Source organism: Pseudomonas huaxiensis (assembly GCF_003231275.1).
GTDB classification, from domain to species: Bacteria; Pseudomonadota; Gammaproteobacteria; order Pseudomonadales; family Pseudomonadaceae; genus Aquipseudomonas; species Aquipseudomonas huaxiensis.
Genome location: NZ_QKVL01000031.1, coordinates 1 through 57,671, shown reverse-complemented (window position 1 = coordinate 57,671; position 57,671 = coordinate 1). Strand labels below are relative to the sequence as shown.

Genomic DNA, 57,671 nt, shown 5'->3' with positions numbered 1-57,671 from the left:
AGACCTCGAGCAGGCCGATGAAGTGTTCGTCTGCAACAGCGTCTACGGCATCTGGCCGGTGCGTTCATTTGCATCGCTGAACTGGTCGCCGGGGCCTCTCACCCGTAAACTGCAGGCCATTGCCCGTACGCTACTGGATGCCTGATTCGTGAGACGTAAATTGTTGCTGTTGCTGGAGATCGGTTTGATCCTGGCCGGCCTGGTGCTTGGGTATTCCGCCTGGAAAGTCAGTTCAGCGGTGAAGCAGCCGCTGCACCTGTCCGGCGAGGAATTGCTGGATGTCCCTACGGGCACTAACCCCAATCGCATGTTCTACCGCATGGAAAGCGGCGGCCTGATCGAGGACGCGTTCTGGTTGCGCCTCTACTGGCGCTTCAACATGGCGGGCGTGCCGCTGCACACCGGTGAATACCGGATGACGCCCGGCATGACCGTTCGCGACCTCTTCGAAGACTGGCGACGTGGCGACGTCGTGCAATACAACCTTACCCTGGTCGAGGGCTGGACCTTCCGCCAGGTGCGCTCCGCGCTGGCAAAGCATGACAAGATCAAGCACACCCTCGACGGTCTGAGTGACAGCGAAGTGATGGATCGCCTGGGGCATCCCGCTGTTTTCCCTGAAGGCCGTTTCTTTCCGGACACCTACAAATTCGTTCGCGGCATGACGGACGAAGAGCTGCTGCAGCAGGCATACGCTCGCCTGGAAGAAGTCCTGGCGAAGGAGTGGGCCGAGCGTCCCGCTGATCTGCCTTATCGCGACCCCTACCAGGCGCTGATCATGGCCTCGCTGGTTGAGAAGGAAACCGGCATTGCGCAGGAGCGCGGGCAGATTGCCGGTGTGTTTGTCCGGCGGATGCGCATCGGCATGCTGCTGCAGACCGATCCGACAGTCATCTACGGCATGGGCGAACGCTATAACGGCAAGATCACCCGTGCCGACCTGCGTGAATCCACGCCCTACAACACCTATGTGATTCCCGGGTTACCGCCGACGCCGATCGCCATGGTCGGCCGCGAAGCGATTCATGCGGCGCTCAATCCCGCGTCGGGAAGTAGCCTGTACTTTGTTGCCCGTGGCGATGGCAGTCATGTGTTCTCCGATGACCTGGATGCGCACAATTCGGCGGTCCGCGAGTATCAGCTCAAGCGTCGCGCAGACTATCGCTCCAGCCCGGCGCCTCAGTCGGCAAATGGCAGCGGGCAGTCGGCGCCCACTGAACAACAGGACACGCCTGCCGAGCCTGCGGAGACCCCGGCTGCACCGATCGAGGCGCCTGCCACTGGCGAATCTCCTTCGCAATGAACACTAACGAGGACGGCTTGTGAGCGGTTTGTTTATTACCCTGGAAGGTCCGGAAGGCGCGGGCAAGAGCACCAACCGTGACTATCTGGCCGGGCACCTGCGCGACCAGGGTCTGGATGTGGTGCTGACCCGTGAGCCTGGTGGTACGCCACTGGCCGAGCGGATTCGCGAGCTGTTGCTGGCCCCCAGCGACGAGAAAATGAACGCCGATACCGAGCTGTTGCTGGTGTTTGCCGCCCGGGCCCAGCATCTGGCCGAGGTGATTCGTCCTGCGTTGGCGCGTGGCGCCGTTGTTCTGTGCGATCGCTTTACCGATGCCACCTATGCCTACCAAGGCGGTGGGCGCGGTCTGAGCGTCGAGCGCATCGCGATGTTGGAACAGTTTGTCCAGGGTGGCTTGCAGCCGGACCTGACCCTGTTGTTCGACCTGCCGGTAGAAGTGGGTCTGTCCCGCGCTGCCGCGCGGGGACGTCTGGACCGTTTCGAGCAGGAAGGGCAGGACTTCTTCCAGGCTGTGCGTCAGGCCTATCTCAATCGCGCCAAGGCGGATCCTCAGCGTTATCGTCTGATCGACGCGGCGCAGCCGCTGGTTCAGGTTCAGCAGTCGCTGGATGGCCTGGTCGGGCAGGTCGTGGAGCGTTGCCGTGGCTGAGGCCTTTCCATGGCAGGCGACGCTCTGGCAGCAGCTTGCCGGACGCAGCCGTCATGCCCACGCCTATCTGCTGCATGGTCCGCAGGGTATTGGCAAGCGTGCACTGGCCGAGCGCCTGATGGCGCTGTTGTTGTGCCAGCGGCCGGAGGCGTTGCAGGCGTGTGGCCAGTGCAAGTCTTGCATGTTGCTGGCCGCGGGTAGCCATCCGGACAACTACGTGTTGGAACCGGAAGAGGCGGACAAGCCTATCAAGGTGGATCAGGTTCGTGACCTGGTCGGCTTCGTCACCCAGACCGCCCAATTGGGCGGACGCAAGCTGGTCCTGATCGAGCCTGTCGAAGCGATGAACGTGAATGCCGCCAATGCCTTGCTCAAGAGCCTTGAGGAGCCTTCGGGCAATACCGTGCTGTTGCTGGTCACTCATCAGCCAAGCCGCCTGCTGCCTACGATCAAGAGCCGCTGCCAGCAAGTGGCCTGCCCTCAGCCGAGCGAAGCGCAGAGCCTCGCGTGGCTTGCCTCGGCGCTACCGGATTGTGATGAGTCCGAGCGCGCCGAGCTGCTGAGCCTGGCCGCAGGCTCCCCGTTAATGGCTGTCAGCCTGCAGGCGCAGGGTGTGCGTGATCATCGGGCCCAGGTGGTTGAAGGGGTGAAGAAACTGCTCAAGCAACAGCAATCCCCGACTCAACTTGCCGAATCCTGGAATGCCATTTCCCTGCTGCATCTTTTTGACTGGTTCTGCGACTGGTCGAACCTGATCCTGCGCTATCAGTTGACCCAGGATGAAGACGGCCTTGGCTTGGCCGATATGCGCAAGGTGGTCCAGTACATGGCGCAGAAGAGCTCGCAGGCCAAGGTGCTGGAAATTCAGGACTGGATTCTTGCCCAGCGGCAGAAAGTCCTGTCCAAAGCCAACCTCAATCGCGTGCTGTTGCTCGAAGCGCTGCTGGCCTCCTGGGCCATGCTGCCGGGTCAGCGCTGATCAGTCGCGTTTCCAATTCCTTTCAGTGTTGTCATTTCGCCATGCTCGTAGATTCCCATTGTCACCTTGATCGCCTTGACCTTTCCGCCCATGACGGTTCCCTGGATGCCGCGCTGGCCGCCGCGCGGGCCCGCGGGGTGGGGCATTTTCTCTGTATCGGGGTGAGTGCCGACAACGCGGCCCAGGTCAAAGCGCTGACGGAGCGCTATGAGGATGTCGATTGTTCGGTGGGTATCCATCCGCTCGACCTGGCGCCGGGGGAGGCGCCGGCACTGGACTGGCTGCTGCAGGAACTGAACCACCCCAATGTCGTCGCGATTGGCGAGACCGGGCTGGATTATCACTACGAGCCGGAGGCGGCCGATGTGCAGCAAGCGTCGTTCCGACTGCACCTGGATGCTGCGCGCATCACCGGCAAACCGGTAGTTATCCACACCCGCGCGGCGCGGGCGGACACCCTCACACTGCTGCGCGAGGCGGCACTGCCGCAGGCCGGAGTGCTGCACTGTTTCACCGAAGATTGGGAGATGGCGCGTGCAGCGCTGGACCTGGGCTATTACATCTCGTTGTCGGGGATTGTCACGTTCCGTAATGCCGACGCTTTGCGGGATGTTGCTCGCCAGGTTCCTGCCGATCGCCTGCTGGTGGAAACCGACTCGCCCTACCTGGCGCCGATTCCGCATCGCGGCAAGCCAAACCTGCCGGAGTACGTCCGGGATGTTGCCGAGTTTATCGCCCTGGTTCGCGGTGAGCGTTATGAGCAATTGGCCGCTCAGACCACCGAGAATTTCCGTCGGCTGTTTCCGCTGGCCCAAGTGCGGCAGGGCTGAGTCCGGCGCGCGGGCAAAAAAAACCCGGGTTCTGGGGGGGGAATCCGGGTTAAGACCATTAGGAGTAAACAAAGGCGAACACTCCATGATCACCTTTACCGGCGCGACACTTGGGGGGATGTGCCACGCCGACAGTTCAAGTATTAGTCAGGATTGATAGGCTTCCAGCAGCAACTGCTCGTTTTTTAAACAGATTTGGAATACGCCCGTCGCTGCTGAGCACTCATCGCTCTGCAATTTCTCGCACTATTGCCAATGTTTCGTCGATTACGCGGCGTTCGGTGTAGAAATGTGGGGAAAAACGCACCCCCATGCCCCGCGGGATACATACCACCTGATTTTCCTTCAATCGCCGATGAACTTCCGCGTTATCCACGCCATCGATGCTGAAAGACACGATGCCGGCGCGACGTGCCGGATCCTGCGGACTGTGCAAGCGCACGCCGGGGATCGCGCCGAGTCCGTCGTGCAGCCAGCGCGCGCGTTCTGCGATAGCGGCGGCGACCTGTTCCATGCCGACTTCTTCAAGCAATGAAAGGCTGGCTTCGAGCGCTGCGGCGCCGAGCATGTTCGGGCTGCCGCATTCGAAGCGCCGGGCGCTTTGAGCAGGTTCCCAAGTGGTACGGTTGTAGTCGCCCATGTGTTCCAGCATGTGCCAGCCATATTCGCTGAGCTTCAGTTGCGGGCGAACCTCGGCACGGCAGTAGAACAGCCCAAGGCCTTCCGGGCCGAGCATCCATTTGTGGCCATCGGCCATGGCGAAGTCGCACTGGCAGGCTTGCGCATCGAAGGGCAGGGCACCGATCTGCTGGATAGCGTCGACACAAAACAGCACGCCGCGCTCGCGGCAGCCCTGGCCCAGGCGCACCAGGTCCATGCGCAGGCCGCTGGCGAACTGCACCGAGCTGATCGACATCAGTCGGGTTCGTGGGCCGCAGGCCGCCAGCAATGCGGCTTCCGGGTCGTCACCCTTGAGGTCGGCCTGGACCACTTCGACGCCCTGGCTCGCCAAGGCCTCCCAGACGATGCGGTTGGACGGAAATTCCTCGTTGCTGATGACGATCTGGTCGCCAGGCTGCCAGTCCAGTCCAAAGGCCACGAAGGACAAGGCCTCGGACGTGTTCTTGACCAGTGCGATGTCGTCCGTGGATGGTGCGTTGATCAGGCGCTGCAGGCGCTCGCGCAGACGCTGCTCCATGAGCATCCATTCCGGGTAGTCGCGGGCGCCCAGCCAAACGTTTTCCCGGGCGAAGCGGCTGACCGCCTCGCTGGCGCGTTTCGGCCAGGGTGCAACGGCCGCGTGATTCAGGTAGCGCAGGCCCGGGGCCTGTTCGAACTCTTCAGGAAACGTAGACATGGTTGGATGATCCGTGCATTTTGGCGCAAGTTAGGCATAATACTTGGCTTCGATTTTGATCCAGTCCTTCTTATGCAGAAAGAACCTCGTAAGGTCCGTGAGTTTCGTCGCCGTGAGCAAGAAATTCTCGATACCGCACTCAAGCTGTTTCTCGAACAGGGTGAAGACAGCGTCACCGTCGAGATGATCGCTGATGCAGTGGGTATCGGCAAAGGCACGATCTACAAGCACTTCAAATCCAAGGCGGAGATCTACCTGCGCCTGATGCTCGACTATGAGCGCGATTTGAACCAATTGCTGCACTCCGCCGACGTCGACCGTGACAAGGAAGCCTTGTCGCGTGCCTATTTCGAATTCCGCATGCGTGATCCGCAACGTTACCGGTTGTTTGATCGCCTTGAAGAAAAGGTGGTCAAGGGGCATCAGGTTCCGGACATGGTCGAGGAACTGCACAAGATCCGTGCCTCGAACTTCGATCGTCTGACCCTGCTGATCAAGGGGCGCATCAGCGAAGGCAAGCTGGAAGATGTACCGCCGTACTTCCACTACTGCGCCGCCTGGGCGCTGGTGCACGGTGCCGTGGCGCTGTACCACTCGCCGTTCTGGAGCAACGTTCTGGAAGATCAGGAAGGTTTCTTCCAGTTCCTCATGGATATAGGCGTGCGCATGGGCAACAAGCGCAAGCGCGATCCGGAGCCTTCCGCTAGCTGATAGCCGTTTGCGACACAACGCTACTGGGCGCGACAGGGCGGGAATATACTTTGGATATGAGGCTTGCAAAAACCTGATTTATGAGTCAGGTTTCGCGAGCCCGATTCATCCATGCCGGAGTTTTCCATGATCGTCGACCGTCAAGGCAGGCGTTTTCGCAATTTGCGTGTCAGCCTTACCGCCGCCTGCAATTACGCCTGCACCTATTGCGTGCCTGACGGGAAACGACTGGTCGCGGCTCAGGACGAGCTGTCCGCCGAGGCCTTGGCCCGCGGCGTGGCTTACCTGATCGAGGCCGCTGGCATCGAGCGTCTGCGGGTAACCGGTGGCGAACCACTGGTCAGCCCCAAGCTGGAAGCCTTCCTCAAGACGGTCGCCGGATTCGGCCTGGACGACATCAGCCTCACCACAAACGGCCAGCTCCTGGCGCGCAAGCTTCCCTTGCTTTGCGAAACCGGCATCCGCCGGCTCAATGTCTCCCTCGATACCCTCGACGCTAGCACCTTCCGGAGCATCTCCCGTGGTGGCGACCTGGCCAGTGTGCTGGATGGCATGGCCCAGGCGGCGGCGACAGGCATGAAGATCAAGGTCAACATGGTGCCGCTGCGCGGGCAGAACCTCGATCAGGTCTTGCCGTTGCTGGAGTTCTGTCTGGAGCATGGCTACGAGCTGCGCTTCATCGAGTTGATGCGGATGGGTCACCTGGCCAAGGACAACAATGTGTTCCTGCAGCAGTTCGTCGGCCTTGAGCAGTTGCTGCAAGTCATCGGCGAGCGCTACGAGTACGCCCAGGCCGAAGCGCCGATCGATGCCACTGCGCTGCGTTATCGGGTCCCAGGGCGGGGTGTCTTTGGTGTGATCGCCAATGAAAGCGTACCTTTCTGCCGGACCTGCTCGCGGCTGCGCCTGTCCTCCACCGGCTGGCTTCATGGATGCCTGTCGTCGAGCAATCGACATTTCATTGGCGACCTGCTCGACCAGCCGCGCCATCAGGCCCTGCCGGCGTTGCAAGGGCTGTTGGTCAAGGCGCTGGGCGACAAGCAGAGCGTTGCCTTCTCCGGTGGCGCCACAGTGATGAAAATCATCGGCGGCTAGCTCGGCAAGCTGGCGCAAAATCTGCATCAGCGGGCTGTTCGCCGGTTTTCCGTCGCCGGCTCCTGGAGGAAAGATGCGTAGCCTGGTTCTGCTGATAGCGCTGATGGCGCTGGGTGGCTGCATGAATGTCAGCGACATGGGTGAGGGCGCCCGTTACCACATGAGCGATGCCGGTCTGCTCGATCACAGTGATACCCAGCGTTCGATGTCGCTGCGTTTGCAACCGGACTCATTCATTTTCATCGCCCAGGGCGCGTTCGTCCCGCCGGGTGGCGCCTATCCGCGGCCAAACGTGGTGGCGGAGGAGGCCTTCAAGGGCTTCATCGAATACTTCCCGCTGGTGCGTCGTGCCCAGGGCCCGATCGGCCTCGAACAGGCGCTGACCGAGGCGCGTGCGGTGGGAGCGCATTATCTGCTCTACACCCGCTTCGCCAAGGCGGACAACCGTATCGGCAACGGCGACGAATGGTACGACGAGCAGGCAGTCGACCGCCTCGGTATCGATACGGGTGTGGTGCAGATGATGCTTATCGAGACCAGCACCCGCTACCTGATCGATACCGCGCGGATTCGCAGCCGCGGCGGATTGCTGACGTTCCACGACAACAAGCCAGAAGATTTGCTCGGCCCGCCGCTCGAGAACTACGCTCGCTCGCTTCTGGGTCTGGGTCGCTGAGGATCACGCACAATGGCTGACACGGGCAAGGCCAACGACCTGTTGGCGCAAATTCCCAAGGCGGAAAAGGGCTTGCCGCCCGTCCATCTGTGGAATCCGGACTTCTGCGGCGATATCGACATGCGCATCGCCCGCGACGGTACCTGGTTCTACCTGGGGACGCCCATTGGCCGCAAACCCATGGTGCGGCTGTTTTCCACCATCATTCGCCGGGATGGTGACGATTATTTCCTGGTGACGCCGGTGGAGAAGGTGGGCATCAAGGTGGATGACGCGCCGTTCGTCGCGGTAAGTCTCGAGGTGCAAGGCAGCGGGGAGCAGCAGGTGCTGTGTTTCACCAGCAATGTCGAGGACCGGGTCGAGGCCGGCCCCGAGCATCCGTTGCGCTTCGTCATCGATCCTGTAACTCAGGAGCCTTCGCCCTACGTGCACATGCGCGCCAATCTCGAGGCGTTGATCCATCGCAATGTGTTTTATGAGTTGGTGGATCTGGCGGTCACCCGGAACATCGACGGCGAGGCGTGGCTGGGTGTCTGGAGTGCAGGGGTGTTCTATCCCATCGGGAAGGAATGAGCCTGAGGCGGGCGTCTGCGGTGGCGGGCGCCAGGCCTGCCAATAAGTATTTCCAGTCGGAAATAAAAAAACCTCCAGTGCTTGCGCATCTGGAGGTTTTCAGTATTTGGCTCCACGACCTGGACTCGAACCAGGGACCCAATGATTAACAGTCATTTGCTCTACCAACTGAGCTATCGCGGAATCTGTGGCGTATCTTACTGATTGCTAAAGGGAAGTCAAGCCTCCCTTTGGCAATCAGTGATTTTTACAGAACTTCGACAATCGCCTTGGTGACGACGTGAATATTGCTCTGGTTCAGCGTGGCAACGCAGATGCGGCCAGTGTCCAGTGCGTAGATGCCGTACTCGTCCTTCAGACGGGTAACCTGCTCAACGCTCAGGCCAGAGTAGGAGAACATGCCGCGTTGGCGACCGACGAAGCTGAAGTCACGCTTGGCGCCGTATTCAGCCAGCAGTTCGACCATCTGCTTGCGCATGCCGTGGATGCGGCCGCGCATTTCACCCAGCTCGGTTTCCCACATCTGACGCAGCTCGGCGCTGTTCAGTACCGCGGCGACGATGCTGGCACCGTGCGTTGGCGGGTTGGAGTAGGTGGTGCGGATCACGCGTTTGACCTGGGACAGCACGCGAGTGCTTTCTTCCTTGGCGCTGGTGACGATCGACAGGGCACCGACACGCTCGCCATACAGCGAGAACGACTTGGAGAACGAGCTGGAAACGAAGAAGTCCAGGCCCGACTCTGCAAACAGGCGTACCGCGAAGGCGTCTTCGGCAATGCCGTCGCCGAAGCCTTGGTAAGCCATGTCCAGGAACGGAACGTGCCCTTTGGCCTTGATGACTTCCAGGACGTTTTTCCAGTCCGCCAGGCTCAGGTCCACACCGGTCGGGTTATGGCAGCAGGCGTGCAGGACGATGATCGAACCGGCTGGCAGTTCGTTCAGGTCTTCCAGCATGCCGGAGCGGTTGACGTCGTTGCTCGGCGCGTCGTAGTAGCGATAGTTCTGCACCGGGAAACCAGCGGTTTCGAACAGGGCGCGGTGGTTTTCCCAGCTCGGGTCGCTGATGGCGACGACGGCGTTCGGCGACAGCTGCTTGAGGAAGTCGGCACCAATTTTCAGCGCACCAGTACCACCGACGGCTTGAACGGTCACCACACGGCCTTCGGCCAGCAATGGAGACTCGGCACCGAACAGCAGTTTCTGAACAGCCTGGTCGTAGGCAGCGATACCGTCGATTGGCAGGTAGCCGCGGGAAGCGTGCTGTGCAGCACGTTGGGTTTCGGCTTCGATGACCGCACGCAGCAGTGGGATGCGTCCTTCTTCGTTGCAGTAGACGCCTACGCCCAAGTTGACCTTGTTGGTACGTGGATCGGCGTTGAATGCTTCGTTGAGGCCCAGAATGGGATCGCGTGGTGCCAGCTCGACAGCGGAAAACAGGCTCATTATTACCTTGGCTCTGAATTGGAGGGTGAGTAGGGTTTGCACGCTCCAGCCGAATGCACTAGAGCGGTGCACAAACGGGGAGTCAGTATAGTGATACCGACCGGTCACGGCGACAGTCTGCCGCAGCTTTTCCTGCTGTTTGTGGGAATATTTTTCGACCGTTAGTCGAATCCTTCAGTCAACAGTAGGAAATGCACTGCGCGCTGGGTTGAAACTGGCGTAGGGCGCCTTCAATTGGGTATAAGTACTGTCTAAAAATACAGGTACCTGTATTCGCACTTAACCAGGGGTTCGTCATGTCCGAGTTTCAGCTCGTCACCCGTTTCCAGCCGGCCGGCGACCAGCCGGAAGCCATCCGCCTGATGGTCGAGGGCATCGAAGCCGGGCTGGCGCACCAGACCCTGCTGGGTGTGACCGGTTCGGGCAAGACCTTCAGCATCGCCAACGTGATCGCTCAGGTGCAGCGCCCGACCCTGGTGCTGGCGCCGAACAAGACCCTGGCAGCGCAGCTCTACGGCGAGTTCAAGGCGTTCTTCCCGAACAACTCGGTCGAGTATTTCGTCTCCTACTACGACTACTACCAGCCGGAAGCCTACGTACCGTCGTCCGACACCTTCATCGAGAAGGACGCCTCGATCAACGATCACATCGAGCAGATGCGACTATCGGCGACCAAGGCGTTGCTGGAGCGGCGCGATGCGATCATCGTCACCACCGTTTCCTGTATCTACGGTCTGGGCAGCCCGGAAACCTACCTGAAGATGGTCCTGCACGTGGACCGTGGCGACAAACTCGACCAGCGTGCCCTGTTGCGCCGTCTGGCCGACCTGCAATACACCCGCAACGAGATGGATTTTGCCCGTGCGACCTTCCGGGTTCGCGGCGATGTGATCGATGTGTATCCCGCCGAATCCGACCTGGAGGCGATCCGCATCGAGCTGTTCGACGATGAAGTGGAAAGCCTCTCCGCCTTCGATCCGTTGACCGGCGAGGTGATTCGCAAGCTGGCGCGATTCACCTTCTACCCGAAAAGCCACTACGTCACTCCGCGGGAAACCCTGCTCGGTGCGGTGGAGGGGATCAAGGAAGAACTCAAGGACCGCCTGGAATACCTGCACAAGTCCAACAAGCTGGTGGAAGCCCAGCGCCTGGAACAGCGGACCCGTTTCGACCTGGAGATGATCCTCGAGTTGGGCTACTGCAACGGCATCGAAAACTACTCGCGCTACCTTTCCGGGCGTCCGGCCGGGGCGCCGCCGCCAACCCTCTACGACTATCTGCCGCCCGATGCGCTGCTGGTGATCGACGAATCCCATGTCAGCGTTCCGCAGGTCGGGGCGATGTACAAAGGCGACCGCTCGCGCAAGGAAACCTTGGTGGAGTACGGCTTCCGCCTGCCGTCGGCGCTGGACAACCGGCCCATGCGTTTCGACGAGTGGGAGAGCGTCAGTCCACAGACCATCTTTGTTTCCGCTACGCCCGGTGTTTACGAGGCCGAGCATGCCGGCCGGGTGGTGGAGCAGGTGGTGCGGCCGACCGGCCTGGTCGACCCGCAGGTGGAAATTCGCCCGGCGCTGACCCAGGTCGACGATCTGCTGTCGGAGATCCGCAAGCGCGTGGCCGTGGAAGAGCGTGTGCTGGTCACCACCCTGACCAAGCGCATGGCCGAGGACTTGACCGACTACCTGGCCGACCACGATGTGCGGGTGCGCTACCTGCACTCGGATATCGATACGGTGGAGCGCGTCGAAATCATCCGCGACCTGCGCCTCGGCACCTTCGATGTGCTGGTGGGGATCAACCTGCTGCGTGAGGGCCTGGACATGCCGGAAGTGTCGCTGGTGGCGATCCTTGACGCCGACAAAGAGGGTTTCCTGCGGTCCGAGCGCTCGCTGATCCAGACCATCGGCCGGGCGGCGCGTAACCTCAATGGCCGGGCGATTCTGTACGCCGACCGGATGACCGGCTCGATGCAGCGCGCGATCGATGAAACCGAGCGCCGCCGCGAGAAGCAGGTCGCCTTCAACCTGGCCAACGGCATCGTGCCCAAAGGCGTGGTCAAGGACATCACTGACATCCTCGAAGGCGCCAATGTGCCGGGCTCGCGCAGCAAGAAGCGCAAAGGCATGGCCAAGGCCGCGGAGGAGAGCGCTCGCTACGAAGCCGAGCTGCGTTCGCCGGGCGAGATCGCCAAGCGAATCAAGCAGCTTGAAGAGAAGATGTATCAGTTGGCACGGGACCTGGAGTTCGAGGCGGCGGCGCAAATGCGTGATGAGATCACCCAGTTGCGTGAGCGCTTGCTTACCGTGTGATGGTTCTGTCGCTCATGACGGCCAAGTCGCTGGCCAAGCGGTGCTCCGCTTGCCAGCGATCAGCTCAGTGCGCTTCTCCGGCCTTCAAGCCCTGCGGCAATTTCCGGGTCAATACGACCGCCACCATGCTGATCGCCAGACCGATCCCAACGAAATGGAAGGCATCGTTGTAGGCCATGATCAGCGCCTGCTGATGAACGATTTCGCTCAGCTTGCCCAGTGCAGCAGTCTCGCTGCCCAGCTTCTCCGTCAGCAATGCCAGCCGTTCCGCGACTTGCGGGTTGGTCGGCACCACCGATTCCCGCAAATAGTCGAAATAGGTCTTGGCCCGGGCGTCCAGCAAGGTTGCCAGCAGAGCGATGCCGATGGCGCCGCCCAGGTTGCGCAGGATGTTGAACAGGCTCGACGCCGAGCCGGCGTCCTGCGGCTGGATATACGCCGTGGCAATCAGCGAGATGGTCACCATGATCATCGGTTGGCCAAGGGCGCGGATGATCTGGATATGGTTGAACTGGCTGCCGGCGAAATCCGGATTGAGCACCCCGGAGCTGAAACTGGCCAAGCCAAAGAGCCCAAAGCCCAGGGCGCAGAGGATCTTCGGCGAAATCACCTTCATCAATTGCGGCACCAGCGGAATCAGGAATAACTGCGGGATGCCCATCCACATGATCACTTCGCCGATCTGCAGCGCGTTGTAGTTCTGGATCTGCGCCAGATACAGGGGCAGTAGATAGATCGAGCCATACAGCCCCACGCCCATCCCCAGGCTGGCAATGCTCGACAGGCCGAAGTTGCGGTTCTTGAGGATTCGCAGGTTGATCAGCGGGTTCGGCTTGGACAACTGCAGGATCACGAAGGTGATCAGACTGACCACCGCGATGCTGCCCAGGCCGACGATCAGGCTCGACTCCAGCCAGTCCTTGCGGTGCCCTTCTTCAAGAAACACCTGCAGGCAACCCAGGCCCACGCCGAGAGTGACGATGCCGGCGTAATCGGTGCTTTTCAGCAGCTCCCAGTGGGCTTCCTTCTTTTCCAGGCCATAGAGCAAGCCGGCGATCATGATCAGGCCGGGTGGGATGTTGATGTAGAAGATGTACTCCCAGCCCCAGTTTTCTGTCAGCCAACCTCCCAGGGTCGGCCCGATCGAGGGCGCGAAGGTCGCGGTCATGGCAAACATCGCCATGCCCTTGGCGCGATGGTGCTCGGGCAGCTTGATCAGGGTCAGGGTGAAGGCCAGCGGGATCAATGCCCCGCCGGTAAAGCCCTGCATGGCGCGGAAGATGATCATGCTCTCGAGGTTCCAGGCCATCGAGCACAACAGCGAGGAAGCGAGGAAGCCGAGGGACACCCACACCGCGAGTCGCCGGGCCGAGAGCAACTGCACCAGCCAGGCCGTGAGCGGAATCATGATGATTTCGGCTACAAGGTACGAGGTTGAAATCCACGAGCCTTCTTCCAGCGTCGCTGACAGCGCGCCCTGGATATCCTTGAGCGACGAGTTGGTGATCTGGATGTCCAGCACCGCCATGAAGGCACCGAGCATCACGCTCATCACGGCAATCCAGTCGCGCCGGCTCGGTTCGCCGACGGGACGGATCAGTTGATCACCGGCCATCGCTGCGCAGGTCGACGGTGGCGGTGACCGACATGCCGGGACGGATACGGCCATGCAACGGGTTGTCGGCGGCGAAGGTCAGCTTTACCGGAATACGCTGTACGACTTTGGTGAAGTTACCGGTGGCGTTGTCCGGCGGCAGCAGGCTGAACTGCGCGCCGGAAGCGGCGAACAGGCTGTCCACGCGGCCTTCGATCGGCGTGTCCGGGTAGCTGTCGAACACCAGTTCGGCACGCAGGCCGGGCTGCATCCTGCCGATCTGGGTCTCTTTGAAGTTGGCCTGGACCCAGATGTCTTCGTCGGGAACGATCGATAGCAGGTAGGCGCCGGCCTGCACGTACTGGCCGTCGCGGGCGGAACGCTGGCCGACCATGCCGCTGATGGGCGCGTGGATTTCGCTGCGGGTCAGGTTCAGTTCGGCCTGGGCCAGGTCGGTGCGGGCGGTGGCGATCTGCGCATCGAGGCGCTTGAGTTCGGCTTCCAGTGCGCTGACCTGCTGGCGCTGGCCCTGCAGATCGGCCTGGGCCTTGCTCACCTGGGAGCGGGCGACGTTGCTTTCGGCGGAAAGAGTAGTCACTCGCTCCTCGGAAACGAAGCCCGGCTTGCGCAGGGCCTGGGCGCGGTTCAAGTCCAGTTGCGTGCGGCCCAGGGTGGCCTGGTTGGCGGAGACCTGGGCCTGGCCGGCGGCGATCAGGCTGGATTGCTGGGTCAGCCGGCTGTCGGCTTGCAGGCGTTCGGCCTCGCGGGTGGCGAGGGTGGCGCGGGCGCGCTCGACGGCAAACTGGAAATCGTCGCCTTCCAGGCGAACCAAGAGGTCGCCCTTGTTCACGTGCTGGTTGTCCTGCACCAGGACGCTGTCGATACGGGCACCGAGCTGACTGGAGACCCGGGTGATCTCGCCCTGGACATAGGCGTTGTCAGTGCTTTCGTAGAAGCGGCCTTTGAAATACCACTGGGCGAAGAACGCGAGGGAAATCAGCAGGACCAGAAGAAGAAAAATCAGCAGGCGGCGCTTGAGTTGAGCTGGCATGGGGACGATCGTTCCGAAAATGTAAGCAAATTTAACAAGTTTTGGATCCAGCCGCACAAGTGGCGATCACGCCCATTACTGGAGCCCGGCGCCTGCTCCCTGTTAACATCCCGGCTTTGTTTCATCTCTTGTTCGAGACTCTCATGACCACCGTTCGCACGCGCATCGCGCCTTCGCCGACTGGCGATCCCCACGTCGGCACCGCTTACATCGCCCTGTTCAACTACTGCTTTGCCAAGCAGCACGGCGGCGAGTTCATCCTGCGTATCGAAGATACCGACCAACTGCGTTCGACCCGCGAATCCGAACAACAGATTTTCGACGCGCTGCGCTGGTTGGGCATCGAGTGGAGCGAAGGCCCGGACGTCGGTGGCCCGCATGGCCCGTACCGGCAGAGCGAGCGGGGCGATATCTACAAGCAGTACGCCCAGCAACTGGTCGACCTGGGGCACGCGTTCCCGTGCTTCTGCACCGCTGAAGAGCTGGACCAGATGCGCGCCGAGCAGACGGCCCGCGGCGAGACCCCGCGCTACGACGGTCGCGCGCTGCTGCTGTCTCAGGAAGAAGTCCAGCGCCGCCTGGCGGCCGGCGAGCCACACGTGATCCGCATGAAGGTGCCGAGTGAAGGCGTCTGCGTGGTTCCGGACATGCTTCGTGGTGACGTCGAGATCCCGTGGGATCGCATGGACATGCAAGTGCTGATGAAGACCGACGGCCTGCCGACCTACTTCCTGGCGAACGTGGTCGACGACCATCTGATGGGCATCACCCACGTCCTGCGTGGCGAAGAGTGGCTGCCGTCGGCGCCCAAGCTGATCAAGCTGTACGAGTACTTCGGTTGGGAACAGCCCAAGCTGTGCTACATGCCGCTGCTGCGTAACCCGGACAAGAGCAAGCTGTCCAAGCGCAAGAACCCGACCTCGGTCACCTTCTACGAGCGCATGGGCTTCATGCCGGAAGCCATGCTCAACTACCTGGGCCGCATGGGCTGGTCGATGCCCGACGAGCGCGAGAAGTTCTCCCTGAGCGAAATGGTCGAGCACTTCGACCTGTCACGGGTATCGCTGGGCGGACCGATCTTCGATATCGAGAAGCTGTCCTGGCTCAACGGCCAATGGCTGCGCGACCTGCCGGTGGAAGAGTTCGCCGCGCGGGTGCAGAAGTGGGCGTTCAACAGCGACTACATGATGAAGATCGCGCCGCACGTGCAGGGCAGGGTGGAAACGTTCAGCCAGGTCGCACCGCTGGGCGGTTTCTTCTTCGAAGGCGCGTTGCGTCTCGATGCCAAGCTGTTCGAGCACAAGAAGCTGTCGCCGGACCAGGTGCGCCAGGTTCTGCAACTGATCCTGTGGAAGCTGGAAAGCCTGCGTCAGTGGGAAAAAGACCGGATCACCGGCTGCATCCAGGCGGTGGTCGAAGCCCTGGAGCTGAAACTGCGCGACGCGATGCCGCTGATGTTTGCCGCGATCACCGGCCAGGCCAGTTCGGTTTCGGTGCTCGACGCCATGGAGATCCTCGGCCCTGACCTGACGCGCTATCGCCTGCGCCAGGCCCTGGAGCTGCTGGGCGGCGTTTCGAAGAAAGAAAACAAGGAATGGGAGAAGCTGCTGGGCACTATCGCCTGACCGCTGCCGCATCCTTTTTTCGCGGGGCGAACCTGCTTTCACCGGTGTATCGCCGGGGAAGCGGGTTCGCCCCGCGATGCTTTGCGCCCTGGCGCGCAGTGCCATTCCCCCGAAAACACGGGACTTTTTCCGTTCGAGGAAGGTAAGTGATTGTTATCTAGGAAAAAGTTTTTGAATTTTATTGAAAATATATTTGACAGGTCTTTGATCCGAACTTAATATGCGCCCCGTCCACAGCGATGAACGAAAACGAAACGCGAAGCACCCAGCCAAGCGATTCAGTTCAAAGCGACATTGTGGGGCTATAGCTCAGCTGGGAGAGCGCCTGCATGGCATGCAGGAGGTCAGCGGTTCGATCCCGCTTAGCTCCACCAATTTCCAGCTTGGCAGTCAATTCCAGCGACTGCCGGCATGATCGGTTCGAAGAGCCGGTCGATGGTAGAAGGGTTGCGTCCCCTTCGTCTAGTGGCCTAGGACACCGCCCTTTCACGGCGGTAACAGGGGTTCGAGTCCCCTAGGGGACGCCAGTTTTACACAAGCGATGTTGAAAGAGATCGCTGGGCCGCGAGGCTATAAATCTGGGGCTATAGCTCAGCTGGGAGAGCGCCTGCATGGCATGCAGGAGGTCAGCGGTTCGATCCCGCTTAGCTCCACCAATTCAGCCAGGATTCGTGAAAACGGATCTTTACGAAGGTTTAAAGTCCCCTTCGTCTAGTGGCCTAGGACACCGCCCTTTCACGGCGGTAACAGGGGTTCGAGTCCCCTAGGGGACGCCATTTTACCCGCTTTGCGGGATTTCAAGGCTCATTCGCTTATTGAATGAGCCTTTTGTTTTTTCCCTCGAAAAAGTTTTTGCCCCGTGCGCGACAAGCGGCGGGGCAAAAGGCTTGCTTTTAAATATTATGAGCATAATATTTCAACCATAATATTTTGGAGGCGAACCATGAACGACAAGAAAGCCAAGACCCGCGAACGCATCCTCGATGCCGCGCGTCACGCGCTGATCCAGCAGGGGCCCGCCGATCCCAGCGTCAATCAGGTGATGGGTGCTGCCGGTCTGACCGTTGGTGGTTTCTACGCCCACTTCGACAGCAAGGAAGCCTTGATGCTCGAAGCCTTCAGCCAGTTGCTCTGCGAGCGTCGCGCCTTGTTGTCCCAGGTTGATCCGGCGTTGGATGGCCAAGCCCGGCGGGCGCTGGTGGCCGCGTTCTATCTGTCGCGCAAGCACCGTGATTCCACCGTGGATGCCTGCCCGCTGCCTACGTCCCTGAGTGAGATGACCCGACTGCCCGATGCCTTCCGCGACGTACTCGCCGAACACATCGAGATGATGACTGCGCAACTGGTCGACAGCCCCGATGAGGCTGACAAATTCCTCGCCGACATCGCGTTGATGGTTGGCGGCCTGGCCCTGGCGCGAGCCCTGGGCACCAGCGATCTGTCCGATCGCATCCTGCGTGCCGCCAAAACGGCGGTGATTTGAGCGACCCCTCTGGAGCAAAGCGATGAATACCTTGAGCTGGATTCGCGGCGTGAACGGCACCCTGGGGCGTCTGGTCCCTGGGCATATCGCCAGCAAGATGCACCGCGCCTTCTTGACGCCCTACACCCGCCCACCGCGGGACTGGGAGTTGCCCGTGCTGGAGCGGGCTGAGCGCATCACTCTACGTTTCGGCCTGTCGGCATTGCGCTGGGGCCAAGGACCGACCGTCCTGTTGATGCACGGCTGGGAAGGGCGTCCGACCCAATTCGCCAAGATCATCGAAACCCTGGTGGACGCCGGTTACACCGTCGTCGCGCTGGACGGTCCGGCCCATGGCCGCTCGCCGGGTGACGAGGCGCATGTCGGCCTGTTTGCCCGCGCCGTGCTGGAGGCCGCAGCGGAATTGCCGCCGCTCAAGGCGGTGATCGGTCACTCCATGGGCGCCGCCAGTGTGCTTTTGGCGATGCAACTGGGCCTGCGTGCCGAAGCGGTGGTCAGTATCGCCGGGCCGGCGCGGTTGCTGGGCGTACTGCGCGGTTTCGCCCGGCACCTGAACCTGCCGCCGCGAGCGCGGGCAGCCTTTATTCGCAAGGTGGAACGAGATGTCGGTTTGCCGGTGGCGAAGCTTGATGTCAGTGGTTACCAACTGGACGTGCCGGGCCTGATTGTGCATGCCGAGGACGACCGGCTGGTCCCGGCCAGCGAAGCCCAGGTGATCCACGACGCCTGGTTCGACAGTCGCTTGCTGATGCTGGAGCAAGGCGGTCATCAGCGCGTATTGGCCGATCCACGAGTGGTTTCCGGCGTCCTTGATCTGCTCAAGCGAAGTGACATGCCGCTGCGCCAATCGGCGTAAGCATCCGTTACACTCTGCCCGTTCATCACATACGGGAGCGGGCATGAGCTGGGATCTGGCAACGCCATTCGTCATCGACCTTCGCGTCGGTGCCGAGGATATCGACGGACTGGGGCATGCCAACAATGCCGTCTACGTCACCTGGCTGGAGCGCTGCGCCTGGCGTCATTCGCAGCGCCTCGGTCTGGACCTGGCGGAGTACCGCCGGCTGGACCGGGCCATGGCGGTGGTCCGTCACGAGATCGACTACCTGGCCAGCGCCTACGAAGACGACGAATTGCAGTTGGCGACCTGGATCGTCGACTGGGATCAGCGCCTGAAGATGACCCGACGCTTCCAGCTGGTTCGCCCCAGCGACGGCGTCACGCTGCTTCGCGCGCAAACCACCTTCGTCTGCATCGAGTTGTCCACAGGGCGACCCAAGCGCATGCCACCTGAATTCCTCGAGGGCTACGGCCAGGCGCTGCTGAGCAACCCGACGTGATTCGCCTGGCTGAAGCAGCGGACGGCGTTGCGGTTCGCGGCGTCGTGGACGCGGCCTATCTGCCTTACGTCGCCAGTATCGGCGTGCGCCCCGGTCCGCTGGATGACGATTACGATGACCTGATCCGTCAGCAGCAGGTCTGGCTGCTGGAGCAGGGCGGTGATGTCTGCGCAATCCTCGTGCTGTCTCATGAGGCGGAAGCAATGCTGCTCTCCAACGTAGCGGTCAATCCTGCCTTCCAGGGCCAGGGTCATGGCCGCCGGCTGATCGACTTCGCCGAGGCCCGCGCCCTGGAAGCCGGTTTCTCCCTGATCCGGCTCTACACCAACGCCGCGATGCAGGCGAATGTGGTGCTGTATGAGCGGTTGGGCTATCGCGAGACTCACCGGGGCGCCGAACACGGCTTCAATCGGGTGTTCATGGAGAAGCGGCTGGTTTGAGCCAGCGTGAAAGCGCTGATCGTATTCGCCGGAAAAGGCCAGGGTGTTCGAGGGTGTTTCCATAGCCTTCAAGCGGGCCGTGCACGTCGCTGGCGAGCGAAGAAACGGGTTGCTGCTTCACGGTTTCCACCCTTCGCCGCTCATGGTCGAAGTTGAGAATGTCGTAATTGCTCTTTTTGATGTGCATGTCCCGTTCCTTGTTGTGCGGCGCGTTGAGGGTTGCGGCGAGCAAGCGGCTCAAAGAACGTGAACATTTTTGATATCTCCAGATAGGGAAGGATTGCCCGCTGATTCGGGCACCTGAAACTCTCAAACAAGAAAGCGCTGGCGTCACGCAGGCCCTTTCCTCGAGGCCTGTAAGACGCAGCCCTTTTCGACCAAGCGTCTACCCCAGACCCGCGGCCCTTCCATTTGCCCAATCCCCGTTTACTATGTGCGCAATTTTTCCGAGGTCTTCCCCCATGCAAATTGCCCTGGCCCCGATGGAGGGGCTGGTCGACAACATCCTGCGCGACGTTCTGACCCGGGTCGGCGGTATCGATTGGTGTGTCACCGAGTTCATTCGCGTTTGCGACCGGGTGCTGCCCGCTGCCACGTTCCACAAAATGGCACCGGAGCTGGAGCAAGGGGCGCGGACAGCCGCAGGGGTGCCGATGCGTGTGCAATTGCTCGGCTCAGATCCGGTTTGCCTGGCGGACAACGCCGCACTGGCCTGCGAGCTGGGCGCGCCGGTGATTGACCTGAACTTCGGCTGCCCGGCCAAGACGGTGAACAAGTCTCGCGGTGGGGCGGTGTTGCTCAAGGAGCCGGAATTGCTGTTCCGGATCGTTAGCGAGGTGCGCAAGGCGGTGCCGGCGCATATTCCGGTGACCTCAAAGATGCGCCTGGGCTTCGAGAGCCCGGACGGCGCGCTGGACTGCGGCCGGGCCCTGGCCGACGGTGGTTCGGCGCATCTGGTGGTGCATGCGCGGACCAAGGTCGAGGGCTACAAGCCGCCGGCCCATTGGGAATGGGTGGCGAAGGTGCAGGACGTGGTCAAGGTGCCGGTGTTTGCCAACGGTGAGGTCTGGACCCTGGACGACTGGCGGCGCTGCCGCGAGATCAGTGGGGTGAAGGACATCATGCTAGGCCGTGGCCTGGTGTCACGGCCCGACCTGGCCCGGCAGATCGCTGCGGTGCGCGATGGCGTGGATTTCCAGCCGCTGGACTGGCAGTCGCTGTTGCCGCTGATCCAGGTGTTCTGGCTGCGGGTTCGCGAAGAGATGACTCCTCGCCAGGCGCCGGGCCGTCTCAAACAGTGGGTGGCGATGCTGACCCGGACTTATCCCGAAGCGGTCGCACTGTTCAACGAGCTGCGTCGCGAGACCGACTGTGATCGGGTCGGCCTGCTGATTAATGTGCCACCGCCCGTCGCCGCGGCGTAGGAAAATTTTCTCGACAGCGCTTGAAATAATTCTGGTGGTCCCTATCTAGGGAGTACGCGATGCCGAAGTCGGGTCGCGTCAATCCCAACTCGCTGATATTTCAGGAGATGTACCATGACTACCGCTTTTTCTCTGGCGCCACTGTTCCGCCATTCCGTTGGTTTCGACCGTTTCAATGACCTGTTCGAATCTGCGGCGCGTAATGAGTCGGGTAGCAGCTACCCACCCTACAACGTCGAAAAACATGGCGATGACCACTATCGAATCGTTGTTGCCGCAGCTGGCTTCCAGGAGCAGGACCTTGACCTGCAAGTGGAGAAAGGCGTGCTGACCGTTACTGGCGGCAAACGCGACAGCAGCAACGAAAGCGTCACCTACCTGCACCAGGGCATTGCCCAACGTGCGTTCAAGCTGTCGTTCCGTCTGGCTGACCATATCGAGGTCAAGTCGGCGGCACTGGCCAACGGGCTGCTCAGCGTCGACCTGCTGCGGGTCGTGCCGGAAGAAGCCAAGGCCAAACGTATCCCGATCAACGGGGACAAGCCTGCTCTGAACTAACTGCATCAAAAAAAACGGGCGCCTTGAAGGCGCCCGTTTTTTTTAGCCTCAAGTTGCAAGTTTCAAGCTGTAAGAAAGAGCGTTGATCACTCACTAATTCTCTTGCAACTGCCGTTTACCTATTCTCTTGTAGCTGCTGTTCAGTAGTCCGCCGGCGTCTCCAGCAGTATCGCGCGAAACGCGCTGAGGGGCAGCGGCCGGCTGTGCAGGTAGCCCTGATACAGGAAGCAGCCCTGGCGCAGCAGAAAGTCCAGTTGCTCGGACAATTCCACCCCTTCAGCGATCACCGTCAGCTCCAGGCTACGGGCCATGGCGACAATGGCGCGGACGATTTCCGCGTCGTTGGAATCCACCGGGGCATCGCGCACAAACGACTGGTCGATCTTCAGCGTGTCCACCGGCAGGCGCTTGAGGTACGTCAGCGAGGAATAGCCGGTACCGAAGTCGTCCATGGCGAAGCTCACTCCCAGTGCTTTCAGCTCACGCATCTTGCTGATGGTGTCTTCCAGATTCTGGATGACGATGCCTTCGGTGATCTCCAGCTTGAGCATGTGGTAGGGCAGGCGATAGTCGTCGAGACTGCGGCAAACCCGCTCGACGAAGTCGTTCTGGCGGAACTGTCGCGGGCTGATGTTCACGCACAGGCTGAAATCCTCGGCTTCGATCAGGTGGTCCTGGAGCATGCGTGAGCAGGCGTCGCAGGCTTCATCGAGGATCCAGTTGCCGACTTCGAGGATCATGCCGCTTTCTTCCAGCACCTGGATGAACTGGCTGGGCTGTTGTTGGCCGAGCAGCGGATGGTGCCAGCGCAGCAGCACTTCGGCGCCGACGATGCGGTTGTCGCGGGCATCCACCTGGGGCTGGAAATGCAGCGCCAGCTCGCCGCGGGTCAGCGCCATGCGCAGGTCGCTTTCCATGCGCAGGCGCTCGCTGGCAGCCTTCTGCATGGTGGTGTGGAATAGTTGCGTGGTGTTGCGGCCGGAGTCTTTGGCCCGGTATAGCGCGATGTCGGCACGTTTGAGCAGGTCGGCCGGGGTCGAGCCATGGTCGGGAATCAGCGCCACGCCGATGCTCGGTGTCACCTGCAGGCGCTGGCCGTCCAGCGACATCGGTTCGGCGAGCAACTCGCGCAGGGTGTCGGCCAGTTCGCGCACCTTGTCCGTGACTTCCTCGCGGGTGCCTTCCAGGCCGCTGAGCAGTACCACGAACTCGTCGCCGCCAAGGCGCGCCACGGTGTCTTCCATGCGCACGCTGGCTTCGAGGCGCGCGGTGATGATCTTCAACACCGTGTCGCCCACCGGATGGCCCAGCGAATCGTTGATGTGCTTGAAGTGGTCGAGGTCGAGGAACAGCAGCGCGCCGCGCAGGTTGTGGCGCTTGAGCAGGGCGATCTGCTGGCTCAGGCGGTCCATCAGCAATGCGCGGTTGGGCAGGTTGGTCAGTGGGTCGTGATAGGCCAGGTGGCGGATCTGGGCCTGGGCGTTCTTCAACTGGCTGACGTCGCGGGCGGTCAGCAGCAGGCAGTCGGTTTCATTGAGGGTGATCGGCTCGACCGAGACTTCCAGGGTCAACAGTTCGCCGCGCTTGCTGCGCCCGAGCATCTCGCGGTGATTGACCCGGCCGCGCTCCTGTACTTCGGCCACCAGCATCGTGTGCTGTTTGTCATCGGCCCAGACGCCTACTTCGTTGGCGCTGCGCCCAAGCACTTCGCTGGCGCTGTAGCCGGTCAGCCGGCAGAAACCGTCGTTGACTTCGACATAGCGCCCGGTGTCGCGCTCACTGATGGTGATGGCGTCGGGGCTGGAATGAAAGGCCTTGGCGAATTTCTCTTCGCTGGCCTTGAGCGCCGCTTCAGCGCGCTGTTGCTGGGTGATGTCGCGCAGGGTGGTGACGCTGCAGGTCTGCTCCTCTACCTTGATCAGGCGGCTGGAGATCACGCAGGTCAGCGGATGCCCGTCCTTGTGGTTGACCACCACGGCGACATTGTTCAGCGCCTGGTCGCGGATCACCTGTTCGATTCGTTTGGCACGTTCGGCCGACTCGGCCCACAGGCCGATTTCTGCGGCATTGCGCCCCAGCACCTGTTCGGCGGTCCAGCCGAAGGTCTGGGTGAAGGCCGGGTTGACCTCGATGAACTGGCCGTTGTCCTGGCGGGTGACGCAAATCGGGTCGGGGCTGACCTGGAACAGGCCGGCGAATTTCTCTTCCGAACTGATCAGGCGCTGCTCGCGCTCGACCTGTTCGGTGATGTCCAGCAAGGTGCCGGCCATGCGCAACGGGTTACCTTGCTCGTCGCGGTAAAGGCGGGCGCGGCTTTCGAGGAAGCGCGAGCTGCCGTTTTCCAGTTGGATACGGTAGGTGATCTGATAGTTGCCCGCCGGTCCTTCGCGCAGGCTGCGGTAGGCCTGGCGCATGCTGCTACGCTCGGCCTCTGGTACACCATCGAAAAACGCTTCGAAAGACTCATGGAACGGCACGGGATCCAGCCCGTGCAATTGTGCGGCGCGGGCCGAGCCATAGAGCATGCCGCTGGGGATATGCCAGTCCCAGGTGCCCAGTTGCGCCGAGTCGAGGGCCAGGTCCAGGCGTTCCTGGCTGTCCTTGAGGGCTTGTTCGGCGCGTTTGCGCTCGCTGGTATCGATAAAGGTGCTGAGCAGGTAGGCCACGCCCTCCAGCTCGATGGTCTGGGTACAGAGGATGCCGTCATGAATCTGCCCGCTGCTGGCGCAGAACTGCACCTCGAGAATCACCGGGCCATTATTGTCGCGGGTTGCCTCCAGCACCTGGTAGCGCTGCGGGGCATGGGCCCACAGGCCCAGCTCGATGGTGGTCTTGCCGATGACCTCTTGCGCCGGCCAGCCCAGGGTTTTCTCGAAATGCTGGTTGACCTCATGAATCAGCCCGTCGGACCGACGGCTCAGCAGCACCACATTGGGGCTGAGCTGGAACAGCGTGGCAAAGCGCTTTTCCGAATTGATCAGCGCCGCCTCGCGCTCGCGTTGGCGGGTGATTTCGCGGATGACGCCGATCATCTGCGGTCGACCGTTCTTGTCCTTGCTCAGGCTGCCGTTGATTTCCAGCCAGTGCAGGCTGCCGTCGGGCCAGCGAATGCGGTGGCGCATCGCCTGCTCCAGCGGCTCCCCGGCCAGTACCGAGTGGAAGGCCTGCAGTGTGTGGGCGCGGTCTTCGCTGGGCAGCAGGTCGAGATAGTCCAGGTCCTTGGGCAGCGGCACGTCCGGATCGTAGCCGAACAGGGCCTGGGTGCCCCGGGACCAACTGATCTTGCCGGTCTCGACATCCCAGAACCAGGCACCGAGGCGAGCGCCATTAAGGGCAGCCAGCAATTGCGGTGCATTTTCCCAGGTCTGCTCGGACTCCTGGGGATCCGCCGCGTGGATGCGCGGCAGGTGCGGAAAGCGGTGTGATTTGGACATCGATACCAGACCTTTGGCGGATACGCTTCCTTGGTACAGGCCTTCCAGGGCTACCGGCGGCCTCAGGGTTGTCTCGCTTGGCTGTCGAGCAGTGCCATAAAGGCTCTGGCTGCGTTCGATAACGTTCGTTCCGTGTGCAGAATGTAGCCTAGCTGGCGAGACAGCTGAATGCCCGGAAGAGTGACGGGAACTACCTGCTCATCGAGCATTGTTCGCGGCAGCACGCTCCAGGCGAGGCCGATGGAAACCATCATCTTTATGGTTTCCAGATAGTTGGTGCTCATGGCGATGTTCGGCACCAGCCCTTGTGCTTCGAACAAACGCTGGACGATATGGTGGGTAAAGGTGTTTCCGCCGGGAAAAACCGCCGGGTGGTGGGCAATATCGGCGAGGCTGACCACGTCTTTGCAGGCCAGCGGATGCTCCGGCGCCACCACGAAATCCAGCGGGTCATCCCACACCGACACGGCGCGGACCAGGCTGTGAGGTTCTGGCGCCAGGGTAATGACGGCGATTTCAGCGCGACCATGGAGGATTTCTTCGTAGGCTACTTCCGAATCGAGGAACTGGATGTCCAGGGCGACGGCCGGGTATTGCCGGGTGAACGTCCGCAACAAGGGCGGCAAACGGTGCAGGCCGATGTGATGGCTGGTGGCCAGAGTCAGTCGGCCGCTGACTTCGCCGGTGAGGTTGGTCAGGGCGCGACGGGTGTCGTCCAGCACGTTGAGAATCTGATAGGCGCGCGGCAGCAACGCGCGCCCTGCCTCGGTCAAGCTGACCTCGCGGCCGAGGCGATCGAACAGCCGTACGTCGAGTTGTTGTTCGAGGCCGGCGATGCGTTTGCTGATGGCGGGCTGGGTCAGATGCAGCCGTTCTCCGGCCCCGGAGAAGCTGCCAGTCTCGGCGATGGCGATAAAAGCATTGAGGTTTGCCAGATCCACGTTTTCAGATTCCCTTTGGTTATCCAAAGCATAAAAATTATGAATTTGAGTTATTCAATCTAACGCCATAGCATCAGCCGTACAAGCCAAGTGGTTATTGGCATAGAAAGACGCTGATGAGGAAAGCCTGATGGCCGGCAAAACGCTCTACGACAAGCTCTGGGATTCGCATTTGGTCAAACAGCGCGACGATGGTTCGGCGCTGATCTACATCGACCGTCACATCATCCATGAAGTGACCTCGCCGCAAGCCTTCGAAGGCCTGCGTCTGGCAGATCGCAAACCTTGGCGTATCGATGCCAACATCGCCACTCCGGACCACAACGTACCGACCACGCCTGAGCGCAAGGGCGGGATCGAGGCCATCGCCGACCAGGTGTCTCGCCTGCAGGTGCAGACCCTGGATGAAAACTGTGACGAGTATGGCATTACCGAATTCAAGATGAATGATGTGCGTCAGGGCATCGTCCACGTCATCAGCCCGGAGCAGGGCGCCACCTTGCCGGGCATGACCGTGGTCTGCGGTGACTCGCACACCTCTACCCACGGCGCTTTCGGCGCGCTGGCCCATGGTATCGGTACCTCCGAAGTGGAGCACGTGCTGGCCACCCAGTGCCTGGTCGCCAAGAAAATGAAGAACATGCTGGTGCGCGTCGAAGGCCAGTTGCAGTTCGGCGTGACCGCCAAGGACATCGTTCTCGCCGTGATCGGCAAGATCGGCACCGCCGGCGGCAACGGCCATGCCATGGAATTCGCCGGCAGCGCCATCCGCGACCTGTCCGTCGAAGGCCGCATGACCATCTGTAACATGTCCATCGAAGCCGGCGCCCGCGTTGGCCTGGTGGCCACCGACGCCAAGACCGTCGACTACGTCAAGGGCCGCCCTTACGCGCCGAAAGGCGAGCAGTGGGATCTGGCGGTGGAAACCTGGAAAGACCTGGTCTCCGACGCCGACGCCGTGTTCGACACCGTGGTTGAACTGGACGCCGCCGAAATCAAGCCGCAGGTCAGCTGGGGCACCTCGCCGGAAATGGTACTGGCCGTCGATCAGCGCGTGCCGGATCCGGCCGCCGAGAGCGATCTGGTCAAGCGTGGCTCCATCGAGCGCGCCTTGAAGTACATGGGCCTGAACGCCAACCAGGCGATCACCGACATCCAGCTCGACCGCGTCTTTATCGGTTCCTGCACCAACTCGCGCATCGAAGACCTGCGCGCCGCCGCGGAAATCGCCAAGGGCCGCAAGGTCGCCGCGACCATCAAGCAGGCCATCGTGGTGCCGGGCTCTGGCCTGGTGAAAGCGCAGGCCGAGCGGGAAGGCCTGGACAAGATCTTCCTCGAAGCCGGCTTCGAATGGCGTGAACCGGGCTGCTCGATGTGCCTGGCGATGAACCCGGACCGCCTGGAGAGCGGCGAGCATTGCGCGTCCACCTCCAACCGGAACTTCGAAGGCCGTCAGGGCGCCGGTGGTCGTACCCACCTGGTGAGCCCGGCCATGGCCGCCGCCGCCGCCGTTACCGGCCGTTTCATCGATGTACGCGAGTTGATCCAAGGGAGCGCAGCATGAAAGCCTTTACCCAACACACCGGCCTTGTCGCTCCGCTCGACCGTGCCAACGTCGACACCGACCAGATCATTCCCAAGCAATTCCTGAAGTCGATCAAGCGCACCGGTTTCGGCCCGAACCTGTTCGACGAGTGGCGTTACCTGGATGTCGGCCAGCCGTACCAGGACAACAGCAAGCGTCCGGTCAACCGCGACTTCGTTCTCAACCACGACCGTTATCAAGGCGCCAGCGTGTTGCTGGCCCGCGAGAACTTCGGTTGCGGTTCGAGCCGCGAGCACGCCCCGTGGGCGCTGGAAGAGTACGGTTTCCGCAGCATCATCGCGCCGAGCTACGCCGACATCTTCTTCAACAACAGCTTCAAGAACGGCCTGTTGCCGATCATCCTCAGCGACGAAGAAGTCGATGAGCTGTTCAAGCAAGTGGAAGCTGATCCGGGTTATCAACTGAGCATCGACCTGCAGGCACAGACCGTCACCCGTCCGGATGGCAAAGTGCTCAGCTTCGAGATCGATGCGTTCCGCAAGCACTGCCTGCTCAACGGTCTGGACGATATTGGCCTGACCCTGCAGGACGGCGATGCCATTGCGGCCTTTGAAACCAGGCATCGTGCCAGCCAGCCGTGGTTGTTCCGCGACGCCCAGTAATGTATTAGCCCTATCGCCGGCACGCCGGCTCCCACAGGTTCTTGTGCGTACCGCAGACTGTGTGGGAGCGGGCTTGCCAGCGATGGCGGCCTTCGGAGACAGAAGATGACCAGCAGCAGCCACAAGGACGTTGTCCAGCGCCAGTTCGGCGAACAGGCCAGCGCCTACCTGAGCAGTGCCGTACATGCTCAGGGCACCGAGTTTGCCTTGCTCCAGGCCGCGCTGGCCGGGCATGAAAACGCCCGTGTTCTCGACCTCGGCTGCGGCGCCGGCCATGTGAGTTTCCATGTGGCTCCGCTGGTCGCCGAAGTGGTGGCCTACGACCTGTCGCAGCAGATGCTCGATGTGGTCGCCGCCAGTGCCGCCGAGCGCGGCTTCGGCAATATCGCCACAGAACGCGGTGCCGCCGAGCGCCTGCCGTTCGCCGATGCTTCGTTCGATTTCGTCTTCAGCCGTTACTCGGCGCATCACTGGAGCGACCTGGGCCTGGCCCTGCGTGAAGTTCGCCGGGTGCTCAAGCCGGGCGGCGTGGCGGCCTTCATCGATGTGATGTCGCCGGGCAGCCCGCTGCTGGACACTTACCTGCAAAGCGTTGAAGTGCTGCGCGATACCAGCCATGTGCGCGATTATTCCGCCGCCGAGTGGCTGCGCCAGGTCAGCGAGGCCGGGCTGTTCGTCCGCAGTCACACCCGCCAGGGCCTGCGTCTGGAGTGGGCCTCCTGGGTCGAGCGGATGCGCACCCCCGAGCCGATGCGCGCCGCCATCCTCCAATTGCAGCAGGCCATGGGTGAAGAAGTGCGGCAGTATTACCAGATCGAGGCCGACGGCTCTTTCAGCACCGATGTTCTGGTGTTGTGGGCCGAGCGCTGAAATCACACTGAATTTTCCGGCGCGCCACGTGGGCGCACCGCTTGAATTGAATAGAGGAAAGCATGAGCAAGCAGATTCTGATTCTCCCGGGTGATGGCATTGGTCCGGAAATCATGGCCGAGGCCGTCAAGGTGCTGGAACTGGCCAACGACAAGTTCCAGCTCGGCTTCAGCCTCGAGCACGACGTGATCGGCGGCGCTGCCATCGACAAGCACGGCGTGCCGCTGGCCGACGAAACCCTGGAGCGTGCGCGCAAGGCCGATGCCGTGCTGCTGGGCGCCGTGGGTGGCCCGAAATGGGACAAGATCGAGCGTGACATCCGTCCTGAGCGCGGCCTGCTGAAGATCCGTTCGCAACTGGGCCTGTTCGCCAACCTGCGTCCGGCGATCCTCTACCCGCAATTGGCCGATGCCTCCTCGCTGAAGCGTGAAATCGTTTCCGGCCTGGACATCCTGATCGTTCGCGAACTGACCGGCGGCATCTACTTCGGTGCACCGCGCGGCACCCGCGAGCTGGAAGGCGGCGAGCGCCAGTCCTACGACACCCTGCCGTACAGCGAGAGTGAAATCCGCCGTATCGCCCGTGTCGGCTTCGACATGGCCCGCGTGCGCGGCAAGAAACTCTGCTCGGTGGACAAGGCCAACGTGCTGGCGTCCAGCCAACTGTGGCGTGAAGTGGTCGAGGAAGTGGCCAAGGATTACCCGGACGTCGAACTGAGCCACATGTACGTCGACAACGCCGCGATGCAACTGGTGCGCGCGCCGAAGCAATTCGACGTGATGGTTACCGACAACATGTTTGGCGACATCCTGTCGGATGAAGCATCCATGCTCACCGGCTCCATCGGCATGCTGCCGTCGGCGTCGCTGGATGCCGAGAACAAGGGCATGTACGAGCCTTGCCACGGTTCGGCCCCGGACATCGCCGGCCAAGGCATTGCCAACCCGCTGGCGACCATCCTTTCGGTGTCGATGATGCTGCGTTACAGCTTCAACCAGCAGGCTGCCGCCGAGGCGATCGAGAAGGCTGTCAGCCTCGTGCTGGATCAAGGGCTGCGTACCGGCGACATCTGGTCGGACGGTTGCAGCAAGGTGGGGACGCAGGAAATGGGCGACGCAGTAGTCGCAGCGCTGCGGAATCTGTAATCTCTCTGGCCCGCTGTCGAAATCACAACCAAGACAGCGGCCCACTTTTAGCGAAGGTGTAGTTGCGATGAAACGTGTAGGTCTGATCGGTTGGCGTGGAATGGTCGGTTCCGTGCTCATGCAGCGGATGCTTGAAGAGCAGGATTTCGATCTTATCGAGCCGGTGTTCTTCACCACTTCCAACGTCGGTGGCCAAGGCCCGGCAGTGGGCAAGGACATTGCTCCGCTGAAGGATGCCTACAGCATCGACGAGCTCAAGACCCTGGATGTGATCCTGACCTGTCAGGGTGGCGACTACACCAACGAGGTTTTCCCGAAGCTGCGTGAAGCCGGCTGGCAGGGTTACTGGATCGACGCCGCTTCGTCCCTGCGCATGCAGGATGACGCGGTCATCGTGCTGGATCCGGTCAACCGCAAGGTCATCGACCAGCAACTGGACGCCGGCACCAAGAACTACATCGGTGGCAACTGCACCGTCAGCCTGATGCTGATGGGTCTGGGCGGCTTGTTCGAAGCCGGCCTGGTCGAGTGGATGAGCGCCATGACGTATCAGGCGGCTTCCGGCGCCGGCGCGCAGAACATGCGTGAGCTGATCCGCCAGATGGGCGCTACCAACGCGGCCGTTGCCGATGAACTGGCCAACCCGGCCAGCGCTATCCTCGACATCGACCGCAAGGTCGCCGAAGCCATGCGCAGCGACAGCTACCCGACCGAGAACTTCGGTGTACCGCTGGCCGGCAGCCTGATTCCCTGGATCGACAAGGAACTGCCGAACGGTCAGAGCCGTGAAGAGTGGAAGGCCCAGGCCGAGACCAACAAGATCCTCGGTCGCTTCAAGAGCCCGATCCCGGTCGATGGCATCTGCGTGCGCATCGGCGCCATGCGTTGCCACAGCCAGGCGCTGACCATCAAGCTGAACAAGGATGTGCCGCTCGCCGACATCGAAGGCATGATCAGCCAGCACAACCCTTGGGTGAAACTGGTGCCGAACCAGCGCGAGATCAGCATGCAAGAGCTGACTCCGACCAACGTTACCGGCACCCTGAACATCCCGGTCGGTCGTCTGCGCAAGCTGAACATGGGTTCGCAGTACCTGGGCGCCTTCACCGTAGGCGACCAACTGCTGTGGGGCGCGGCCGAGCCGCTGCGCCGCATGCTGCGGATCCTGCTGGAGCGTTGATCGCTTCGCGGTAAAGTCGAAACCCGCGCTGGAGACAGCGCGGGTTTTTTGTTTTTTGTGGGATCGAATCCAAGTAAAGTGCCGCTCCCGCATAATCCGGGACTGCTTTTGCAGCCTTTCGCGAGCAAGCTCGCTCCTACAGAAGTTCCGCGAACTCGTAGGAGCGAGCTTCCTCGCGATAGGTAGCACGGCAACCCAACCGGCCAGAGAGACCCCAAATGACCCAGCCCATCGATATCGCCGTCATCGGCGCCACCGGCACCGTCGGTGAAACCCTTGTGCAGATCCTCGAAGAACGCGACTTCCCGGTGGGCACCCTGTACCTGTTGGCGAGCAACGAATCGGCCGGCAGTTCCGTGGCTTTTCGCGGCAAGAACCTGCGTACCCGCGATGTCGATGACTTCGATTTCAGCAAGGTCCGCCTGGCCTTCTTCGCTGCCGGCCCGGCCGTCACTCTGAGCTTCGCGCCGCGTGCGCAAGCTGCCGGTTGCGCGGTGATCGACCTCACCGGCGCGCTGCCTGCCGATCAAGCCCCGGCCATAGTGCCGGAAGCCAACCCGCAGGTGCTGGACAACTTGAAAGCACCGCTGCAATTGCACAGCCCGAGTTCCGCTGCGGTAGCCCTGGCCGTGGTGCTGGCGCCGTTGAAAAACCTGATCAGCCTGGAGCGTGTGCACGTCACCGCCTGCCAGGCCATCTCCGCCCAAGGCCGCGAAGCTGTCAGCGAACTGGCCCGGCAAACCGCCGAGTTGCTCAATGCCCGCCCACTGGAGCCGCGCTTCTTCGATCGGCAAGTAGCCTTCAATCTGCTGCCTCAGGTCGGTGCCAGTGATGAGCAGGGTCATGGCCTGCTGGAGCGTCGTCTGGTGCGCGAGTTGCGCGAATTACTGGACCTGCCTTTACTCAGCATTTCAGTAACCTGCATTCAAGTCCCGGTGTTTTTCGGCGATAGCTACACTGTGACCTTGAACACGCGCGAGGCGGTGGATCTGCCTGCCGTGAATAGGGCGCTGGAAGCGGCTGAAAGTATCGAACTGGTGGAGGCGGGGGATTATCCGACGCCGGTGGGTGATGCAGTAGGCCAGGATGTGGTGTATGTGGGCCGCGTTCGCAGCGGTATCGACGAGGCACAACAACTCAATCTCTGGCTGACGACCGATAACGTGCGCAAAGGCGCGGGTTTGAACGCCGTACAGGTGGCTGAATTGTTGATAAAAGACCTTGTGTAAAAGATACTTGGCGACACTTTGCACACTGAGCGTTAAATGCCGGAAATAACTTTGCTCCGGCATTTACCAACAGTTCGAACATGGCAGTGGTCATGTCGGTACCAAGCCTCAAGGCGGTTCTTCACTTCTTCTCGGTGCCCGGGGAAGTTTCAAACAAAGGATGAGGTCATGCTTCGAATTCGCAAACTGGTGTTAGCAATAGCCGCAGCGTCGGCGCTGTCTTCCGGTATGGCGCATGCCCTCGGGTTGGGCGAATTGACCCTCAAGTCGGCGCAGAACCAGCCGTTGGACGCCGAGATCGAACTGCTCGATGTACGTGACCTCACTGCCGCCGAAGTCAAGCCGAGCCTGGCGCCGGCAGAAGAATTCAGCAAGGCGGGCGTTGCACGCCAGACCTTCCTCAATGACCTGACCTTCACCCCGGTGATCAATCCGGCGGGCAAGAGTGTCCTGAAAGTGACCTCCAGCCAGCCACTGCCAGAGCCGATGGTCAAATTCCTGGTCCAGGTGCTGTGGCCCCAAGGCCGTCTGCTGCGCGACTACAGCGTACTGATCGACCCATCCAAGTTTTCCCCCGAAGCCGCCAAGGCCGCCGGCGTAACCCCGGCGGTCAGCGCGCCGGGCAACTACACCACCATGCGCCGCGACACCTTGTGGGAAATCGCCTCGCGCGCGCGTCAGGGTGGCTCGGTGCACCAGACCATGCTGGCGATCCAGGCGCTCAACCCGGATGCCTTCATCAACGGCAACATCAACCAGCTCAAGACCGGCCAGGTCCTGCGTATGCCGGACCAGCAACAGATCCAGAACATTCCGCAGGGCCAGGCGGTAAAAGAAGTCAACGAGCAGTACGCCGCCTGGCGTCAGGGTCGTCGTCTTGGGCCGCAGGCGCGGCAACTGGATGCCACCCGGCGCAATACGGCGCAGCCCGCGCCGGCACGTGTTGCCGAGCAGGACAACCTCAAGCTGGTCGCTCCCGCAGGCAAGGGTGCTGCCGGTGACAAGGCATTGAGCGACAAACTGGCGACGACCCAGGAAAACCTCGACGCCAGCCGCCGCGAAGGCGACGAGCTGAAAAGCCGCATGACCGATCTGCAGAGCCAACTGGACAAACTGCAGCGGCTGATCGAACTGAAAAACGACCAACTGGCCCGCCTCGAAGCCCAGAGTGGCATTCCCGTGCCAGCTCCGGCTCCGGCTCCGGCAGAAGCTCCGGTCGCGACTGCGCCGGTTATCGACGCCCAGTTGCAACCGGCCCCGGCTGAACCGGTGGTAGCACCGGCGCCTGCTGCGGTCGATACCGCGCCTGTCGATGCGGCCGCTACCGAAGTCGCCCCGGAAAACAACGATAGTGGCCTGGACAGCATTCTCGGCAACCCGCTGCTGCTGGCGCTGATTGCCGGTTCTGCACTCCTGGCTTTGCTGCTGCTCCTGTTGCTGATGGCGCGCAAGCGCAAGGCCCAACAGGAAGCGGAAAAACACCTGCGCATGGCGCGCGCGCTGGCCGAGGAAACCGAACTCGGTCCGGACCTGGAACTGCCATCGAGCAGCTTCGAAGGCCTGGACATGGCTCCGCCGACCGTCAAGCTGGCCCCTGCCGTGGTCGCAGCCTCCGCCGCCGCGGCGACTGCCGCCGAGCAAGTCAGTGAGCCGCGTGTGGCGCCGGTCGCCGAACCCGCGGTCGACCCACTGCTGGCGGAAGTCGATGAGAGCATCGCCAACGGCCGCCTGAACCACGCCGCCAACCTGCTGGAGCCTGCAGTTGAGAAGGCGCCGCAGCGTAGCGATCTGCGCCTGAAGCTGATGGATGTCTATGCCCGTCAGGGTGACCGCGACGCCTTTGTCGGTCAGGAGCGGCAGCTGCAGGCCAACCCGCAGAACCTCGCCGCCGTCGACGGTCTCAAGAGCCAATATCCGGCGATGGTCACACTGGTGGCTGCCGGTGCGGTAGCGGCAACGGCACTGGACGAAGAGTTCGTTCAGGGGCTGTTGTCCGAAGAGCCAAAACCGGAAGCCGACCTGCCCGGCGATGACGAACTGGACAGCGCCTTTGACCTGAGCCTGGACGATCTGGACGGGCTGGAACTGGAAACGCCAGCGGATATCGCCGCGGTCAAGGCCAGCGAAGCCGCTGCACCGGAGCCGTCCCTCGACGATCTGGACTTCGATACCCTGCTGCAAGACAACCCCGAAGCTCAGCCGGCATCGGCACCAGCACCACAAGCCGAACCTGAGCCTGTTGCTGATCTGGATGACCTGGATTTCGACACGCTGCTGCAAGAGCAGACTGCGGCACAGGCAGCTCCAGAGCCGGAGCCAGAGCCTGAAGTCGCTCCGGCGCTGGATGACCTGGATTTCGACAGCCTGCTGCAGGAACACACCGCCGCCCAGGCGCAGCCCGAAGCGCAAGTCGAGCCCGAGCCTGCTCCAGCGCTGGACGATCTGGATTTCGACAGCCTGCTGCAGGAACACACCGCCGCCCAGGCGCAGCCTGAAGCGCAAGTCGAGCCGGAGCCTGCACCGGCGCTGGACGACCTGGACTTCGACAGCCTGTTGCAGGAACACACCGCTGCCCAGGTGCAGCCAGAGCAGCAACCCGAACCACAAGCCGAGCCGGTAGCCTCCGCGGCACTTGACGACATGGACTTCGACGCCCTGTTCGAAGATGCCGACAAGGCATTGGCGACCCAGCCGGACGCTCTGGCCGACTTCGATCTGGACGTTACCGACGACGCCCCGGCGACTGCGCCTCAAGCCAGGCCACCGCTGGACATCGAGGCGGAACTGGCGGCATTCGATAACGACCTGGGCCTGGAAGCCGACCTGCCGGATCTCGATTTGCCGGAGGACTTCGACCTGTCCCTGCCGGGCGAGTCGGATGCGGCGGCGAAGAACTTTGCTGCGGAACTGGATGACGTCAACGCCGAGCTCGACAAGCTGTCGCAGAGCTTGGAGCAGCCGCCACTCGAGCCGCATTTCACCGCTGAAGATGCAGCGGCGTTGCCGGAGGATGCGGAATTCGACTACCTGTCCGGGGCAGACGAAGTGGCGACCAAGCTTGATCTCGCCCGTGCCTACATCGACATGGGGGACCATGACGGCGCCCGCGACATCCTCCACGAGGTCAACAAGGAGGGTGACCAGGCCCAGCGTCTCGAAGCCAACGAGCTGCTTTCGAAACTGGTCTGACCGTCCGCCTCGAAAGTCCAACGGCAGCCCGGGTGGCTGCCGTTGTCGTTATAATTCCCGCCATTGTGTAAATCGACAGGCTTTATCCCCTTGGAAATCATCGACAACTCGGCCGCCGAAATGGCGGCCGAAGGCTTTTTCAGAATCGCCCTGGGCGTGGAATACAAAGGCTCCCGCTATCGTGGCTGGCAGCGCCAAAGCAATGCTGTGAGTGTTCAGCAGACCCTTGAAGAAGCGCTGTCGAGGGTGGCCGATTCGCCGGTGGCGCTGCATTGCGCCGGGCGCACCGATGCCGGCGTGCACGCCTGCGGTCAGGTGGTGCATTTCGACACCCGCGCGGTGCGCAGTTCCAGGGCCTGGACCATGGGCGCCAATATCAACCTGCCCCATGACGTCAGCGTTTCCTGGGCGAAGGAGATGCCGGCGCATTTCCATGCCCGCTACAAGGCGTGTGCGCGGCGCTATCGCTACGTCATCTATAACGACGATATTCGCCCGGCGCACCTGGGTGATCAGGTCACCTGGAACCATCGGCCGCTGGATGTCGAGCGTATGGCCGAAGCCGCCGCTCAATTGGTCGGCACCCACGATTTCAGTGCCTTCCGCGCCGGCCAATGCCAGGCCAAGTCGCCGATCAAGACCCTTCACCACCTGCGCGTTACCCGCCACGGCAAGATGATCGTGCTGGATCTGCGCGCCAGTGCGTTTCTCCATCACATGGTGCGCAACATCGCTGGCGTACTGATGGCCATCGGTGCCGGCGAGCGTTCGCCGGAGTGGGCGGGGCAGGTGCTGACCAGCCTCGACCGGCGTGCTGGTGGCGTCACAGCGCATCCGTTCGGCCTGTATCTGGTGCAGGTCGAGTACCCGGAAGAGTTCGCTTTGCCTGTGCGTTTCATTGGTCCGCATTTCCTCACGGGTTTCGAGTCACTGGCGGCTGACGACCCGGCGGTCATTTGCTAACATCCGGGGCTTTCGGGATCAGTCGAGGTTCGCTGGCTATGTCTGCCGTTCGCAGCAAGATCTGCGGTATTACTCGCGTGGAAGACGCGCTGGCCGCAGCCGAAGCGGGGGCTGACGCCATTGGCCTGGTGTTCTACGCCAAGAGCCCGCGCGCGGTGAGCGTGCAGCAAGCGCGGGAAATCATCGCCGCCTTGCCGCCGTTCGTAACCACCGTGGGCCTGTTCGTCAACGCCAGCCGCTGCGAACTGAGCGAAATCCTCGAAGCCGTACCGTTGGACCTGCTGCAATTCCACGGCGATGAAACCCCGGCCGATTGCGAGGGCTACAACCGTCCCTGGATCAAGGCGCTGCGGGTCCGCCCCGGTGATGACCTGGAGGCGAGCTGCAAGCTGTACGCCAAGGCCAGCGGCATTCTCCTCGACACCTACGTGGCCGGCGTGCCCGGCGGGACGGGTGAAGCCTTCGACTGGTCGCTGGTGCCGGATCGCCTGAGCAAGCCGATCATCCTCGCCGGTGGGCTATCCCCGGACAACGTCGCTGCGGCCATCGCTCAGGTCCGGCCTTATGCGGTGGACGTCAGTGGCGGGGTAGAGCAGTCCAAGGGCATCAAGGATGCAGCGCGCATCGAAGCGTTCATCAATGCGGTGCGCCGCGGTTGAGGCGCTTGGATGTGACGGCTATCGGTGCCGCATCGTCCATAGCTTTCGCAGCCCATTGCTGCCTGGCCAGGCCCGCGGGCCGGTCGAAATTGTCGGTCGGTGCCGTTGGCATCGCCCATACAGGTTGACGATGAGTCGCACTTCGAAAGGGCTTGCGCTGAATGCGCGCCACCGGATGCGGCTGATCTTCGCGACATACACGAATTGAAGCTCAAGGGCATACGCGCGACCCGGCACCCATTGCCTGCCGGCCGCCGCTACTGGAGAAATAAAGCATGAGCAACTGGTTAGTAGACAAACTGATCCCATCGATCATGCGTTCCGAGGTGAAGAAGAGTTCGGTTCCCGAAGGCCTGTGGCACAAGTGCCCGTCCTGCGAAGCCGTGCTGTATCGTCCGGAACTGGAAAAGACCCTGGACGTCTGCCCCAAGTGCAACCACCACATGCGTATCGGCGCCCGCGCGCGCCTGAACATCTTCCTCGATCCGGAAGGCCGTAACGAGCTGGGCGCTGACCTGGAGCCGGTCGACCGCCTGAAGTTCCGCGACGGCAAGAAGTACAAGGACCGCCTGGTTGCCGCACAGAAGCAGACCGGCGAAAAAGACGCCCTGATTTCCATGAGCGGTACCCTGCTGGGCATGCCGATCGTGGTCAGCGCCTTCGAGTTCTCCTTCATGGGCGGCTCGATGGGTGCCATCGTCGGTGAGCGCTTTGTCCGCGCCGCCAACTACGCGCTGGAAAACCGCTGCCCGATGGTCTGCTTCTCCGCTTCCGGCGGTGCACGCATGCAGGAAGCGCTGATCTCCCTGATGCAGATGGCCAAGACCTCCGCCGCCCTGGCGCGCCTGCGTGAAGAAGGCATCCCGTTCATCTCCGTTCTGACCGACCCGGTCTACGGCGGCGTTTCTGCCAGCCTGGCGATGCTCGGCGACGTTATCGTCGGTGAGCCGAAAGCCCTGATCGGCTTTGCCGGCCCGCGCGTCATCGAGCAGACCGTGCGCGAAAAACTGCCGGAAGGCTTCCAGCGCAGCGAGTTCCTGCTGGAGCACGGCGCCATCGACATGATCGTTCACCGTCAGGAACTGCGTCCGCGCCTGGGTAACCTGCTGGCGCAGATGATGGGCCTGCCGACGCCGAAATTCGTTCCTTCGGCGATGGACGCGGTTGTCGTGCCACCGGCGCCTGCCACCGTATGACCCAACGTACCCTTGGCGACTGGCTCGCCTATCTCGAGCAGTTGCACCCGTCGGCCATCGACATGGGCCTTGAACGTTCCCAGCAGGTTGCAGCACGGCTCGGGCTGGGCAAACCAGCGCCTCGGGTGGTGACCGTTACCGGCACCAATGGCAAGGGTTCCACCTGCGCCTTCATCGCCGCGCTGCTCAAGGCGCAGGGGCTGAAGGTCGGCGTCTACAGCTCGCCGCACCTGCTGCGTTACAACGAGCGGGTACAGATCGATGGCCTCGAAGCCAGCGACGAGCAACTCTGCGAAGCCTTCGCCGCGGTGCAAGCCGCTCGCGGCGAAATCTCCCTGACCTACTTCGAGATGGGCACCCTGGCGGCGTTCTGGCTGTTCAGCCGTTCGGCGCTGGACGCGGTGGTCCTGGAAGTTGGTCTGGGCGGGCGGCTGGATGCGGTCAACCTGATCGACGCCGACCTCGCCGTGGTCACCAGCATCGGCGTCGACCATGCCGACTGGCTGGGCGACACCCGCGAATCGGTGGCCTTCGAGAAAGCCGGCATCTTCCGCCAGGGAAAGCCCGCGCTGTGCGGTGATCTCAATCCGCCGCAGCCGTTGCTGGACAAGGTTCGCGAGCTGGGTTGCCCGTTCTTCCTGCGCGGCCGTGACTTCGATCTGGCCAACACTGACCAGAACTGGCAGTGGCGGGGCGTTGACGCCCGTGGCGAGGTGGTCGAGCTGCGCGATCTGCCGTTGCTCGATTTGCCGATGGAAAACGCCGCGCTCGCCTTGCAGGCCTATCTGCTGCTCGACCTGCCATGGGATGCCGGACAGATCGCCCAGGCGTTGGTCGATGCCCGTATCGTCGGCCGCCTCGACCGTCGCCAGTTTGTCTGGCAGGGCAAGCAGCTGAATATCCTGCTGGATGTCGGGCACAACCCGCATGCCGCGGAATACCTGGCTGAACGCCTGGCCTCGCGGCCGGTGGCGGGCCAGCGCCTGGCGGTGTTCGGCCTGCTGGCCGACAAGGACCTGCCGGGTGTGATCCAGCCGCTGTCCCGTCAGGTCGCGCACTGGGCGGTGACCGCCCTGGATACACCGCGCAGCCGTTCGGCGGCGCAGTTGCAGGCAGCACTGGAGAACCTTGGCGCTTCGGTGCAGTCTTACTCCAGCGTTGCACAGGCTCTGGAAGGGCAGTGTGCGCAGGCGACAGCGGATGATGAAATCCTGCTGTTCGGATCATTTTTCTGTGTTGGCGAGGCCCTGCAGTGGCTGAGCCGGCAGACCCAGGGGGAAGGGGCCAATGGCGGGGCTGGATAAAGTCATCAAGCAACGGATGGTCGGCGCGCTGGTGCTGGTGGCACTGGCGGTGATTTTCCTGCCGATGCTGTTCACCAAGGAAGACGAGTTGCGCCAGGTTCGTGTCGAAGCGCCGGAAGCCCCGGCGGTACCGGCCTTGCCGCAGGTTCAGGTCGAACCGGTGCAGGTTCCGGAGCCGCAGGTGATCCCGGACAGCAGCGTCGCGGCCCAGCCGCAGACGCCGCCTTCCACGCCGATCGCGCCAGCGCCTTCGTCAGCAGTGGCCGTGGCACCCGCGCCGGAACCCCCGGCCAAGCCAGCGGCGCCGGCTCCGGCCAGCAAGCCGGCAGCAACGCCCGCGCCAACCGTCGCTACGGCGCCAACCCCGGCCAAGCCGGCCGCCCAGGCGCCGGCGTCGACCAACAAGGTCGACGGCAATGGTTTGCCGGTCAGCTGGTCGGTGCAACTGGCCAGCCTGTCCAGCCGTGCCGGCGCCGACACCCTGCAGAAAACCCTGCGTAGCCAGGGCTATAACGCTTATATCCGCTCGTCCGACGGGATGAACCGGGTCTTCGTCGGGCCGGTGATCGAGCGTGCCGAAGCCGAGCGCCTGCGTGATGTCATCAGTCGCCAGCAGAAACTCAAGGGTTTCGTGGTGCGCTTCCAGCCAGAACGAAGCTGAACTCCGCCGTCCGGCCCTGTCCGGACGGTAAATCACCGCTTACCCCCGGCCCGCCGCTCTGGTAAAATGCGCCGCCTCAACTGTTTGCAGGCCGCACCGTGGCATTTACCTGGGTCGACTGGGCGATTCTCGCGATCGTCGCCATCTCTTCACTGATCAGTCTCAAGCGCGGCTTCGTCAAGGAAGCCTTGTCACTGCTCACCTGGATCATCGCCGGCGCCGTCGCCTGGATGTTCGGGGGCGCCGCGTCGCAGTACCTCGAAAGCTATATCCAGACGCCTTCCGCCCGTGTGATTGCCGGATGCGCGATTATTTTCGTCGCCACCCTGCTGGTGGGGGCGATGATCAATTTTCTCATCGGCGAACTGATTCGCGTCACCGGCTTGTCCGGGACCGATCGCTTCCTCGGCATGGCCTTTGGCGCCGCGCGGGGAGCCTTGCTGGTGGTGGTAGCGGTCGGGCTGCTGAGCCTGGGACCGGTACAACAGGATTCGTGGTGGCAAGAGTCGCGGCTCTTGCCCCAATTTCTATTGGTGGCTGACTGGTCGAAGAACCTCATTCTGGGGTTGACCAGCCAGTGGCTAGCCAGCGGGATCAGCGCACCGGCTGATCTCCCGTTCAAGGAGCAGCTCCTGGGCCCTAAAACGCCTTGAGTGCTGTTCAGTCCAGTTTCATTAAGTAGGGGTTGCGTCGCATGTGTGGCATCGTCGGTATCGTCGGTAAGTCGAACGTCAATCAGGCGCTGTATGACGCGCTAACGGTCCTCCAGCACCGCGGCCAGGACGCTGCCGGTATTGTTACCAGCCATGATGGCCGGTTATTCCTGCGCAAGGACAACGGTCTTGTCCGTGACGTCTTCCAGCAGCGCCATATGCAGCGCCTGGTCGGTCACATGGGCATTGGCCATGTACGCTATCCAACTGCGGGCAGCTCGACCTCGGCCGAGGCCCAGCCGTTCTATGTCAACTCGCCATACGGGATCACCCTGGCGCACAACGGCAACCTGACCAACGTTGAACAGTTGGCCAAGGAGATCTACGAGTCGGACCTGCGTCACGTCAACACCAACTCCGATTCGGAAGTCCTGCTCAACGTCTTCGCCCATGAACTGGCGGTGCGTGGCAAGCTGCAGCCGACCGAAGAAGACGTGTTCGCCGCCGTCACCGACGTGCACAACCGTTGCGTCGGCGGTTACGCCGTAGTGGCGATGATCACCGGTTACGGCATCGTCGGCTTCCGCGACCCGAACGGTATCCGCCCGATCGTCTTCGGCCAGCGTCACACCGACGAAGGCGTCGAGTACATGATCGCTTCCGAGAGCGTCTCCCTGGACGTGCTCGGCTTCACCCTGATCCGCGACCTGGCACCGGGCGAAGCGGTGTACATCACCGAAGACGGCAAGCTGCACACCCGTCAGTGCGCGACCAATCCGAAACTCTCCCCGTGCATCTTCGAACACGTCTACCTGGCTCGTCCTGACTCGATCATCGACGGTGTGTCGGTGTACAAGGCGCGTCTGCGCATGGGCGAGAAGCTGGCCGAGAAGATCCAGCGCGAGCGTCCGGACCACGACATCGATGTGGTCATCCCGATTCCCGACACCAGCCGTACCGCCGCTCTCGAGCTGGCCAACCACCTGGGCGTCAAGTTCCGCGAAGGCTTCGTCAAGAACCGCTACATCGGCCGTACCTTCATCATGCCGGGCCAGGCCGCGCGGAAAAAATCCGTGCGCCAGAAGCTCAACGCCATCGAACTCGAATTCCGTGGCAAGAACGTGATGCTGGTGGACGACTCCATCGTGCGCGGCACCACCTGCAAGCAGATCATCCAGATGGCCCGCGAAGCCGGCGCGAAGAACGTGTACTTCTGTTCCGCTGCCCCGGCCGTGCGTTTCCCCAACGTCTACGGCATCGACATGCCGAGCGCCCACGAGCTGATCGCTCACAATCGCAGCACTCAGGATGTCGCCGATCTGATCGGCGCCGACTGGCTGGTCTACCAGGACCTGCCTGACCTGATCGAAGCGGTTGGCGGCGGCAAGATCAAGATCGAGCACTTCGACTGCGCGGTATTCGACGGCCAGTACGTCACCGGCGACGTCGACCAGGCCTACCTGGACAAGATCGAGCAGGCCCGCAACGACCTGGCCAAGGTCAAGACCCAGGCGGTCAGCGCGATCATCGACCTCTACAACAACTGATATAGGGAGCAACGGCATGACACAGGAATGGGATGCCGGGCGCCTGGACAGCGACCTCGAAGGGGTCGCTTTCGATACGCTGGCGGTACGCGCCGGCCAGCATCGCACGCCGGAAGGTGAGCACAGCGATCCGCTGTTCTTCACATCCAGCTACGTGTTCCGTACCGCGGCCGATGCCGCGGCGCGGTTCGCCGGCGATGTTCCAGGCAACGTCTATTCGCGTTACACCAACCCGACCGTCCGGGCCTTCGAGGAGCGCATCGCCGCTCTGGAAAGCGCCGAGCAGGCGGTCGCCACCTCCACCGGCATGGCCGCGATCCTGTCCACGGTAATGGCGCTGTGCAGCGCCGGTGACCATGTGCTGGTCTCGCAGAGCGTGTTCGGTTCGACCATCAGCCTGTTCGAGAAGTACTTCAAGCGCTTCGGCGTGCAGGTCGACTACGTGCCGCTGGCGGACCTGTCTGCCTGGGAACAGGCGATCAAGGCGAACACCAAGTTGCTGTTCGTCGAATCGCCGTCCAACCCGCTGGCCGAACTAGTGGATATCGCTGCGTTGGCCGAGGTTGCCCACGCCAAGGGCGCCATGCTGGTGGTGGACAACTGCTTCAGCACCCCGGCGCTGCAACAGCCGTTGAAGCTGGGCGCAGACATCGTCGTGCACTCGGCGACCAAGTTCATCGACGGCCAGGGCCGTTGCATGGGCGGCGTGGTTGCCGGTCGCAGCGAGCAGATGAAAGAAGTGGTGGGCTTCCTGCGCACCGCGGGTCCGTCGCTGAGTCCGTTCAACGCCTGGATCTTCCTCAAGGGCCTCGAAACCCTGAGCCTGCGCATGCGCGCCCACTGTGCCAACGCCCAGGCCCTGGCCGAGTGGCTGGAGCAGCAGGACGGCATCGAGAAGGTTCACTACGCCGGGCTGGAAAGCCATCCGCAGCACGAGCTGGCCAAGCGCCAGATGACCGGCTTCGGTGCGGTAGTGAGCTTCGAGGTCAAGGACGGCAAGGCGGGCGCATGGCGCTTCATCGACGCTACCCGGTTGATCTCGATCACCGCCAACCTCGGTGACAGCAAGACCACCATCACCCACCCGGGCACCACCTCCCACGGCCGTCTGTCGCCGCAGGAACGTGAGGCCGCCGGTATCCGCGACAGCCTGATCCGCGTCGCCGTGGGTCTGGAAGACGTGGCCGACCTCAAGGCTGACCTCGCCCGCGGACTGGCTGCACTGTGATCGACTGGTCGGTTGCCGAGAGCAGCCATAATGGCCGCGTGGCGCTGGTCACCGGTGCCGCTCGCGGCATCGGCCTGGGCATCGCCGCGTGGTTGATCGCCGAAGGCTGGCAGGTTGTCCTGACCGACCTTGACCGCGTGCGCGGGGCCAAGGTCGCCAAGGTGCTGGGCGACAATGCCTGGTTCGTCGGCATGGATGTCGCCGACGAAAACCAGGTCACCGTCGGCGTTGCCGAAGTGCTCGGCCAGTTCGGCCGCCTCGATGCACTGGTGTGCAACGCGGCGATCGCCGATCCGCACAACACCACCCTCGAAAGCCTCAGCCTCCATCACTGGAATCGCGTCCTGGCGGTCAACCTGGGCGGCCCGATGTTGCTGGCCAAGCACTGCGCGCCGTATCTGCGCGCTCATTGCGGGGCCATCGTCAATCTGGTGTCGACCCGCGCGGGCCAGTCCGAACCCGATACCGAGGCCTATGCCGCGAGCAAGGGCGGGCTGCTGGCGCTGACCCATGCGCTGGCCATGAGCCTGGGCCCGGAGATTCGCGTCAACGCCGTCAGCCCTGGCTGGATCGATGCCCGTGACCCTTCCGTGCGTCGTGCCGAGCCCTTGAGCGAGGCCGACCATGCCCAGCATCCAGCGGGCCGGGTAGGGACCGTGGAAGATGTGGCGTCGATGGTCTCGTGGCTGTTGTCGAAGAACGCGGGGTTCATCACCGGTCAGGAGTTCGTCGTCGACGGCGGCATGACCAAGAAAATGATTTATTGCTAGTAGCAAGTTTCGAGTTGCAAGCGGCAAGCGGCAAGAAGTACGCGGTGTGTTTTGCTTTTGCTTCTTCTTGCGGCTAGAAGCTTGAAGCTGAAAATGTCTTTTTTGAAAAAAACTTCAATGGGGGTATTGACTTAGGTTCGGCACCTGCGTAAATTTCGCGGCCTCAGCGAAGCAAACGTAACAAGGCAACACAGGTTACGAATTGGGTGATTAGCTCAGCCGGGAGAGCATCTGCCTTACAAGCAGAGGGTCGGCGGTTCGATCCCGTCATCACCCACCACTTCCTGAGATGTTCCTGGCCCGGGTCGATTCGAAAGAAGCGATCTACCAGAGAGGAACAGGACGCAAGTCCACACTGCGCAGCGGTAGTTCAGTCGGTTAGAATACCGGCCTGTCACGCCGGGGGTCGCGGGTTCGAGTCCCGTCCGCTGCGCCATTTTTCTCCAGATCGGTTTAACCGCCGGTTTGAGGTCCGAAGGTCTCGAAGCCTTCAGGCCAGATCCCAGTTTCAAACGGACGAAAGTCTGTGAGATACGCAGCGGTAGTTCAGTCGGTTAGAATACCGGCCTGTCACGCCGGGGGTCGCGGGTTCGAGTCCCGTCCGCTGCGCCATACTCGCCTCGAGGCCCTTGAACTCCTCGAAGCAACGAAGAAAGCGACCTTAGGGTCGCTTTTTTCGTTTCTGTTGTTTCATTTTTCAGCGCCAATGCCGCCCCCATCGCGGCTAACAGCCGCTCCTACAGGTTCCGCGTCAACCCACGGCGTAGCCCCTGCAATACGCCCCCCAGTTGCGACTAATTATTTCCACCCCCCATCCGTTCTTTTTGGAGACAAGCCCGGCCGTTGTCATGGCCGGGGCGTGCATCCACAGGAAAACGATAAATGGGCATCGATCGCGAAGCACCCGGCCTGACTCTGTTCTGCCTGCCTTATTCCGGCGCCAGCGCCATGTGCTACAGCCCCTGGCGGCAGAAGCTTCCGGCCTGGCTGCGGGTGCGCCCGCTGGAGCTGCCGGGGCGTGGCATGCGCATGGACGAGCCGCTGCAGACCGACATGGTGGCGCTCGCCAATCATCTGGCCGATGAAATCGCCGTCGAGCTGGACCGTCCCTACGCGTTGTTCGGCCATAGCCTCGGCGGCCTGCTGGCCTTCGAGCTGACCCACGTCCTGCGCCAGCGCGGCCTGCCGGCGCCGCTGGCGCTGTTCGCCTCGGCCACGGCAGGTCCGGCCCGGCGCGATGTCAGTGAATACGCCATCGAGAAAAGCGACGCCGAACTGATCGCCCGCCTGCGTGAGTTGGGCGGCACCAGCGAAAGCGTGATCGCCAACGAAGAACTGCTCGAACTGATCCTGCCGATCCTGCGCGCCGATTTCCTGCTCTGCGGCAGCTTCGCCTATGGCCGGCGCGAGCCGCTGGCAGTGCCGATCCATGTGTTTGGCGGCAAGCGCGACACGGTCAAGGTCGAGGAACTGCTCGACTGGCAGGAGGAGACCAGCACCGGTTTCTCCCTCGACATGTTCGAAGGTCATCACTTCTACCTGATCGACGAACAGGCCCACCTCCTGCGCCAGTTGCGCCGCTACGCCGACCAGCATCTGGCGCGCTGGCGCAACCGCAAGGCCCTGCAACCCGCCCGCGCGGCCGGTTGAGCCGCACTGCTGCACACGCGCCGGCCGCCGCAGGCGCGTTTTCTTTTCGATACCCCGACCCCTTTTTTGCCAAGCCGAATCTAGCAGGAACCCATCATGGATGCGTTTGAACTCCCAGCCACCCTGGCTCAGTCCCTTCAACGTCGCGCCGCACAGACGCCGGACAAACTGGCGCTGCGGTTTCTTTCCGACGAAAAGGACCAGGGCCTCGTGCTGACCTACCGTGACCTGGACCTGCGTGCGCGGACCATCGCTGCGGCCCTGCAGTCCCAGGCCACGCTGGGTGACCGGGCGATCCTGCTGTTTCCCAGTGGCCCGGACTACGTCGCGGCGTTCTACGGCTGCCTGTACGCCGGCGTGATCGCGGTGCCGGCCTATCCGCCGGAGTCCAATCGCCGGCATCACCAGGAGCGCCTGCTGTCGATCATCGCCGACGCCGAGCCGAGCCTGGTGCTGACTGCCTCGGCCCTGCGCGAGAGCCTGTTGGAAGTAGCAGAACTGGCCGCCGACGGCGCTCCGACGCTGCTCTGCGTCGATACCCTGGACAGCGCGCCGGCTGATGCCTGGCAAGCACCGGAACTGACCGGCGAGCACATCGCGTTCCTGCAATACACCTCGGGTTCCACCGCGCTGCCCAAGGGCGTGCAGGTCAGCCACGGCAATCTGGTGGCCAACGAAAAACTGATCCGCCATGGCTTTGGCATCGACATCAACCCGGACGACGTAATCGTCAGCTGGCTGCCGCTGTACCACGACATGGGCCTGATCGGCGGCCTGTTGCAACCGATCTTCAGCGGCGTGCCGTGCGTGCTGATGGCCCCGGCGTACTTCCTGAGCCGGCCACTGCGCTGGCTGGAAGCGATCAGCGACTACAAGGGCACCATCAGCGGCGGCCCGGACTTCGCCTACCAGCTCTGCGCCGCACGGGTCAGCGATTCGGCGCTGGCCCGGCTCGACCTGAGTGGCTGGCGTGTGGCCTATTCCGGCTCCGAGCCGATCCGCCTGGACAGCCTTGACGCGTTCGCCGAGAAGTTCGCCGGCTGCGGTTTCAACGCCAGCAGCTTCTTCGCTTCCTATGGCCTGGCCGAGGCGACCCTGTTCGTCGCGGGCGGCAAGCGTGGCCAGGGCATTCCGCACCTGCGTCTGGACGAGCAGGCGCTGGCGCGCAATACCGCCGAGCCGGGGCAGGGCAGCCCGGTGATGAGCTGCGGCACCAGCCAGCCGGAACACGGCGTGCTGATCGCCGATTCACAAAGCCTGGCGGAACTGGGCGAAAACCAGGTCGGCGAAGTCTGGGCCTGCGGCCCGAGCATTGCCCACGGCTACTGGCGCAACCCCGAGGCCACGGCCAAGACCTTCGTCCAGCATGCCGGCCAGACCTGGCTGCGCACCGGTGACCTGGGCTTCATCCGCGACGGCGAGCTGTACATCACCGGTCGCCTGAAAGACATGCTGATCGTCCGCGGCCAGAACATTTATCCACAGGACATCGAACAGACCATCGAGCGTGAAGTGGACGTGGTGCGCAAGAGCCGCATCGCCGCCTTCGCGGTCACCCAGGACGGTGTCGAGGGTATCGGCATCGCCGCCGAAATCGGCCGCGCCGTGCAGAAAAGCGTACCTGCCGACGAGTTGATCAAGCGCCTGCGCCATGCCGTGGCCGACGCCTTCCAGCAAGCCCCGAGCGTGGTGGTGCTGCTCAATCCCGGCGCCTTGCCGAAGACCTCCAGCGGCAAGCTGCAACGCTCCGCCTGCCGCACCCGCCTGGCCGATGGCAGCCTCGACAGCTACGCGGTGTTCCCGCAGCAAGCGGGCGCGACCAAGGCCAGTGACGCGGTGTTGGCCCAGTCCAATCTGCAGGAACTGGTGGCGCGCACCTGGCGCGAGCACCTGCAGGTCGAAGACCTCGCTGCCGACGATCACTTCTTCCTGTTGGGCGGCAACTCCATCGTGGCGACACAAGTGGTCGCCAGCCTGCGTGAAGCGCTGGGCATCGAGTTGAACCTGCGCCTGCTGTTTGAAGCGCCGACCCTCGAAGGTTTCGTTGCCGCCATTGAAGGCGTGCAGTCCGGAGCCCAAACCCAGGACGGCATCGCCCGCCTGGCCGGCGACGAAGGGCTGCCGCAATCCCTGGCACAGAACCGCCTGTGGTTCACCTGGCAACTCGACCCGCAAAGCAGCGCCTACAACATCCCTGCGGGCCTGAACCTGCGTGGCGAATTGGACGAAAACGCCCTGCGCAGCGCCTTCCAGCACTTGGTAGAGCGCCACGAATCGCTGCGCACGCGCTTCTACGAAGACGACGGCGTGGCCTTGCAGCGGATCGACGCCGCCAGCCCGCTGGCAATCTCGCGTATTGACCTCAGCGAACTTGAAGACGATGAGCGCCGCTCCCGCGCCCTGGCGATTCGTGAGGAACAGGCGTGCCTGCCGTTCGATCTGGAAAACGGCCCGCTGCTGCGGGTGCAACTGGTGTGCCTGGACGAGCAGGAGCATCAACTGCTAGTGACCATGCACCACATCATCGCTGACGGCTGGTCGCTGAACGTGTTGATCGACGAGTTCTCGCGCCTCTATGCCGCCGCCGTGCAAGACCAGCCGCTGCTGCTGGAGCCGCTGCCGGTGCGTTACGCCGACTACGGTCAGTGGCAGCGCGAGTGGCTGGCTCGCGGTGAAGCCCAGCGCCAACTGGATTACTGGAAAGCGCAGTTGGGTGACGAGCAGCCGAGCCTGAGTCTCGCCACCGACCATCCGCGTTCCGCCCGCCAGCAACACAGCGCCGCGCGTTACAGCCTGCGTCTGAGCGCCGAGTTGAGCAGCGCGCTGAAAGACGCGGCACAACGCAATCAATCGACGCCGTTCATGCTGTTGCTGGCCGGCTTCCAGAGCTTGCTGCACCGCTACAGCGGCCAGACCGACATCCGCATCGGCGTCCCTGGCGCCAACCGTCCGCGCCTGGAAACCCAGGGCCTGATCGGCTTCTTCATCAACACCCTGGTGCTGCGCGCCGAGCTGGAAGCACGCCTGCCATTCGCGCAACTGCTGGCCCGCACCCGACAGACCGCGCTGGAAGCCCAGGCCAATCAGGACCTGCCCTTCGACCAATTGGTCGAGGCCTTTCCCCAGGCCCGCGAACAGGGTCTGTTCCAGGTCATGTTCAACCACCAGCAGCGCGACCTGAGCGCCTTGCGCCGCCTGCCGGGCCTGCTCGCCGACGAGTTGCCGTGGCACAGCCGCGAAGCCAAGTTCGACCTGCAACTGCACAGTGAAGAGGACCGCAACGGGCGCATCAGCCTGTCGTTCGACTACGCCGACGAACTGTTCGAGCGCGCGACCATCGTCCGCCTCGCCGCGCATTACGTGCGCCTGCTGACCCAAGTCAGCGCCGACGCCGATATCGCCCTCGGTGACCTGCAACTGCTGGACGCCGCCGAAGTGGCCCGTCAGCAAGACTGGAGCGTCGCGCCTTGCACTGCGGCCAGCCGCTGGCTGCCGGAACTGCTCAATGAACAGGCCCTGCGCAGCCCCGAGCGTACCGCGCTGGTGTGGGACGGCGGCAGCCTCGACTTTGCCGGCCTGCACGTTCAGGCCAACCGCCTGGCCAACTACCTGCGCGACAAGGGCGTCGGCCCGGATGTGAAAGTGGCGATCGCCGTGGAGCGTTCGCCGCAACTGCTGGTCGGCCTGCTGGCGATCATCAAGGCCGGTGGCGCCTATGTGCCGCTGGACCCGGATTACCCGAGCGAGCGCCTGGCCTACATGCTGGCCGACAGCGGCGTGTCGCTGCTGCTGACCCAGAGCCATCTGCTCGGCGACATGCCGAGCGCTGAAGGCGTCAGCGCCATCGCCCTCGACACCCTCAAACTGGACAACTGGCCGAGCCACGCACCGGGCCTGCACCTGCATGGCGACAACCTCGCCTACGTGATCTACACCTCCGGTTCCACTGGCCAGCCGAAAGGGGTTGGCAACACTCACGCGGCCCTGGCCGAGCGCCTGCAATGGATGCAGGCCACCTACCAGTTGAACGATGCCGACGTGCTGATGCAGAAGGCGCCGATCAGCTTCGACGTGTCGGTGTGGGAGTGCTTCTGGCCGCTGATCACCGGCTGCACGCTGGTCATCGCCGGCCCCGGCGAACACCGCGATCCGCACCGCATCGCCCAACTGGTCCGGCAGCATGGCGTGACCACGCTGCACTTCGTGCCGCCGCTGCTGCAACTGTTTATCGACGAGCCGCTGACCGCCGGCTGCGACAGCCTGCGCCGGGTGTTCTCCGGTGGTGAGGCGCTGCCCGCCGAGCTGCGCAACCGCGTCCTGGCGCAACTGCCCAACGCGCAATTGCACAACCGTTACGGCCCGACCGAAACCGCGATCAACGTCACTCACTGGCACTGCCAGACCAGCGATGGCGCGCGTTCGCCGATTGGCCGCCCGCTGGGCAACGTGATCTGCCGCGTGCTGGATGGTGAGCTGAATGCCCAGCCGGAAGGCGTCGCCGGTGAGCTGTGCATCGGCGGCATCGGTCTGGCTCGCGGTTATCTGGGCCGTGCCGGGCTGACCGCCGAACGCTTCGTGCCGGACGCTGCCGGTGAGCCGGGCGCTCGTCTGTACCGCACCGGCGACCGCGTGCGCTGGGCCGCCGATGGCGCGCTGGAATACTTCGGTCGCCTCGACCATCAGGTAAAGCTGCGCGGCTTCCGCGTCGAACCGCAGGAAATCGAAGCGCGCTTGCTGGCGCTGGAAGGCGTTGGACAGGCGGCGGTGCTGGTTCGCGAAACCGTCGCCGGCCCGCAACTGGTGGGCTACTTCACCGCCGAGGCGAGCGAGGAGGGCGAGGCCGCGCAAGTGGCGCGACTCAAGGCCGAGCTGGCGCTGGAACTACCGGAATACATGGTGCCGGCGCAACTGATGCGCCTCGACGCCATGCCCCTCGGCCCGAGCGGCAAGCTGGACCGTCGTGCGCTGCCAGAACCGCAATGGCAATCCCGCGAGCACATCGAGCCGCAAACCGAGCTGGAACAGCGCATCGCCGCGATCTGGCGCGACGTGCTGGGCGTGCCGCGCATCGGCCTTGCCGATGACTTCTTCGAACTGGGCGGCCACTCGCTGCTGGCGACCCAGATCATTTCCCGCGTGCGTCAGAGCTGCGACGTCGAGCTGCCGTTGCGGGTGCTGTTCGAGCACCGCGAACTGGGCGATTTCGCCGCCCGTGTCGCGGCCCTGCACGCCGCCGGCGAGCGCAACAGCCAGCAGCCGATCGGCCAGGTCGATCGCCGCCAGACGGTGCCGCTGTCCTACTCGCAACAGCGCATGTGGTTCCTCTGGCAGATGGAGCCGGACAGCCCGGCGTACAACGTCGGCGGCATGGCGCGTCTGAGTGGCGCGTTCGATATCGGCTGCTTCGAGGCCGCATTGCAGGCGCTGATCCTGCGCCACGAAACCCTGCGCACCACCTTCCCGAGCGTCAACGGCGTGGCCTGCCAGAAGGTCTCGGAAGAGACCGGCGTGGCCATGCAATGGCTGGATATCTCGGCACTGCCCGCTGCCGAGCGCCAGGTGCGTCTGCAAGCCTTCGCCGACAGCGAAGCGCACACACCGTTCGACCTGGAAACCGGCCCGCTGCTGCGCGCCTGCCTGGTCAAGGCTGGCGAGCAGGAACACTACTTCGTCCTGACCCTGCACCACATCGTCACCGAAGGCTGGGCGATGGACATCTTTGCCCGCGAACTGGGCCTGCTCTACGAAGCCTTCCTCGACGGCAAGCCGTCGCCGCTGGAACCGCTGGCGGTGCAGTATCTCGACTACAGCGTGTGGCAGCGCCAGTGGCTGGAATCCGGCGAGCGCCAGCGCCAACTGGATTACTGGACCGCGCAACTGGGCAAGGAACATCCGCTGCTGGAATTGCCCGGCGACCGTCCGCGTCCGGCGGTGCAGAGTCACCAGGGCGAGCTGTTCCGCTTCGACCTCGCCGATGACCTGGCCGGCCGCGTGCGCGCCTTCAATGCCAAGAATGGCCTGACCCTGTTCATGACCATGACCGCCGCCCTGGCGGTGCTGCTCTACCGCTACAGCGGCCAGACCGACCTGCGCATCGGCGCGCCGGTGGCCAACCGTATCCGCCCGGAAAGCGAAGGGCTGATCGGCGCCTTCCTCAACACCCAGGTGCTGCGCGTGCAACTCGACGGGCAGATGAGCGTCGGCGAGCTGTTCGAACAGGTCCGCCACACCGTGATCGAAGGCCAGTCGCACCAGGACCTGCCGTTCGACCATCTGGTGGAAGCCCTGCAACCGCCGCGTAGCGCCGCCTGGAACCCGTTGTTCCAGGTGATGTGCAACGTGCAGCGCTGGGAATTCCAGCAAAGCCGCGAGCTGGCGGGCATGACCGTCGAATACCTGGTCAACGATGCCCGAGCGACCAAGTTCGACCTCAACCTGGAAGTCACCGAACTGGATCACCGCCTGGGTTGCTGCCTGACCTACAGCACCGACCTGTTCGATGAGCCGCGCATCGCTCGCATGGCCGGCCACTGGCGCAACCTGCTGCAAGCGCTGCTGGACAACCCGCAACAGCGCCTCGGCGAACTACCGCTGCTGGATGACAGCGAGCGCCAGGGCCTGATCGACAGTCTCGCTGCCGAGCCGGGCGAGCAGCGTCTGGACCAATGCATCCACAGCCTGTTCAGCCAGCGCGTGCACGCCAACCCTAACGCCGGCGCGCTGACCTTCCGTGGCCAGACCCTCAGCTACGGCGAGCTGGACGCCCAGGTCAACCGCCTGGCCTGGATGCTCCGCGAGCGTGGCGTCGGCCCGCAGGTGCGGGTCGGCCTGGCGCTGGAGCGTTCGCTGGAAATGGTCATCGGCCTGCTGGCGATCCTCAAGGCCGGCGGCGCCTATGTGCCGCTGGACCCGGAATACCCGCTGGAACGCCTGCAATACATGATCAAGGACAGCGGCGTGCGCCTGCTGCTCAGCAACGCGGCGCTGCTCGACGCCCTCGGCGAACTGCCCGACGGCGTGGCGCGCTGGAGCCTGGAAGACGACCTGCCGAAACTGGCCGGCTACCCGCAGAGCGAACCGCCGTTCATCAGCCTGCCGCAGCATCAGGCGTACCTGATCTACACCTCCGGTTCCACCGGCCTGCCGAAAGGCGTGGTGGTCAGCCATGGCGAAATTGCCATGCACTGCCAGGCGGTGATCAAGCGCTTCGATATGCGCCCGGACGACTGCGAACTGCATTTCTATTCGATCAACTTCGACGCCGCCACCGAGCGCCTGCTGGTGCCCTTGCTGACCGGTTCGCGGCTGGTGCTGCGTGCCCAGGGTCAGTGGGACGCCGAGGAAATCTGCACGCTGATCCGCGAGCAGGGCGTGACCATTCTCGGCTTCACGCCGAGCTACGGCAGCCAGTTGGCGCAGTGGCTGGCGACCCAGCAACAACGCCTGCCGGTACGCATGTGCATCACCGGTGGCGAAGCGCTGACCGGCGAGCACCTGCAACGGATTCGCGCGGCCTTCGCGCCGGCGCTGTTCTTCAACGCCTACGGCCCGACCGAGACCGTGGTCATGCCGCTGGCCTGCCTGTCGCCGGCCGAGCTGGACGAGGGCCAGGCCAGTGTGCCGATCGGCAGCGTGGTGGGCGCGCGGGTGGCGTATATCCTCGACACTGACCTGGCGCTGGTGCCGCAAGGCGCCACCGGTGAGCTGTATGTTGGCGGCGCCGGTCTCGCGGTCGGTTACCACGAACGGGCGGGGCTGACCGCCGAGCGTTTTGTCGCCGATCCGTTCGCCAGCAATGGCGGCCGTCTGTACCGCACCGGCGACCTGGTGCGCCAGCGTGCCGACGGTCAGGTCGAATACATCGGCCGGGTTGACCATCAGGTGAAAATCCGCGGCTTCCGTATCGAACTGGGCGAAATCGAAACCCGTCTGCTGGACCACCCGGCCATTCGCGAAGCGGTGGTGCTGGCGCTGGAAACGCCGGCGGGCAAGCAATTGGCCGGTTATCTGGTCAGCGATGTGGCCAATCAAGACGAGGCGCAACAGGCGCATCTGCGCGAAGCGCTCAAAGCGGCCCTCAAGGCGCAACTGCCGGACTACATGGTGCCGACCCACCTGATCCTGCTGGACGCCATGCCGCTGACCGCCAACGGCAAGCTCGACCGCCGCGCCTTGCCGGCGCCGGATCCGGAGCTGAACCGCCAGCACTATGTGGCGCCGAGCAGCGAGCTGGAACTGACCCTGGCGCGGATCTGGGGCGAAGTCCTCAACGTCGCCCAGGTCGGCCTCAACGACAACTTCTTCGAACTGGGCGGCGACTCGATCCTGTCGATCCAGGTGGTCAGCCGTGCCCGTGCGGCCGGCATCCACTTCAGCCCCCGCGACCTGTTCCAGCACCAGACCGTGCAGAGCCTCGCGGCGGTGGCCACCACGCAAGAACTGGTCAGCGCCGAACAGGGCCTGCTCAGCGGCACCTCGGGCCTGACGCCGATCCAGCACTGGTTCTTCGAGACTCCGATCGCCAACCGTCAGCACTGGAACCAGGCGGTACTGCTGGAGCCGACCCTCACCCTGCAGGCCTCGCTGCTGGAACAGGCGCTGAACGCGGTGCAGCACCAACACGACGCCCTGCGCCTGCGCTTCAGCGAGCGTGACGGGCAGTGGCAGGCGCAGTTCAGCGAGAGCACCGGCGATAGCCTGTTGCGGGTGGCGCAAGTCACCGACATGGCCCAGTGCGCGGCACTGTTCGACGACACCCAGCGCAGCCTCGACCTTGTGCACGGCCCGCTGCTGCGTGCCTTGCTGGTGGACGGCCCGCAAGGCCAGCAGCGCCTGCTGCTGGCCATCCATCACCTGGTGGTGGACGGCGTGTCCTGGCGTGTCTTGCTGGAAGACCTGCAAACCGCCTACCGCCAATTGCAGGTCGGCGATGCCGTGCAACTGCCGGCCAAGACCAGCGCGATGCGCGACTGGGCGGCACGCCTGCACACCTACGCGGCGAGCGAATCGCTGCGCGAAGAACGCGACTGGTGGCAAGCGCAACTGGCGGGCGCCGCCCTGCAACTGCCGGGCACCGACCTCAACGGCGGCCAGCAGAACCTGCACGCCGCCACCGTCAGCGTGCGCCTGGACGCCCAGCGCACTCGTCAGCTACTGCAAGACGCCCCGGCGGCGTACCGCACGCAGATCAACGACCTGCTGCTGACCGCCCTGGCCCGCGTGCTGTGCCAGTGGACCGGACAGGCGTCTGCGCTGGTCCAGCTTGAAGGCCATGGCCGCGAAACCTTGTTCGACGAGATCGACCTGACCCGCAGTGTCGGCTGGTTCACCAGTGCCTACCCGCTGCGCCTGACCCCGGTGACGAACGACGCCGCCGCGTCGATCAAGGCGATCAAGGAACAACTGCGCCAGGTGCCGCACAAAGGCCTCGGCTACGGCGTGCTGCGCTATCTCGGCGACGACGCCAGTCGTGCGGCGATGCAGGCGCTGCCGCTGGCGCCGGTCACCTTCAACTACCTCGGCCAGTTCGACCAGAGCTTTGCCAGCGACGCGCTGTTCCGTCCGCTGGAGGAGTCCGCCGGCACCGCCCATGACCCGCACGCGCCGCTGCCCAACGAACTGAGCATCGATGCCCAGGTCTATGCCGGCGAATTGGTGCTGCGCTGGACCTTCAGTGGCGAGCGCCACTCAAGCGCGGCCATCGACACGCTGGCCAACGCCTACCTTGCGCAGTTGCAGGCACTGGTCGAGCACTGCGTCACCGCGGGCAATGGCGGCCTGACACCGTCGGACTTCCCGCTGGCCAGTCTGACCCAGGTGCAACTCGACGCACTGCCGGTGCCGGCGGCGCGGATCGAGGACGTCTACCCGCTGACCCCGATGCAGGAGGGCATGCTCCTGCACACCCTGCTGGAACCGGGCACCGGCCTGTACTACATGCAGGACCGCTACCGCATCAACAGCGCCCTCGACCCCGAGCGTTTCGCCCAGGCCTGGCAGGCTGTGGTGGCCCGTCATGAAGCGCTGCGCGCGTCGTTCTGCTGGGATGTCGGGCAGACCATGCTGCAGGTTATCCACAAGGCGGGCGATACCGCCGTCGAATACCTCGACTGGCGCGACGTGCCGGCGGATGAGCAGGAGCCGCGTCTGCAAGCGCTGCACAAGCGCGAGCGCGAGGCCGGTTTCGATCTGCTGCACCAGGCGCCGTTCCACCTGCGCCTGATCCGCGTCGGCGAGGCGAACTACTGGTTCATGATGAGCAACCACCACATCCTGATCGATGCCTGGTGCCGTTCGCTGCTGATGAACGACTTCTTCGATATCTACATGGCCCTCGGCGAGGGCCGCGAGGCACAACTGTCGCCGCCGCCGCGCTACCGCGACTACATCGGCTGGCTGCAACAGCGTGGCCTGGAGCAGGCGCGCAACTGGTGGCGCGACAACCTGCGCGGCTTCGAGCGGCCGACGCCGATCCCGAGCGACCGGCCTTATCTGCGCGAACATGCCAGCGAGCATGGCGGCATGATCGTCGGCGACGTCTACACCCGCCTCGAGGTGAAAGACGGCGCCCGCCTGCGCGAGTTGGCGCAGCAGCATCAACTGACCGTCAACACCTTCGCCCAGGCGGCGTGGGCCCTGACCCTGCGGCGCATGAGCGGCGACCGTGACGTGCTGTTCGGCGTCACCGTGGCCGGGCGTCCGGTGGACATGCCGCAGATGCAGCGCACCGTCGGCCTGTTCATCAACACCATTGCCCTGCGCGTCGGCCTGCCGCGCGACGGCCAGCGCCAGAGCGTGCGCCAGTGGCTGACCGGCCTGCTGGACAGCAACATGGAACTGCGCGAGTACGAATACCTGCCGCTGGTGAACATCCAGGAAAACAGCGAACTGCCCAAGGGCATGCCGCTGTTCGACAGCCTGTTCGTGTTCGAGAATGCCCCGGTGGAAGTCTCGGTGCTGGACCGTGCGCAAAGCCTCAATGCCACCTCGGACTCGGGCCGGACCCACACCAACTACCCGCTGACCGCCGTCTGCTACCCGGGCGACGACCTTGGCCTGCACCTGTCCTACGACCAGCGTTACTTCGATGAATCCACCGTCACCGGCATGCTCGCCGAGTTCAAGCGCCTGCTGCTGGCGCTGGTGGAAGGCTTCCATGGCGATATGGCCGAGCTGCCGTTGCTGGGCGAGGCCGAGCGTGAATTCCTGGTGCAGGGCTGCAATCAGAGCGCTCATGATTACCCGCTGGAACGCAGTTATGTGGCGCTGTTTGAAGAGCGAGTGGCCGCGCATCCAGAGCGTATTGCCGTCTCGTGCCTGGAGCGTCAGGACACCTACGCCGAACTCAACGCCGCTGCCAACCGCCTTGGCCATGCGCTGATCGCGGCGGGCGCTGGC

The 57,671-nt window shown here is 63.1% G+C and carries 42 protein-coding genes and 8 tRNA genes (1 of these 50 running past the window's edge); 42 read left to right on the top strand and 8 right to left on the bottom strand.

Annotated features, from left to right (window positions below):
• The 5 genes in view from pabC to DM374_RS24630 are tightly spaced (at most 41 nt apart) and all read left to right on the top strand, a layout consistent with a single transcriptional unit that may run on beyond the window.
• On the top strand, positions 1–145 hold the 3' portion of the coding sequence (gene pabC, locus DM374_RS24650; protein ID WP_110972220.1) for an aminodeoxychorismate lyase. It extends 671 nt beyond the left edge of the window; only the last 145 of its 816 coding nucleotides appear in the window; its start codon lies beyond the left edge, outside the window; it ends in the stop codon at positions 143–145.
• Between the two features lie 3 nt (positions 146–148).
• A complete protein-coding gene (gene mltG, locus DM374_RS24645) occupies positions 149–1,303 on the top strand; it encodes an endolytic transglycosylase MltG (protein WP_110972219.1) in 1,155 nt (384 codons plus the stop codon).
• A gap of 19 nt (positions 1,304–1,322) precedes the next feature.
• Positions 1,323–1,955 (top strand): dTMP kinase, encoded by a 633-nt coding sequence (tmk, locus tag DM374_RS24640; RefSeq protein WP_110972218.1) that lies wholly within the window; start codon positions 1,323–1,325, stop codon positions 1,953–1,955.
• Positions 1,948–2,934 (top strand): DNA polymerase III subunit delta', encoded by a 987-nt coding sequence (locus DM374_RS24635; protein ID WP_110972217.1) that lies wholly within the window; start codon positions 1,948–1,950, stop codon positions 2,932–2,934. Before tmk ends, DM374_RS24635 begins: the two co-directional genes overlap by 8 nt.
• A gap of 41 nt (positions 2,935–2,975) precedes the next feature.
• Positions 2,976–3,764, top strand: a complete 789-nt coding sequence (locus DM374_RS24630) for a TatD family hydrolase (RefSeq protein WP_110972216.1) — start codon at positions 2,976–2,978, stop codon at positions 3,762–3,764.
• Positions 3,765–3,987: 223 nt separating this feature from the next.
• Here the strand turns inward: DM374_RS24630 and DM374_RS24625 are convergent, their stop codons facing one another.
• Complete coding sequence (locus tag DM374_RS24625; RefSeq protein ID WP_110972215.1) at positions 3,988–5,121, bottom strand: aminotransferase class V-fold PLP-dependent enzyme; 1,134 nt, start codon at positions 5,119–5,121, stop codon at positions 3,988–3,990.
• A 72-nt stretch (positions 5,122–5,193) separates the two neighbouring features.
• On the opposite strand from DM374_RS24625, the gene DM374_RS24620 reads away from it, so the two are divergent.
• The 4 genes from DM374_RS24620 (at position 5,194) to DM374_RS24605 (ending at position 8,176) form a co-directional block, all read left to right on the top strand.
• On the top strand, positions 5,194–5,832 hold the full coding sequence (locus DM374_RS24620) for a TetR/AcrR family transcriptional regulator (RefSeq protein ID WP_042122274.1): 639 nt from the start codon (positions 5,194–5,196) through the stop codon (positions 5,830–5,832).
• Between the two features lie 126 nt (positions 5,833–5,958).
• Complete coding sequence (locus tag DM374_RS24615) at positions 5,959–6,927, top strand: GTP 3',8-cyclase MoaA (RefSeq protein ID WP_110972214.1); 969 nt, start codon at positions 5,959–5,961, stop codon at positions 6,925–6,927.
• A gap of 73 nt (positions 6,928–7,000) precedes the next feature.
• Positions 7,001–7,603, top strand: a complete 603-nt coding sequence (locus DM374_RS24610) for a DUF4823 domain-containing protein (RefSeq protein WP_110972213.1) — start codon at positions 7,001–7,003, stop codon at positions 7,601–7,603.
• Positions 7,604–7,615: 12 nt separating this feature from the next.
• Positions 7,616–8,176: a DUF1285 domain-containing protein gene (locus tag DM374_RS24605; RefSeq protein ID WP_110972212.1), complete on the top strand. Its 561-nt coding sequence runs from the start codon at positions 7,616–7,618 to the stop codon at positions 8,174–8,176.
• 107 nt (positions 8,177–8,283) lie between these two features.
• On the opposite strand, the gene DM374_RS24600 is transcribed toward DM374_RS24605, so the two are convergent.
• Both DM374_RS24600 and DM374_RS24595 read right to left on the bottom strand, forming a co-directional pair.
• Positions 8,284–8,359: transfer RNA gene (locus DM374_RS24600), tRNA-Asn, on the bottom strand.
• A 64-nt stretch (positions 8,360–8,423) separates the two neighbouring features.
• A complete protein-coding gene (locus DM374_RS24595) occupies positions 8,424–9,620 on the bottom strand; it encodes an amino acid aminotransferase (RefSeq protein ID WP_110972211.1) in 1,197 nt (398 codons plus the stop codon).
• Positions 9,621–9,916: 296 nt separating this feature from the next.
• Between DM374_RS24595 and uvrB the strand changes: the two genes are divergently transcribed.
• The gene (uvrB, locus tag DM374_RS24590) at positions 9,917–11,932 is read left to right on the top strand and encodes an excinuclease ABC subunit UvrB (RefSeq protein WP_110972210.1); all 2,016 of its coding nucleotides are present in this window, start codon (positions 9,917–9,919) and stop codon (positions 11,930–11,932) included.
• A 64-nt stretch (positions 11,933–11,996) separates the two neighbouring features.
• On the opposite strand, the gene DM374_RS24585 is transcribed toward uvrB, so the two are convergent.
• Together DM374_RS24585 and DM374_RS24580 are read right to left on the bottom strand one after the other, a co-directional pair.
• Entirely contained in the window at positions 11,997–13,487 is a 1,491-nt protein-coding gene (locus tag DM374_RS24585) for an MDR family MFS transporter (protein ID WP_177431603.1), read from the bottom strand.
• A gap of 49 nt (positions 13,488–13,536) precedes the next feature.
• Positions 13,537–14,577 carry an HlyD family secretion protein gene (locus DM374_RS24580; RefSeq protein ID WP_110972208.1) on the bottom strand — a complete coding sequence of 347 codons (1,041 nt, stop codon included), beginning with the start codon at positions 14,575–14,577 and terminating at the stop codon, positions 13,537–13,539.
• Positions 14,578–14,720: 143 nt separating this feature from the next.
• Between DM374_RS24580 and gltX the strand changes: the two genes are divergently transcribed.
• From gltX to DM374_RS24535, 9 genes are all read left to right on the top strand, one after another.
• A complete protein-coding gene (gene gltX / locus DM374_RS24575) occupies positions 14,721–16,202 on the top strand; it encodes a glutamate--tRNA ligase (RefSeq protein ID WP_095155630.1) in 1,482 nt (493 codons plus the stop codon).
• Between the two features lie 298 nt (positions 16,203–16,500).
• Positions 16,501–16,576: transfer RNA gene (locus tag DM374_RS24570), tRNA-Ala, on the top strand.
• 77 nt (positions 16,577–16,653) lie between these two features.
• A tRNA-Glu gene (locus tag DM374_RS24565) sits at positions 16,654–16,729 on the top strand.
• A gap of 53 nt (positions 16,730–16,782) precedes the next feature.
• Positions 16,783–16,858 (top strand) — tRNA-Ala (locus DM374_RS24560).
• A gap of 44 nt (positions 16,859–16,902) precedes the next feature.
• Positions 16,903–16,978: transfer RNA gene (locus tag DM374_RS24555), tRNA-Glu, on the top strand.
• Between the two features lie 167 nt (positions 16,979–17,145).
• A complete protein-coding gene (locus DM374_RS24550; protein ID WP_110972207.1) occupies positions 17,146–17,685 on the top strand; it encodes a TetR/AcrR family transcriptional regulator in 540 nt (179 codons plus the stop codon).
• A gap of 22 nt (positions 17,686–17,707) precedes the next feature.
• Complete coding sequence (locus tag DM374_RS24545) at positions 17,708–18,541, top strand: alpha/beta hydrolase (protein ID WP_110972206.1); 834 nt, start codon at positions 17,708–17,710, stop codon at positions 18,539–18,541.
• 43 nt (positions 18,542–18,584) lie between these two features.
• Positions 18,585–19,025: an acyl-CoA thioesterase gene (locus DM374_RS24540; protein ID WP_110972205.1), complete on the top strand. Its 441-nt coding sequence runs from the start codon at positions 18,585–18,587 to the stop codon at positions 19,023–19,025.
• Positions 19,022–19,465 carry a GNAT family N-acetyltransferase gene (locus tag DM374_RS24535; RefSeq protein ID WP_110972204.1) on the top strand — a complete coding sequence of 148 codons (444 nt, stop codon included), beginning with the start codon at positions 19,022–19,024 and terminating at the stop codon, positions 19,463–19,465. Before DM374_RS24540 ends, DM374_RS24535 begins: the two co-directional genes overlap by 4 nt.
• On the opposite strand, the gene DM374_RS33270 is transcribed toward DM374_RS24535, so the two are convergent.
• Complete coding sequence (locus DM374_RS33270; protein ID WP_157969745.1) at positions 19,443–19,652, bottom strand: hypothetical protein; 210 nt, start codon at positions 19,650–19,652, stop codon at positions 19,443–19,445. The two genes, DM374_RS24535 and DM374_RS33270, sit on opposite strands and share 23 nt — an antisense overlap.
• 274 nt (positions 19,653–19,926) lie before the next feature.
• Between DM374_RS33270 and DM374_RS24525 the strand changes: the two genes are divergently transcribed.
• Together DM374_RS24525 and DM374_RS24520 are read left to right on the top strand one after the other, a co-directional pair.
• Entirely contained in the window at positions 19,927–20,889 is a 963-nt protein-coding gene (locus DM374_RS24525; protein ID WP_110972202.1) for a tRNA dihydrouridine synthase, read from the top strand.
• 114 nt (positions 20,890–21,003) lie between these two features.
• On the top strand, positions 21,004–21,447 hold the full coding sequence (locus DM374_RS24520; RefSeq protein ID WP_095155636.1) for an Hsp20 family protein: 444 nt from the start codon (positions 21,004–21,006) through the stop codon (positions 21,445–21,447).
• A gap of 140 nt (positions 21,448–21,587) precedes the next feature.
• Here the strand turns inward: DM374_RS24520 and DM374_RS24515 are convergent, their stop codons facing one another.
• Both DM374_RS24515 and DM374_RS24510 read right to left on the bottom strand, forming a co-directional pair.
• On the bottom strand, positions 21,588–24,881 hold the full coding sequence (locus DM374_RS24515; protein ID WP_110972201.1) for a PAS domain S-box protein: 3,294 nt from the start codon (positions 24,879–24,881) through the stop codon (positions 21,588–21,590).
• A 62-nt stretch (positions 24,882–24,943) separates the two neighbouring features.
• The gene (locus DM374_RS24510) at positions 24,944–25,822 is read right to left on the bottom strand and encodes a LysR family transcriptional regulator (RefSeq protein WP_110972200.1); all 879 of its coding nucleotides are present in this window, start codon (positions 25,820–25,822) and stop codon (positions 24,944–24,946) included.
• Positions 25,823–25,952: 130 nt separating this feature from the next.
• Here DM374_RS24510 and leuC point away from each other — a divergent pair, with 130 nt between their 5' ends.
• From leuC to DM374_RS24405, 21 genes are all read left to right on the top strand, one after another.
• Positions 25,953–27,386 (top strand): 3-isopropylmalate dehydratase large subunit, encoded by a 1,434-nt coding sequence (leuC, locus tag DM374_RS24505; RefSeq protein WP_110972199.1) that lies wholly within the window; start codon positions 25,953–25,955, stop codon positions 27,384–27,386.
• Positions 27,383–28,030, top strand: coding sequence for a 3-isopropylmalate dehydratase small subunit (leuD, locus tag DM374_RS24500; RefSeq protein WP_110972198.1), 648 nt, complete (start codon positions 27,383–27,385; stop codon positions 28,028–28,030). Before leuC ends, leuD begins: the two co-directional genes overlap by 4 nt.
• A gap of 105 nt (positions 28,031–28,135) precedes the next feature.
• On the top strand, positions 28,136–28,900 hold the full coding sequence (locus DM374_RS24495) for a methyltransferase domain-containing protein (protein WP_110972197.1): 765 nt from the start codon (positions 28,136–28,138) through the stop codon (positions 28,898–28,900).
• 62 nt (positions 28,901–28,962) lie between these two features.
• The gene (gene leuB, locus DM374_RS24490; RefSeq protein WP_110972196.1) at positions 28,963–30,045 is read left to right on the top strand and encodes a 3-isopropylmalate dehydrogenase; all 1,083 of its coding nucleotides are present in this window, start codon (positions 28,963–28,965) and stop codon (positions 30,043–30,045) included.
• A gap of 67 nt (positions 30,046–30,112) precedes the next feature.
• Positions 30,113–31,225 carry an aspartate-semialdehyde dehydrogenase gene (gene asd, locus DM374_RS24485; protein WP_095155643.1) on the top strand — a complete coding sequence of 371 codons (1,113 nt, stop codon included), beginning with the start codon at positions 30,113–30,115 and terminating at the stop codon, positions 31,223–31,225.
• Between the two features lie 218 nt (positions 31,226–31,443).
• Positions 31,444–32,454, top strand: coding sequence for an aspartate-semialdehyde dehydrogenase (locus DM374_RS24480; RefSeq protein WP_110972195.1), 1,011 nt, complete (start codon positions 31,444–31,446; stop codon positions 32,452–32,454).
• Between the two features lie 168 nt (positions 32,455–32,622).
• Positions 32,623–35,643, top strand: coding sequence for a FimV/HubP family polar landmark protein (locus DM374_RS24475; RefSeq protein WP_110972194.1), 3,021 nt, complete (start codon positions 32,623–32,625; stop codon positions 35,641–35,643).
• A 120-nt stretch (positions 35,644–35,763) separates the two neighbouring features.
• Positions 35,764–36,606, top strand: coding sequence for a tRNA pseudouridine(38-40) synthase TruA (gene truA, locus DM374_RS24470; RefSeq protein WP_110972228.1), 843 nt, complete (start codon positions 35,764–35,766; stop codon positions 36,604–36,606).
• 38 nt (positions 36,607–36,644) lie between these two features.
• Entirely contained in the window at positions 36,645–37,265 is a 621-nt protein-coding gene (locus tag DM374_RS24465) for a phosphoribosylanthranilate isomerase (protein ID WP_110972193.1), read from the top strand.
• A 275-nt stretch (positions 37,266–37,540) separates the two neighbouring features.
• Entirely contained in the window at positions 37,541–38,461 is a 921-nt protein-coding gene (accD, locus tag DM374_RS24460) for an acetyl-CoA carboxylase, carboxyltransferase subunit beta (RefSeq protein WP_110972192.1), read from the top strand.
• On the top strand, positions 38,458–39,765 hold the full coding sequence (gene folC, locus DM374_RS24455) for a bifunctional tetrahydrofolate synthase/dihydrofolate synthase (protein WP_110972191.1): 1,308 nt from the start codon (positions 38,458–38,460) through the stop codon (positions 39,763–39,765). The genes accD and folC overlap by 4 nt, the downstream gene beginning before the upstream one ends.
• Positions 39,749–40,426, top strand: coding sequence for an SPOR domain-containing protein (locus DM374_RS24450; protein ID WP_110972190.1), 678 nt, complete (start codon positions 39,749–39,751; stop codon positions 40,424–40,426). The genes folC and DM374_RS24450 overlap by 17 nt, the downstream gene beginning before the upstream one ends.
• A 98-nt stretch (positions 40,427–40,524) precedes the next feature.
• Positions 40,525–41,079, top strand: coding sequence for a CvpA family protein (locus tag DM374_RS24445; protein WP_095155650.1), 555 nt, complete (start codon positions 40,525–40,527; stop codon positions 41,077–41,079).
• A 41-nt stretch (positions 41,080–41,120) separates the two neighbouring features.
• Positions 41,121–42,626, top strand: a complete 1,506-nt coding sequence (purF, locus tag DM374_RS24440; protein WP_095155651.1) for an amidophosphoribosyltransferase — start codon at positions 41,121–41,123, stop codon at positions 42,624–42,626.
• 16 nt (positions 42,627–42,642) lie between these two features.
• On the top strand, positions 42,643–43,854 hold the full coding sequence (locus DM374_RS24435; protein ID WP_110972189.1) for an O-succinylhomoserine sulfhydrylase: 1,212 nt from the start codon (positions 42,643–42,645) through the stop codon (positions 43,852–43,854).
• Positions 43,851–44,624: an SDR family oxidoreductase gene (locus tag DM374_RS24430; protein ID WP_110972188.1), complete on the top strand. Its 774-nt coding sequence runs from the start codon at positions 43,851–43,853 to the stop codon at positions 44,622–44,624. Before DM374_RS24435 ends, DM374_RS24430 begins: the two co-directional genes overlap by 4 nt.
• Positions 44,625–44,828: 204 nt before the next feature.
• Positions 44,829–44,904 (top strand) — tRNA-Val (locus tag DM374_RS24425).
• A 79-nt stretch (positions 44,905–44,983) separates the two neighbouring features.
• Positions 44,984–45,060: transfer RNA gene (locus DM374_RS24420), tRNA-Asp, on the top strand.
• Positions 45,061–45,159: 99 nt separating this feature from the next.
• Positions 45,160–45,236 (top strand) — tRNA-Asp (locus DM374_RS24415).
• A gap of 270 nt (positions 45,237–45,506) precedes the next feature.
• Positions 45,507–46,274: a thioesterase II family protein gene (locus DM374_RS24410; RefSeq protein WP_110972187.1), complete on the top strand. Its 768-nt coding sequence runs from the start codon at positions 45,507–45,509 to the stop codon at positions 46,272–46,274.
• Between the two features lie 93 nt (positions 46,275–46,367).
• Positions 46,368–57,671: non-ribosomal peptide synthase/polyketide synthase (locus tag DM374_RS24405; protein WP_177431602.1), on the top strand; the 11,304-nt coding region annotated here is incomplete at its 3' end.

Coding starts and splice junctions, on each gene's coding strand:
- DM374_RS24630 (WP_110972216.1), top strand. CDS start 2,976: ATGCTCGTAGATTCCCATTGTCACCTTGATCGCCTTGACCTTTCCGCC.
- DM374_RS24625 (WP_110972215.1), bottom strand. CDS start 5,121: ATGTCTACGTTTCCTGAAGAGTTCGAACAGGCCCCGGGCCTGCGCTAC.
- DM374_RS24620 (WP_042122274.1), top strand. CDS start 5,194: ATGCAGAAAGAACCTCGTAAGGTCCGTGAGTTTCGTCGCCGTGAGCAA.
- DM374_RS24615 (WP_110972214.1), top strand. CDS start 5,959: ATGATCGTCGACCGTCAAGGCAGGCGTTTTCGCAATTTGCGTGTCAGC.
- DM374_RS24610 (WP_110972213.1), top strand. CDS start 7,001: ATGCGTAGCCTGGTTCTGCTGATAGCGCTGATGGCGCTGGGTGGCTGC.
- DM374_RS24605 (WP_110972212.1), top strand. CDS start 7,616: ATGGCTGACACGGGCAAGGCCAACGACCTGTTGGCGCAAATTCCCAAG.
- DM374_RS24595 (WP_110972211.1), bottom strand. CDS start 9,620: ATGAGCCTGTTTTCCGCTGTCGAGCTGGCACCACGCGATCCCATTCTG.
- uvrB (WP_110972210.1), top strand. CDS start 9,917: ATGTCCGAGTTTCAGCTCGTCACCCGTTTCCAGCCGGCCGGCGACCAG.
- DM374_RS24580 (WP_110972208.1), bottom strand. CDS start 14,577: ATGCCAGCTCAACTCAAGCGCCGCCTGCTGATTTTTCTTCTTCTGGTC.
- gltX (WP_095155630.1), top strand. CDS start 14,721: ATGACCACCGTTCGCACGCGCATCGCGCCTTCGCCGACTGGCGATCCC.
- DM374_RS24550 (WP_110972207.1), top strand. CDS start 17,146: ATGAACGACAAGAAAGCCAAGACCCGCGAACGCATCCTCGATGCCGCG.
- DM374_RS24545 (WP_110972206.1), top strand. CDS start 17,708: ATGAATACCTTGAGCTGGATTCGCGGCGTGAACGGCACCCTGGGGCGT.
- DM374_RS24540 (WP_110972205.1), top strand. CDS start 18,585: ATGAGCTGGGATCTGGCAACGCCATTCGTCATCGACCTTCGCGTCGGT.
- DM374_RS33270 (WP_157969745.1), bottom strand. CDS start 19,652: ATGCACATCAAAAAGAGCAATTACGACATTCTCAACTTCGACCATGAG.
- DM374_RS24525 (WP_110972202.1), top strand. CDS start 19,927: ATGCAAATTGCCCTGGCCCCGATGGAGGGGCTGGTCGACAACATCCTG.
- DM374_RS24520 (WP_095155636.1), top strand. CDS start 21,004: ATGACTACCGCTTTTTCTCTGGCGCCACTGTTCCGCCATTCCGTTGGT.
- DM374_RS24515 (WP_110972201.1), bottom strand. CDS start 24,881: ATGTCCAAATCACACCGCTTTCCGCACCTGCCGCGCATCCACGCGGCG.
- leuC (WP_110972199.1), top strand. CDS start 25,953: ATGGCCGGCAAAACGCTCTACGACAAGCTCTGGGATTCGCATTTGGTC.
- leuD (WP_110972198.1), top strand. CDS start 27,383: ATGAAAGCCTTTACCCAACACACCGGCCTTGTCGCTCCGCTCGACCGT.
- DM374_RS24495 (WP_110972197.1), top strand. CDS start 28,136: ATGACCAGCAGCAGCCACAAGGACGTTGTCCAGCGCCAGTTCGGCGAA.
- leuB (WP_110972196.1), top strand. CDS start 28,963: ATGAGCAAGCAGATTCTGATTCTCCCGGGTGATGGCATTGGTCCGGAA.
- asd (WP_095155643.1), top strand. CDS start 30,113: ATGAAACGTGTAGGTCTGATCGGTTGGCGTGGAATGGTCGGTTCCGTG.
- DM374_RS24480 (WP_110972195.1), top strand. CDS start 31,444: ATGACCCAGCCCATCGATATCGCCGTCATCGGCGCCACCGGCACCGTC.
- DM374_RS24475 (WP_110972194.1), top strand. CDS start 32,623: ATGCTTCGAATTCGCAAACTGGTGTTAGCAATAGCCGCAGCGTCGGCG.
- truA (WP_110972228.1), top strand. CDS start 35,764: ATGGCGGCCGAAGGCTTTTTCAGAATCGCCCTGGGCGTGGAATACAAA.
- DM374_RS24465 (WP_110972193.1), top strand. CDS start 36,645: ATGTCTGCCGTTCGCAGCAAGATCTGCGGTATTACTCGCGTGGAAGAC.
- accD (WP_110972192.1), top strand. CDS start 37,541: ATGAGCAACTGGTTAGTAGACAAACTGATCCCATCGATCATGCGTTCC.
- folC (WP_110972191.1), top strand. CDS start 38,458: ATGACCCAACGTACCCTTGGCGACTGGCTCGCCTATCTCGAGCAGTTG.
- DM374_RS24450 (WP_110972190.1), top strand. CDS start 39,749: ATGGCGGGGCTGGATAAAGTCATCAAGCAACGGATGGTCGGCGCGCTG.
- purF (WP_095155651.1), top strand. CDS start 41,121: ATGTGTGGCATCGTCGGTATCGTCGGTAAGTCGAACGTCAATCAGGCG.
- DM374_RS24435 (WP_110972189.1), top strand. CDS start 42,643: ATGACACAGGAATGGGATGCCGGGCGCCTGGACAGCGACCTCGAAGGG.
- DM374_RS24410 (WP_110972187.1), top strand. CDS start 45,507: ATGGGCATCGATCGCGAAGCACCCGGCCTGACTCTGTTCTGCCTGCCT.